Below are 56,533 nucleotides of genomic sequence, written 5' to 3' on the forward strand. Positions count from 1 at the left end.
GTGGGTGGGTGGTTAGTCGCGTGTGGGGGTTTCGGCTGCGGTGCGGAGGTTGGGGGCGCTGGCCGGCTCCGCGATGCCGCCGGGCGACTCCGTGAAGCCGGCGTCGTGCGCGGTCTCCGCGGCGATCGCCGGCTGGTCGGCCGGCATGACGTCGGGCATCTTGGGTACGACGATCACCGCCGTCCCGTACGCGCAGATCTCCATCCACATCTCGCCACAGTCCCGGCTGTCGAACCGCATGCCGATCACCGCGTTGGCGCCGAGCCGCAGGGCCTCCTCGCCGAGCCGGGCCACCGAGTCGGTGCGCCACCGGGTCAGGTTGTCCGGGGCCATCGGGTCGTACGCGCCACCGCGCAGGTTCTTGACCCCCTCGCGGTACGGGTTGCGCGTCCTGGCCATCGATGACACCACCTCACCGAGAATCTGGCGGATCTCGTAGCCGGGCAGTTGCTCCGTCGTCACGACCAGCACGATTCCGATGCTGTCAGGAGCGGCGTGACCCGATCGTGTGCATTGTTCACCTGATCGGATGCTGCAAAACGACGCGGCGCGGACGGCCGGCGCAGCGCCTGCCATCCGCGCCGCGCGGGGCGCTAACCGTCAGACACCGGCCACCGAGGTGATCCAGGCCCGGTTGTACGCGACGCTGCCGTAGTTCTGGATGCTGGAGCCGTCGGCCGTCGAGGCCACCCCGACCTGCCGGCCGTTGTAGAACTGCGGGCCGCCCGAGTCACCCCGCCAGGCGTTGCCGTTGATCCTGGTGCTGCGGATCGCCTGGCCGCCGTACGCGTCGGTGGCGCTGTTGCTGGTCACCCGCACGGTTGCGGTCTTGAGCTGGCTGGACGCCGAGCAGCCGCTGTAGCAGGTCATGCCCCAGCCGTAGATCGAGTTGGTCGAGCCGATCGGCGGGTTGCTGCTGGCCAGGCTCACCGTCGAGGTGCTGACGGTGCTGGAGAGCCGCATCAGGGCCAGGTCGCTGCGGGTGTAGGTGGCGCTGACGGTGCGGGTGACCCCGCCCGAGGCGCGGTAGACGCTGCCGACGCGGACCGACATGGTGCCGCTGATGCAGTGCCGGGCGGTGAGCACCCACTGCGGGGCGATCACGCTGCCGGAGCAGGTGAACGAGCCGTTGCTGAGCACCGCCGCGGCCCAGGGGGCGGAGGAGACGGTGTTGCCGCCGATGATGGGTTGCGGGCCGGCCGGGGCGGCGGCCGCGCCGGACGCGGCGCCGAGGACGCCGACCAGCGCGGCGCCGAGCAGGGCGAGCAGGGGACGGATGCGCATCGGGTGGACTCCTTGGACGGGGCGGACCCGGGGTCGCCGGGTGCGGGAGGGCGACAGCGGGGGTTCCCGCCATCGCTGACATCGAACTGTGTCGATGTACAGTAGGACCCACGGCGGCTGTTTTCAAGGATCCGATCGAGGTTAACCAATGTAACGATTCGGCGACCCTCAGCGCCGTATATGCCCTGGTGAGGCCGCGTGTCCCGCGTGGTGACCCGTCCCGGCCACCGGTTGTGTTGAGCACTGCCTGAACTGCACCCGGCCGGTGCGTCCGCGGCGGTATCTGCCAGGTACGCTGGCTGCGCTCGCCCGTTGTGGGTCGGCACCCAACTGCGTACACAGTCAGGAGTGCCCAGTGCCTCGCGTCGTCGTCGACGTCATGCTCAAGCCCGAGATCCTCGATCCTCAGGGCCAGGCCGTCGCAAACGCGCTGCCCCGGCTCGGCGTCAGCGACGTCGCCTCGGTTCGGATCGGCAGGCGGATCGAGATCGAGTTCACCGGTGAACCGGACCTGGACCGGGCCCGGGAAATTGCCGACAAACTGCTCGCCAACCCGGTCATCGAGGACTTCACCGTCCGCCTGGTCGAGGCCGACGAGACCGCGGACGCCCGCTCGTGACCGCCCGGGTCGGTGTGGTCACCTTCCCCGGCTCGCTCGACGACGGGGACGCGGCTCGAGCCGTCCGGATCGCCGGGGCCGAGCCGGTCCGGCTCTGGCACGGTGACCCGGACCTGCACGGGGTGGACGCGGTCGTGCTGCCCGGCGGCTTCTCCTACGGTGACTACCTGCGCTGCGGCGCCATCGCCCGGTTCGCGCCGGTGATGGAGACGATCGTGGACGCCGCCCAGGGCGGTCTGCCGGTGCTCGGCATCTGCAACGGCTTCCAGATTCTCTGCGAGGCGCACCTGCTGCCCGGCGCGCTCACCCGCAACCAGCACCTGCACTTCCGCAACCGGGACCAGATCCTGCGCATCGAGTCGGCCGGCACCGCGTGGACCAACGCGTTCCAGCCCGGCCAGGAGGTGCTCATCCCGGTGAAGAACGGTGAGGGCTGCTACGTCGCCGACACCGCGACGCTGGATCAGCTCGAAGCCGAGGGCCGGGTGGTCGCCCGCTACGTCGGCGGCAACCCGAACGGGTCGCAGCGCGACATCGCCGCGATCACCAACCCCGCCGGCAACGTGGTCGGCATCATGCCGCACCCCGAGCACGCGGTGGAGGCGCTCACCGGCCCCTCGCTGGACGGCCTCGGCTTCTTCACCTCGGTCCTCAAGCACCTGGTGGGGGCGCCGGCGTGACCGGCGGCACGATCATCGGTCAGCTCAACCGCCGGTCGGGCGGGCACGAGCGCAGCGAGGAGAGGTCATGACCACCCATCCGGACCCGGTACGGGACACACCGGAGGCGTACTCCGCCCCGGCGCAGCCGACCGAGCCGCGCCCGGCGCAGCCCGCCGCCCCGGCGACCGCTCCCGCACAGCCGGCCGCCGTCGACTGGACCGAGGGTGTGGACACCGTGCCGCGCGCCGGTGGCACCCCGGGAGAGCTCCAGCCGTACACCGAGCTGGGGCTCCGCGACGACGAGTACGACCGCATCCGGCAGATCCTCGGCCGTCGGCCCACTCAGTCCGAGCTGGCGATGTACTCGATCATGTGGAGCGAGCACTGCTCCTACAAGTCGAGCAAGGTGCACCTGCGCCAGTTCGGTGAGAAGGCGCCGCACAGCGACCGGCTGCTCGCCGGCATCGGCCAGAACGCCGGCGTGGTGCAGATCTCCGACGAGCTGGCGGTGACCTTCAAGGTCGAGTCGCACAACCACCCGAGCTTCGTCGAGCCGTACCAGGGCGCGGCGACCGGCGTCGGTGGCATCGTCCGGGACATCCTCGCCATGGGCGCCCGCCCGGTCGCCGTGATGGACCCGCTGCGCTTCGGCGCCGCGGACCACCCGGACACCGCCCGGGTCCTCACCGGCGTGGTCGCCGGCGTGGGTGGCTACGGCAACTGCCTCGGCCTGCCCAACATCGGTGGCGAGCTGGTCTTCGACCCCTCCTACCAGGGCAACCCGCTGCTCAACGCGCTCTGCCTGGGCGTGCTGCCGGTCAACCGGTTGCAGAACAAGGCCGCCGCCGGCCCCGGCAACGTGGTCGTGCTGATGGGCGCCAAGACCGGTCGGGACGGCATCGGCGGTGTCTCGGTGCTGGCCAGCGCCACCTTCGACGAGGGCAGCGAGCAGCGTCGCCCCGCTGTGCAGGTCGGCGACCCGTTCACCGAGAAGCTGCTGATCGAGGCGTGCCTGGAGCTGTACGACGGCCAGCTGGTCGTCGGCATCCAGGACCTCGGCGGCGCCGGGCTGACCTGCGCGCTCACCGAGACCGCCGCCGCAGCCGGCACCGGCATGCGGGTCTTGCTGGAGCGGGTGCCGCTGCGTGAGCCGTCGATGGACCCGCACGAGATCCTGGCCAGCGAGTCCCAGGAGCGCATGCTGCTGGTCGTCGAGCCGGACAAGCTCGACGCGGTGCTCAAGACCGCCGAGAAGTGGGGCGTGCTCGCCACCGCGATCGGCGAGGTCACCGCGCCGGAGCCGGACGGCAGCCCCGGCCGGTTGCTGATCACCTGGCAGGACCACCTGGTCGTCGACGTGCCGCCGGGTTCGCTGGTCGACGACGGCCCGGTCTACGCCCGGCCGATGCGTGAGCCGGCCGACCTGATCCTGCTCCAGGCCGACCGGGCCGAGACGCTTCCCCGTCCGGCCGACCCGGAGGCGCTGCGGGAGACCGTGCTGCGCATGATCGCGTCGCCCAACCTGGCCGACAAGACCTGGGTCACCGAGCAGTACGACCGCTACGTGCTGGGCAACACCGTGCTCGCCCAGCCGGAGGACGGCGGCGTGATCCGGATCGACGAGCGGACCGGGCTCGGCGTGGCCTTGTCCGTGGACGGCAACGGCCGGTACGCCCGGCTCGACCCGTACAACGGCACCAAGCTGGCACTGGCCGAGGCGTACCGGAACGTGGCGGTGACCGGCGCGAAGCCGATCGCCGTGACCAACTGCCTCAACTTCGGCTCCCCGGAGGACCCGGGCGTGATGTGGCAGTTCGCCGAGGCCGTACGCGGCCTGGCGGACGGCTGCCTGGAGCTGGGCATCCCGGTCACCGGCGGCAACGTCAGCTTCTACAACCAGACCGGTGCGGCGGCCATCCACCCGACCCCGGTGGTCGGCGTGCTGGGCGTGCTGGACAACGTCGCCGACCGGGTCCCGATGGGCTTCGTCCCGCGGGCCGGTGGCGACCACGACCAGCTCTACCTGCTCGGTGAGACCAACGTCGAGCTGTCCGGCTCGGAGTGGGCGTGGGTGACGCACGAGCACCTCGGCGGCATCCCGCCGCAGGTCGACCTTGCCCGGGAGAAGGCGCTGGCCGACCTGCTGGCCGAGGCCGCCAGGGTCGGTCACCTCACCTCGGCGCACGACCTCTCCGACGGTGGCCTCGCCCAGAGCCTGGTCGAGTCCTGCCTGCGTCGCGGCGTCGGCGCCCGGATCGCGGTGCCGGAGCACTTCGCCGGCGGCTCGATGCCGTTCGTCTACCTGTTCAGCGAGTCGGCCGCACGGGCGCTGGTGTCGGTGCCGCGCGGTCACGACAAGGCGTTCGCGGCGCTCTGCGCCGAGCGGGGGGTGCCGTTCGAGCTGATCGGCGTCACCGACCCGTCCGGCGGCGCGCTGGAGGTGCACGGCCAGTTCCGTATCGGCCTGGACGAGCTGCGCGCCGCGCACACCGAGACGTTGCCGCGCCTCTTCGGCGGCGCCGCCGCCGTCGAGGTGCCCGCACCGGCGGCTGGCGTGGCGGGGGCCGTCGAGGCCGTGGCGCTGCCGGTCGCGCAGGCCGAGCCGGTTGATGTGGCGGCGGTCGTCTCCGAGCCGATCGCGTCGGCCGGTCCGGTCCCGCAGACCGGTGCCGTCGAGCCGGTCGCCGAGGCACCGGCGAGCCCGGTCGAGTACACCGGGTCGGCTGGGCCCGGCGGGTCGTCCGAGACTGACTCCGGTGTCACCGAGCCGTCGCCTGACGAGCGCTGAGGCGTTGACGGCCGCCGTCTACGGCCAACCCGGCTCGGGTGCCCGGTTCGACTGGGGGCTGACCGGGGCGGCCGAGCTCGGTCGGGTCTGCGCGGCGCTGGTGGTGGTGGACGTGCTCTCGTTCACCACCTCGGTGGAGGTGGCGGTCGGGCGCGGCATGCGGGTGCACCCGTTCCCGTGGGGTGAGCAGGCCGCCGAGTACGCGCTGCGGGTCGGCGCGGTGGCCGCGGTGGGCCGTCGGCGGGTGACAGCGGAGCATCCGTGGTCGCTCTCGCCCGCCGCGCTGAGCACCGCGCCGGTGGTGGCGGACCTGGTGCTGCCCTCGCCGAACGGCTCGGCGATCAGCGCCGCCGCCAGCGCCACCGGGCTACCGGTGGTCGCGGCGTGCCTGCGCAACGCCCGCGCCGTCGGGCGTTGGCTGCGCCGCCAGGGGTACGGCACGACGGACGCCCCGATCGGCGTGATCGCGTCGGGGGAGCGGTGGCCGGACGGCTCGCTGCGCCCGTCGGTGGAGGATCAGCTCGGCGCGGCCAGCGTGCTCGACGCCCTCTCCGGTGTGCCGGGTGGGCTCTCCGTGGAGGCGGCCATGGCGCTCGCCGCGCTGGCCAGCACCCCCGACGTGCCCGCAGCGGTGCGGGGTAGCGTCTCCGGCCGGGAACTGACCGAGGGCGGCTTCGCCGAGGACGTCGACGTCGCGGTCCGGCTCGGCGTGTCGGACGTCGTCCCGGTGCTCCGCCACGGCGTCTTCTCCGCAGCCTGACCGACGCGGGTGCGTGCCGTCCCGCCGTGATCAACGCCGGGCGCCGGCCCGCTGTCTGATCAACTCCACTTTCGTGAAGCCGGGGCTTCCAGGTCCGGAGGACACCCCGACTTCAGTGACCACGAGTGGACCTTGCAGCAACGGAACGGCCGCCCGGATCTCCGGGCGGCCGTTCCGTGTGCCGTGAGTGCGTGCCGGGTCAGTCGTCCAGCCAGTCGAGGCGTCGACCGCCCCGCTCGGTCGGCGGCGGGCTGTCCGCCGGCCGGGCCCGTCCGGCCTGCTGGCCGTAGCCGCCCTGGTCGTAGCCCCGGTCGTCGTAGCCGCCGCCGCGCTGCGGTGGGGGCTCCTGGCCATAGCCGCCCTGGTCGTACCCGCCGGCCTGCTGGCCGTAGCCGCCCTGGTCGTACCCCCGGTCGTCGTAGCCGCCGCCGCGCTGCGGTGGGGGCTCCTGGCCGTAACCGCCCTGGTCGTACCCGCCGGCCTGCTGGCCGTAGCCGCCCTGGTCGTAGCCCCCGGCCTGCTGGCCGTAGCCACCGGTCGGCTCCGCCGCGCGACCGCCGTACGGGGCGGGGTCGGGCTGACCGTAGCCCTGGCCCTGCTCCGGCTGGTAGACGCCGGTGGCGTACGGATCGGCCGGAGCGGGGTACTGCGCGCTGTCGCCGGTGTACCGACCGGTCGGCTCGTCGAAGCGCTCGCCGTAGCCCGCGCCGCCAGCGGGAGCCGGCGGGTAGCCGGCCGCACCGGCCGGTGCCGTGTAGTCGCGGCTGCCGTAGCCGCCGCCGGAGGAGGGCGCGCTGCCGTAGCCGCCACCGGAGGCCGGTGCGCCGCCATAGCCCGCACCGGAACCGGGCGCGGCACCGTACCCGTCACCGGAACCGGGCGCGGCACCGTAGCCGTCACCGGCCGCGCCGGCGCCGTAGCCACCCTCGGGAGTCACCGCCGTGCCGTAGCCGCCGCCCGAGGCGGGGGCGTTGCCGTAGCCGCCGGCGCCGTACCCGCCCGATGCCGGCTCGTCGCCGTAGCCGGTGCCGCCCCAGCTCTGCTGGCCCGCCGCGCCGTACGGCTGTGCTGGCGCGCCGTACGGGTCCGGTGGAACATCGTCGACCACCGGGCGGTGCATCATCGTCGGCGCCTCGCTCAGCGCCGTGCCGCCGACCATCGTCGGGTCGGGTGCGCCGAGGGGCCGGTTGACCACCCGGGTCTGGTCGTCGGCCCCGCGGAACCCGCCGCGCGCCGCCGGCACCGCGCCGGCACCCGCCGGGTCGTCGTCCTCGTCGTCGTTCTCCTTGCGCCTCATCCAGAGCAGCACGATCGTGCCGACACCCGCGGCGACGAGCAGACCACCGAGCAGGATGATCAGGTACGAGCTGAAGCCGCCGCCGTCGTCCTCGTTGGAGGCGTTGGCCGGGGCACCCGCGCTGGCTTCCTCGGTGGGCTCCTCCTCGGTGCCCTCCTCGACCGGTTCCTCGCTGGGGGTGGCCTCGGCGCTGGCGGACGGGGTGGGGCTCGGCGTCACCTCGACCTTGAGGGCAAGGCTGATCCGCTGGCCCGAGACAGACTGCCCGGCGCTTGCGTTGACGGTCTTCCGGCCGAGGACGTTGTCGAAGCTGGCGCCCAACTCGAGCCTTCCGGGCGCGATCGGGTTGCCGGTGGTGCCGGTGAAGCGGAAGTTGCCGCTGCCGTCGCTGGTGGTGTCGTGGCGCTTACCCCCGCTGTCCAGGAGCATCACCACAGCGTTCGGCACAGCGTCGCCGTTGGCCTGCACGATCACCTTGCCGGAGACCGACTTCACGGTCTGCGTCTGCGGCGGAGGCGGAGGCGCTGCTTTGGCTGTGAGGTTGACCGTCGTCGAACCCTGTCCGTTTCCGAGCCCAGCGCTGGCCCTGACTGTGATGCGGGCGGACCCGTTCGACGCATCGTCTGCCAACTTGAACTTGGCGGTGTAGGTGCGGCTTTCGGTCACGTTTCCTTGTGAGCAGCCATCGATGCACTGGAGCTTCGAATTGCTGGAGCTGACGGTAACGTCGGCGGGCACAGCTGGGTCATCGAAGTTGAGCGTGTAGCTCACTGTCGTCTCCCCGCCGGCTTCGACGGTGCCTGGGGAAGCCGAGACGTTGGTCACGCGGGGCGCGGCCATTGCTGGTGTGGCGGGGACGGCGAGCAGAGCGCTGGCAACCAGCGCTACGACCACACCGGCCCGCTGCTTCCAGGCACGTCGGTGTGTTGACACGTCCACCGCCTTCCGGACTGACTTCCCTTGACCGACGGGGCGCCGGGCCGGGGATCATCACGGTACGAATACGCCGTCGGCAACTATGCCTTGTCTGACTGGATCGGCGCGACCCAGGGCCAGCGTCGGGTGTTCTGCCTGCGGGTCGTATCGTCCCGTCGTGTCCTCTCCGTACAGTAAGTCCACCGCCGTTGCGGCGGCATTGTCGGCGCTCGACGAGGGGCGTACGCCCGAAAGGCCGGTACTCCGGGAGGCGGTCCGGTCGCTGTTGGCCGGCCTCGCGGAGCGCGCCCCCGGCCGATCGGTGGAGGTGCGCGTCCCACCATACGGTGCGATCCAGTGCGTTCCCGGCCCTCGACACACCAGGGGAAACCCGCCAAACGTGGTCGAGATGGCCCCGGACACCTGGCTGGCGCTGGCCACCGGGCGAATTGGTTGGGCCGAGGCGGTCACCGAGGGTCGTATCCAGGTGAGCGGGGTCCGGGCGGACCTCTCGGCTTATCTGCCCCTCTAGCTGCCCCGATGTCCGGCCCTCCGTGACGTTCGGCAGGGAAACCGTGACTTTCTGTATTGACGACGATTCGCGTACACTGTCAGGCGACGACAGTGGTCCCGGCAGAGGAGTGTGGATCCGCCCGTGATCCCCGCCAGGCCGGTCCAGACCAGCATGAGGGAGCGGTAGTGCCCCGAGGCGACGGCCGGCTGAGCCACGACCTTGACCCCCAACGACCCGGCCCCCAGGACGCCTGCGGCGTCTTCGGCGTCTGGGCCCCCGGTGAAGAGGTCGCCAACCTGACCTACTTCGGTCTCTACGCACTGCAGCACCGTGGCCAGGAGGCGGCGGGCATCGCGGTGAGCGACGGCTCCGGTGTGGTGGTCTACAAGGACCTCGGCCTGGTGGCCCAGGTCTTCGACGAGCCCACCCTGGCCAGCCTGCGTGGCCACCTGGCGATCGGGCACGCCCGCTACTCCACGACCGGCGCCTCGAACTGGGAGAACGCCCAGCCGACGATCCGGTCGACGAGTTCCGGCACGACCATCGCGCTGGCCCACAACGGCAACCTGGTCAACACCACCGAGCTTGAGAAGGAGGTCGCCGAGCGCGGCCTCGTCGCGGACGGCTCGACGAACGACACCTCGCTGGTGACCATGCTGCTGGCCAGCCGTCCGGACCTGTCGGTCGAGGCGGCCGCACTGGAGGTGCTGCCGCAGTTGCGCGGCGCGTTCAGCTTCGTCTTCATGGACGAGTCGACGCTCTACGCGGCCCGTGACCCGCACGGCGTACGCCCGCTGATGCTGGGCCGGTTGGAGCGCGGCTGGGTGGTGGCCAGCGAGACCGCCGCGTTGGACATCGTCGGCGCCAGTGTGGTGCGCGAGGTCGAGCCCGGCGAGCTGATCGCGATCGACGAGGACGGGCTGCGTTCGACCCGGTTCGCGTCGCCGGAGCCGAAGGGTTGTCTCTTCGAGTACGTCTACATCGCCCGCCCGGACGCCACGATCGCCGGGCGCAACGTGCACTCGGCGCGGGTGCAGATCGGCCGGCAGTTGGCCAAGGAGCACCCGGTCGAGGCCGACCTGGTGATCCCGGTGCCCGAGTCGGGCACCCCAGCAGCGATCGGCTACGCCGAGGCGTCCGGCATCACCTACGGCGCCGGCCTGATGAAGAACCCGTACGTGGGGCGCACCTTCATCCAGCCGTCGCAGACCCTGCGCCAGCTCGGCATCCGGCTGAAGCTCAACCCGCTGCGCGAGAACGTCCGGGGCAAGCGGCTGGTGGTGGTGGACGACTCGATCGTCCGCGGCAACACCCAGCGGGCCATCGTGCGGATGCTGCGGGAGGCGGGGGCGCTGGAGGTGCACGTCCGGATCTCCTCCCCGCCGGTCAGCTGGCCGTGCTTCTACGGCATCGACTTCGCCACCCGCGCGGAGCTGCTGGCCAACGGGTTGGACAACGACGGCATCCGGCGTTCCATCGGTGCCGACACGTTGGGTTACGTTTCGCTTCCCGGCCTGATCGCCGCGACCGAGCAGCCGAAGACCCGGCTGTGCCGTGCGTGCTTCGATGGGGAGTACCCGATCGAGCTGCCGGCTGGCAACCTGATCGGCAAGCACGTGCTCGAAGGGGTGGGCCGACGGGTCGCCAACTCGGCACCGGAGGCCCCGCACACCAACGGCCCGCTCGTCGCCACTCCGGGTGGCGTGACCGCAAACCGCCCGTAGCAACAAACTGGCGCGGCCCGGCCACCGCCGGCGCGGCACCGAGAACCACAAAGGGGAGAACCGTGACGCACGTGTCCGAGCGCAGCGGCGCAGGAAGCAGCCCGACCGGCGCCGGCGGCGACCGCCAGCTCTGGACGGCCGGTGCCGGCCGTCAGGCGCGCAAACGCTCGGTCTCGTACGCCGACGCCGGGGTCTCCATCGACGCGGGCGACCGCGCGGTGGAGCTGCTCAAGTCGAAGGTGCGCCAGACCCGTCGCCCCGAGGTGCTGGGCGACCTGGGCGGCTTCGCGGGCCTGTTCCGGCTGGACACGACGAAGTACAAGAACCCGATCCTGGCCTCCTCCACGGACGGGGTGGGCACCAAGCTGGTGATCGCCCAGCAGATGGACATCCACGACACGGTCGGCATCGACCTGGTCGCGATGGTCGTCGACGACCTGGTGGCCTGCGGTGCCGAGCCGCTCTTCCTGCTGGACTACATCGCCACCGGCGAGGTCGTACCGGACAAGGTCGCCGAGATCGGCGCGGGCATCGCCGACGGTTGCCGGTACGCCGGCTGCGCGCTGCTGGGCGGGGAGACCGCCGAGCACCCCGGCGTGCTCCGCCCCGACGAGTACGACATCTCGGCGACCGGCGTCGGCGTGGTCGAGGAGAGCGACATCCTCCGCCCCGACCGGGTCGAGGTGGGCGACGTGGTGATCGCCATGCGCTCGTCCGGCCTGCACTCCAACGGCTACTCGCTGGTCCGTCACGTGCTGCTCGGCGCGGCCCGGATGCGGCTGGACATCGTGATCGACGACTTCGGTCGGCAGCGGACCCTGGGTGAGGAGCTGCTCACCCCGACCAAGATCTACGCCAAGGACTGCCTCAAGCTGATCGCCGAGGCCGAGGTGCGGGCGCTGGCCCACGTCACCGGTGGTGGCATCCCGGGCAACTTGGTCCGGGTGCTGCCGGAGCACGTCGACGCGGTGGTCAACCGGTCCACCTGGAAGCCGCAGCCGGTCTTCGACCTGATCCAGTCGAAGGGCCGGATCGACGACCCGGAGATGGAGTCGACCTTCAACATGGGTGTCGGCATGTTCGCGATCGTCTCGGCCGAGGACGCCGACCGGGCGCTGGCCACGCTGACCGGCCGTGGCGTCGAGGCGTGGCAGGCCGGCGAGATCATCGAGGGCACCGGCAACGTGCAGATGGTCGGCCAGCACACCCGCGGATGATCACGCTCTGGTGATCGTACGGGCACCTGATCAGGGCTTCACCCGAGTGGCCAATGCCGCCTAGCCTGAAGGGCACCCTCAGGCTAGGCGGAGGAGGGCGATGGCTGCTCGGGGACAGTCGTTCAGCGGGATGCGTGGTCTGGCCACGGTCCCGTCGTACGTCGTCATGCAGCCCACCACCCTCTGTAACCTCGACTGCGCGTACTGCTACCTGCCGTTCCGCGCCGCCGACCGGCGGATGCCGGTGCCGGTGGCCGAGGCGGTGGCGGCGGCGGTCAACCCGTGGGCGGCGGCCGGCCGGTTCTCCGTGGTCTGGCACGGCGGAGAGCCGCTGGCGGCCGGTCGGGAGTGGCTCGCCAACCTGATCGCCCCGTTCGGGCCTGAGGTTGAGCACCACGTGCAGACCAACGCCACGCTGATCGACGACGACTGGTGCGACTTCTTCGTCGAGCATGACGTGCGGGTGAGCGTGAGCGTGGACGGGCCCCGGGAGCGCAACGGCGACCGGGTCAACCGGGGCGGCCAGCCCGCGTACGACCGGATCATGCGCGGGGTGGACACGTTGCGCCGACACGGCCTGCCGTTCTCCGCGCTGGCCGTGGTGTCCCGGCCGGAGCCGGGGCTCGCCGCCGAGCTGTACGACTACTTCCTCGGCCTGGGCTGCGACGTGCTGGGCATCAACATCGAGGAGACCGAGGGAGTCAACACCCGGGACAATCGCCACGACCCGGCGGCGGTGACCACGTTCTGGGCGGAGCTGGTGGCGGTCTGGCGCCGGGATCCCCGGATCCACCTGCGCGAGATCGAGTGGTCGCTGCGCTACGCCGCGGCGGTGCTCGACGACTCGGCGGACGCGGTGCTGCCCCGTCGGCTGGACCCGATCCCGACCATCGGGCACGACGGCTCGGTGACCGTGCTCTCCCCGGAACTCGCCGGCTTCACCGACCCCCGCTACGGCGATTTCAGCAGCGGTAACGTGCTGACCACCCCGTTGGCTGAGATCCTCACCGGCGCCGGGGCGACCCCGTGGGTGGGCGAGTTCCTGGCCGGGGTGGAGGCGTGTCGGGCGTCCTGCCCGTACTTCGGCTTCTGCGGCGGTGGTCATGCCGCCAACCGTTACTTCGAGTTGGGGCGTTTCGACGGTACGGAGACCGAGCACTGCCGCAACAGCAAGATCCGCCTATTGGAGGGAGTGTTGGAGCATGCCCGAGACCACCAGTCACCGGCGGCCTGAACGCGGAGCGGATGACGCTCCGGACGGAGTCGCCGACCGGGTGCGGGAGGTGGCCCCAGGGCTCGTCGCGCTCCTGCAGGAGGCCGAGGACGCGCGGCGGCTGCGGGCGGAGGTGCCGGGCGGGGGCGGCACCAGCGCCGTGTGCGCCTGGAACCACTTCGAGAACATCCCGACCTTCTACAACTGGAACAACCGACCGCGCTGAGGGCGACCGCAGTCAGGGGCCTGTCGAACGGCCGGAGTCGTCTCCGGCCGCGCCAGGCCCCTGACCGTCGCTACTGGTACCGCTCTCGACGGGCAGATGCATGAGCACGCGGGGGTCACCGCGTGCTCAGCTGCGTCGAGAGGTCAGCGGGTCGGACGGATCCAGGGATCCGGGTCGTCGTCCGCGTGATCCTCATCATCGTCGTCGACGAACTCTTTAGAGTCGTCGTCGAAGTGGTGCTCAGACTTACCAGCACCCGCCAGTTCACGCTGCAAGGCGGTGAGGTCGGTGTTCGGGGAGTGGTACTTCAACTCCCGGGCCACCTTCGTCTGCTTGGCCTTAGCACGGCCGCGCCCCATGGCTCGACCCCCTCGCACAGAATGCGGGGCAGCCCGAAGGCGGGCCCCGATGACGTCAGGCATCTCTCGTGGCTCTTACGGTACATGGGGATGCCATCGTTCGGCACCTCGGGTTACCGTCAGCCGGCTCTGCGAGTCGCGGCGATCCGGCCGTCACCCAGTGTACCTGGTAAGGAGCGGAACCGAGAGCGCCCGTGACACCGGACAAAACACCCCAACTTGACCTGGCTTCAGCCTACCGACCGTGGACCGGCGGGGGGCCCGGAGGCGGATCCGGTGGGTCCGCCTCCGGGAACGCTCAGCGCAGGTGGATCGTGCGCAGGCGGCCGACCTCGGCCATCCGGCGCTCCGCCAGCCGGTCCGCGGCCACCGCCGGCGGCACGCCCTCGGCATCGGCCAGGTGCAGGATCTGACGGGTGGTGTCGTAGATCCGGGTGGCCCGGAGCTTCGCCCGGTCGAAGTTGAAGCCCTCGATCTCGTCCGCGACCTGGATCACGCCGCCGGCGTTGACCACGTAGTCCGGGGTGTACAGGATGCCCCGGTCGGCCAGCAGCTTCTCGATGCCCGGGTGGGCGAGCTGGTTGTTCGCCGCCCCGGCGACCACCTTGGCCCGCAGCACCGGCACGGTGTCGTCGTTCAAGGCGCCACCCAGCGCGCACGGGGCGTACACGTCGATGTCCGCGGCGACCAGCGCGGCGGCGTCGTCCACCAGGGTGACCTGCGGGTGGTTGGTGCGTGCCCACTCCAGCGCCTTCGGGTTGACGTCGGTGGCCACCACCTCGGCGCCGTCCTCCAGCAGGTGCCCGGTCAGGTACTTGCCGACCTTGCCCAGGCCGGCCACGCCGACCCGGCGGCCGCGCAGGCTCGGGGTGCCCCACACGTGCTCGGCGGCGGCCCGCATGCCCTGGAAGACGCCCCAGGCGGTCAGGATCGACGAGTCACCCGCACCGCCGTGCTCGACGCTGCGGCCGGTCACGTAGCGGGTCTCGCGGGCCACGACGTCCATGTCCGCCACGTAGGTGCCGACGTCACAGGCGGTGTAGTAGCGACCGGCCAGCGACTCCACGAAGCGGCCGTACGCGCGCAGCAGCGCCTCGGTCTTGATCTGCTCGGGGTCGCCCCAGATCACCGCCTTGCCGCCGCCCAGGTCGAGCCCGGCGAGAGCGTTCTTGTACGCCATCCCGCGGGACAGGTCGAGCACGTCGGCGAGCGCCGCGTCCTCGTTGGCGTACGGGTAGAAGCGGGTGCCGCCCAGCGCCGGCCCCAGCGCGGTGGAGTAGATCCCGATGATCGCCTTCAGGCCGCTCTGCTTGTCCTGGCAGAACACGATCTGTTCGTGACCGGTCGATACCGGGTCGTCGGTGCTCGCGAATACGCCCATGGCTTGCTCCTGGAGTGGTGTGCGCCCTTGTGGGACGCGGACCTGGGTGGACCCCGGCGGGGATGCTGCCGGTGTGGTCGAGCCTAGTATCGGCCGCCGTGGCGTCGCCCGACGCGCCGCCGCCGTCTCACGTTGCGGCGCGCGTGGTCCGGCCGCTGACCGCGTCCGGGGGCGGTTCGTGGGAGGATCGCGCCGTGCCGTCGCTCTTCGCTTCTTACCTGCGCGTGTACGAACCGCTGACCGCCTTCGACCGGGACCGCCAGAGCTACTGGCGCCGCTACGTCTCCGAGGGGCGGGCGGTGGCCCCGGTGGAGGGTCCCGGCCGGCAGCGGACGGCGGTGATCGAGGCGCTGGGGGCGGGCTGGACGCGGTTGCCGGACCCGCCGGAGGAGGCGTACGTCCTGGAGACGGACGACAGCCTGCTGGTCTGCCCATGGAACCTGCGGATCCGGGTCGCTGAGGCGGCGCTCAGCGCCCGGGACGGGGTGCCCTCGGTGCTCGCCGACGCCTTCGTGCCGCCGGTGCTGGCGGGGCAGGCCAGGGCTGTGGTGGACGACTGGCGCAGCGGCGCCCGGGTGCTGGAGCACGGCGTGCCCCGGGTGCACGAGCAGATCGCCACCTGGGGTGTGCCGCTGCGCTGGTTCGTGCTCTTCGAGCCGGCGGAGCGGGACCTGGTCACCCAACCGGGCCGCCGGGCGCTGCGCTACCGCACCGAGATCTCGAAGGCCCGCCGCCGCTCGTCGCGGGCGCTCTCGGTGCTGCGCAAGTCGGTGGGCGAGGCGCCGATCACGGAGGCGGTGGAGGAGGCGGCCCGCTGGCTGGAGGAGTTCCACCCGCGCTCGGTGGTGGAGCTGGACTACGGCGGCCTGGTCGACCTGCTCTCCGACGAGACGCTGGCCGCGGACGACTCCCCTGAGCTGGTCGCCGGCGGTCTCGCCGGGCTGTCCCGTGGTGAGGCCGAAGAGGCGTCCGCCGCGTACGACAAGCTGGTGGCACGGTGGCGCGCGGTGCAGCTGCTGGAGCGGTGCAACTGAGGCAAATCGCCCGCAGAGCGCTCCCAAGGCGAGGTGTGCTCGTAGTTGACGCATCACGAACCGTGATCATGAGTCCTAATAAGGTACTTTCTGCCGTGTAAAAGTCGTAAAAATCGGGCATGGTTCATCCGTCCGTCTAGGGACCTTCATCCGTTCGGCCCATGTCGGACATCGGGGACTAGCCGGACCATGGGAGACGCGTCGGCCGGCGGGACCCCGGCCGATGTCTATACATGTGGAGGAGTGACCGATGGCATCGCGAACGCACGAACCAGAGCCGCTACTCACGCCGGCCGAGGTGGCGTCGATGTTCCGTGTCGACCCGAAGACGGTGACCCGGTGGGCCAAGGCTGGCAAGCTCAGCGCCATCCGCACGTTGGGTGGTCACCGTCGATACCGCGAGTCGGAGGTCAGGGCGCTGTTGCAGGGCCAGATCCCGCAGCAGCGGCAGGGCGACTGAGCGCAGGTTTTCCGGTCAGGGGCGGTGGATCGCGATCCGCCGCCCCTTTCCATGTCCGGCCGGCGTCACCCACGCCAGCCGGGCCTCAGGCCACGTCCGGCCTCAGCCCTGCCCCTCGGCAAGGGTCACCCGGATGCCGACCGTGCCACCCGCACCCCGGCGCAGCCGGCTGCCGAGCAGGCTCAGTCGGCCGATCAGCCGGTACTTGTGCTTGAGCAGGTCGCGCACCCGGCCGGTGTCGCCGCCACCGTAGATCGTCGCGTGGGCGGGCACCTCCGGCCCGTGCGGCCGGCCCCGCACGTCGCACGGCGCCACGGTCACGTCGCCGTTGCGGCGGATCCGCTTCACCTTGCCGGAGTCGGCCCGGGTCCAGACCGCCAACGCCTCGCCGTCGCGTACCGACCAGACGGGGGTCGGCACCGCCCGACCGTCCTTGCGGAAGGTCGTGAGCAGGATGTACTTCTCGGCCGACAGCCGGTCCAGCGTGGTCACGCCGCCAGGATACGACCGCTGCGGCCTGCTGAGTGGCCGGATAGCGTGACGTCATGACGGGGGAGCCTCAAACCGGTGACGTGATCGGCGAACTGCTGCGGGACACGCTCGCCGTGGCCACCGGGGTGGGCCCCCGACCGCTGGTCGGCGGGCGGCTGCCCCGGCCGGTCATCGAGATCATTGAGCGGGACGACGGGTTGATCAATGGTGCGCCGGCCGCGCACTACCTGGACGGGCCTGCCGACTGGCAGCCGTACGACCACCGGGCGGTGGACCGGGTCCGGGGCGAGACGCTGGACGTCGGCACCGGTGCCGGCCGGATCGCGCTGCTGCTCCAGGAGCGCGGCGTACCGGTCACCGGGCTGGACACCTCGGCGGGCGCGCTGGCGGTGAGCCGGCGCCGCGGGGTCCGGCAACTGGTGCACGGCACCGTGGACACGCACGTCGCCGACGGCCGGCGGTACGACACGTTCCTGCTCCTCGGCAACAACCTGGGGCTGTTCGAGGGACGGGAGCGGGCACCGAAGTTCCTGGCCGCGCTCGCCGCGCTGGCCCGGCCGGGGGCGCAGATCATCGCGCACGGCACCGACCCGTACGGCACCCGCGACCCGCTGCACACCGGCTACCACGAGCGCAACCGCCGGCGGGGCCGGCTCGGCGGCCAGCTCCGGCTCCGCCTGCGCTACCGGGAGCTGGGCACCGAGTGGTTCGACTACCTGGTCTGCTCGGCGGACGAGTTCGGCGCGCTGGTGCAGGGCAGCGGCTGGCGGCTGACCGATGTGGACGACCGGGACGCTCCCTACTACCTGGCCACCCTGCGCCTCGCGAACTGACCGGCCGCCCGGCCTGCCGGCTGTAAGGAAGGGCCCCTTGTTATCGCCAGGCGATAACAAGGGGCCCTTCCTTACAGCTCAGACCTGGACGGTCGGGGGGAGTTGTTCGGGCGGGAGGCCGCCGTCGCCATCGACCACCTCGTCGGGGGTGCCGTCCTCGTCGATGTCGACCATGGTGATGTCCACCTTGCCGTCACCGTTGGTGTCGAACTGGAACAGGTCGGCCTTGCCGTCGCCGTCGGTGTCGACAACCCACACGTCGGTCTGGCCGTCGTTGTTGGTGTCGGCGCGCAGCAGTTCGACCCGCTCGTCTCCCCGGGTCTCCACGGTCTCCCCGTCAGTGCTGCCCGGGTCGGTGACGCTCTCCGGTGCCTGGCTCATGTCGACTGGTCCTTCCCTCGGTTGACGGGCCGTCAGTACCCGATCCCGCGCTCCCCCACGCATGGGCCGGCTCCCGTGCTGAATAGGGTCGCACCATGAGCGAGCGGACCAGGCGGATCACCCGGACCGGCGTGGCGGGGACCCCGCGCGCCGCCGGGCGGGACAGGGAGGCGTGATGAGCGATCGTTTCGTGGTCGTCGGTGCGGGCACGATGGGACTCGGCATCGCGTACGTGGCGGCCGGGGCCGGGCACGCCGTCGAGCTGGTCGAGGTGGACCCCGAACGGGGCGCGACCGCGCTGAACCGGCTCGCTGAGCTGTGGGAGCGGGGCGTGCAGCGCGGGAAACTGAGCGCCGACGACGCCGCGGCGAACCGTCAGCGCGTGACGCTGCGCCCGACTCTCGCCGAGGTCGCCCCCTCCCCGGAGGTGATCGTGGAGGCGGTGCCGGAGCGGCTCGACCTGAAGCGGGCGGTGCTGCGTGACGCCGCCGCGCTGCGCCCGGCGCTGCTGGGCAGCAACACCTCCAGCATCGCCATCGGTGACCTGGCCGCGGGGCTGGACCGGCCCGACCGCTTCCTCGGTCTGCACTTCTTCAACCCGGTCTGGGCGATGGCGCTGCTGGAGATCGTGGTCGGCCCGGCCACCGCCGAGGAGACCACCGCCGCGGCCGTCGCGCTGGCCGTCCGGCTGGGCAAGGACCCCGTCGTGGTACGCGACCTGCCCGGCTTCGCCACCTCACGGCTCGGGGTCACCCTCGGCCTGGAGGCGATCCGGATGGTCGCCGACGGGGTGGCCAGCCCGGCCGACATCGACAAGGCGATGGTGCTGGGCTACCGGCACCCGATCGGGCCGCTGGAGCTGACCGACCTCGTCGGCCTGGACGTGCGGCTGGACATCGCCCGCACCCTCCAGGCCGCGTACGGGGATCGCTTCGCACCGCCGCCGTTGCTGGTGGAGATGGTGGCTGCCGGACGGCTGGGCAAGAAGTCCGGGCACGGTTTCTACCGGTGGGACGGCGGTGCCAAGCAGTGAGCGGGGGGCTGCGGATCGAGGAGCGGCCGGACCGGCTGGTGGTCACCCTGGACCGGCCGGAGAAGCGCAACGCCATCGACGCCGACCTGATCGCCGAGCTGCACCAGGTCTGTGCCGAGTTGGAGGCGCGCCCCCGGCTGCTGCTGCTCACCGGGGGCGCGGCGGGCATCTTCGCCGGTGGCGCCGACATCGGTCAGCTCCGGGAGCGGGGTCGCACCGACGCCCTGGCCGCGATCAACTCGGCAGCCTTCGCCCGGATCAGGGCGTTGCCGATGCCGAGCGTGGCGGCCGTGGACGGTCCGGCGTTGGGCGGTGGCGCGGAACTGGCGTACGCCTGCGATCTGCGGGTGTGCACGACGCGGGCGGTCTTCGGCCAGCCGGAGGTCCGGTTGGGCATCCTGGCCGGCGCCGGCGCGACCCACCGGCTGCCCGCGCTGATCGGCGAGGCCCGGGCCAAGGAACTGCTCTTCACCGGCCGGCGGGTGGATGCCGCGGAGGCGCTGCGGATCGGTCTGGTGAACCGGGTGGTGGACGAGCCCGGTGAGCTGCTGGCGGTGGCGCACGGGCTGCTGGACGAGATGGCCCAGGGCTCGTCGCTGGCGCTGCGGCTGACCAAGCTGGCGGTGGACGCGCCGGCCGCCGCGCACCCGCAACTCGACCTGGTCAGCCAGGCGGTGCTCTTCGAGGACGAGGAGAAACACCGCCGGATGACCGAGTTCCTGGAGCGCCGCCGGCCCCGGTGACCCCGAACCGAAACGGCCGCACCGGCGATGCCGGTGCGGCCGTCGAGGTCTGCGGTCGGTGCTCAGTGCCGGATCTGCACCCCGATGTCGGCGAGCGCCCGGATGACCTGGGCGGACTCGCTGAAGCCGATGATCAGTACGGCGTCCGCGCCGAAGTCCTTGATCTCCTTCGCGCCACCGCTGAAGTCGACCGGGGGAGCCTTGGCATCGGCCGGCGGCTCGTAGGTGAGCAGCTTGATGCGGTCGTCGGCGATGCCGGCCTTCTGCAGCTCGTCACGGACGGTGGCCTGGAGGCCCTCACCGTAGGAGTCCTTACGGGCGACAATGGAGATCTTCTGCGACCCGTCACGCAGGATCACGTCGGCCAGCGCCCGGCCCTGGAGGCTGTCCGGCGGCGCGGTCCGGAAGTAGAGGCCCTTGTCCTCCACCTCGGTCAGGCCGGCGTCCGTGTTGGACGGCGAGAAGAGGATCTTTCCGGCCTTCACCACGTCCGGCAGCACCTCGCGGGAGATGCCCGAGCCGCCGGCACCGATGATCAGGCTGACGTCGTCCGTCACGTGCTTGGCCACGGTCGCCTTGGCCACCGCCGGGCTCGTGCCGTCGTCGCCGTCCTTCCAGACCACCGGCTTGCCCAGCGCGCCGCCCGCGGCGTTGATCTCGTTGATCGCCAGCGTGGCGCCAGCGGCCATCGGCGGGTAGGCCAGCGCCAGGTCACCGGTCTTCGGGAGCAGCCCGCCCACGATCAACGGCTCCTGATCGTCCTTGTCGCCGCCCGCGGGCTGCTTTTTCGGCTTCGGCGGCGCCTTGGTGCTCGCCGCCGACTCGGTGCCCGCCCCGACGAACTCGGTCTTGCCGTCGTTGATCTGCTGTCCGTCGAAGGTCAGCGTGGCGTAGCTCGCGGTGGCCGGCTCGCCCTCGTCGGTGAAGCCCGCCCGGGTGAGCGACACGCTGCGGTACTCGATGTCCTGCCCGGCGCGGGCCAGCGCCAGGCACGTCGCCGGGTCCTCGCAGCGCTGACCGTTGTTGGTCACGCCGACGATCTGCTTCGCGATGGCCGCCGGGTCGTTGCTCCCGGCCAGCTGGGCGGCGAGCACCCCGATCACCACAGCGTCGTACGTCTCCGCGGCGTAGAGGTAGTCCGTCAGCGCCGGATCGACGGACCGTAGCCGGCTCTTGAAGTCCTCCGGCAGTGGGGTGAGCGGCGTGGTTCCCTTCATCCCGTCGACGAGATTGGCACGTTCCTTCAACTCCGCAGGGTAGGAGTTGAGCATGTTGCCGTCCGTGCCATAGAGGCGCACCTGTTGGGCGCTTTTCTCCTCGGCCTTGTCATTCCCGCAGGCGCTTGTGGCAAGCAGGATCGTCGCGCAGGCGGCCAGTGAGGCCACCCGCGAGCGGCGTGATACGAGCATGGTCGTCCTTCCTCCGGCGAAGGTCCGCTGCGCACATTAGCGTGCCGGGGGCGGCGGCGGGACCGTGGAGGTAGCGAAATGCGCAGGTCGCCCGCGTTGAACACGGAGAGTGACGTTCGGCCGGGGCCTTGACCGCCCGTCCTACTGTGCGCTGGGTGACCGACCTACCACAGCAGACGTTCGATGACGCGGCCGCCGTGCTCCGTTCGGCGCTCGCCGGGGATGGCGACGCGGTGGTGGGGACGTTCGACGCGGTCGTCGACCGCGCCGGCCTGAGCGGCGCCTACGGGGTCGCCTGTTGCCTGGCCGCCGCGATGCTCGGTGATGCGCCGCCCGGTAGCGGCTGCGCCCTGGACTTCCCCGGGATCGACCAGGCGGACTACGACACCCGCTGGGTGGCACGCTTCGTCAGCGCGTACGCCAACCGGGACGTGCCGACCGGGGAGGCGCTGTTCGGCGCGGCGGACGCCGACGGGCTGCTCCCCGACTGCCTGCTCACCCTCGCCGGGTCGACGATCGCCACCCTGCGCAGCAGGGCCGGCTGACGGTGCAGCCCCGTCGAGACGCCCGTCGGCCCGGACGTCGCACCGGGCGGGTCACTCAGAACGCGTGGTACGCGACCAGCGGCTCGTACTCGTAGCGCAGGTTGTCGAAGCGGACCCGGAAGTTGACCCCGTCGCGGACTTGGTCGCCACCACGACCCAGCCGGAGTTGGCCGGTAGGTAGGTCCAGTAGTTGCAGGCGCCCGTCTTGTCGACGAATATCACGCACGCCTCGGTGCCGTAGGCGCTGGCGTTGCGTACGTTGATGTCGCGGCAGCGACTCGTGGTGCGGTACGTGCCGGCCTGGCCGCCGTAGCCGCCGGTCTGGAAGTAGGACCGGACGGCCCCGCCGTAGCAGGTGGCGAGCGGGGCGGAGAGGTTCACGTCGGGGGGTGGCCTGCGCGGCCCCGGCGGGCGCGCCGACCCGTGCCGGACTGTGGATGTGATAGCTCTGGGGGCATGTCCGAGGCGATGCTGAGCAAGGTGCGAAAACTGCTGGCCCAGGCCGAGGACCCGGCCTGCACGCCCGCGGAGTCCGCCGCGTTCACCGCCAAGGCGACCGAGTTGATCGCCCGCTACGGAGTGGACCGGGCGCTGCTCGCGGCCCGGGACCCGGCCACCGATCCGGTCGGCGACCGCGTGGTGGACATCGTCGCTCCGTACGCCCGGGACAAGGTCGGCCTGCTCGCCGCGGTCGCCGAACCGTTGCGCTGCCGCTGCGTACGCCGCCGGCAGGGCAACGGGTTCGCGCTGCACCTGTTCGGCTTCGCCAGCGACCTGGAACGGGTCGACCTGCTCTTCACCTCGCTGCTCGTGCAGGCGGCGCACGGCCTGGCCGGCACGGCGGTGCCGGCCGGCGAGCATCCGGCCGCCTTCCGCCGGTCCTGGCTCGCCGGGTTCGCGCAGGTGATCGGGGGACGGCTCTGGGCTGCCGAGACGGCGGCGGCCAACGGCTCGGGCACGCCGTCGGTGGCGCTCGTGCTGGCCGACCGCTCCGACCGGGTGCAGCGGCGACTCGCCGAGCAGTACCCCCGGCTGCGCACCGCGCCGCCGCGTCGGCTGGCCGGCACCGGCTTCGGGTCCGGGGCGGAGGCCGGGCACCGCGCGGACCTGGGCGGCCGGGACCTCGGCGGCGGCACGGCCACGGAACGACAACTCGGCCGCTGAGCCACCGCAGTGTGGGCCGGTCGGTCAGGCGGGGGTGGTGGGATCGCGGCGCGACACGGTGGCGAGGTAGCGGGTGAGCAGCTCGTGCCACCCGGCGGTGAGCGCCTTGCGGTACCCCTCGGCCGCTTCGCCGTGCCGGTCGAAGTGCCGGTGCTCCAGCTCGACCCGGGTGCGCTCGGGGCCGTCGGGGAGGAACAGCACCTCCACCTCGCTGGCCCGGGCCGGGTCCGGCACCGGCACCCGGTCCGGGCCGATCTGCCAGACGAAGACGAGTCGGCGCGGTGGGTCCCAGGTGAGCACCCGGCCCCAGTCGGCGCGAAAGCCGTACGGGCCGATCTCGTAGAGCATGCCGCCGGCCCGCGGCTCCATGCCCAGCTCAGCCAGGGTCTCCGGGCCGGACCAGGTGTATTCGGTGACCCACCACTCAGTCAGGTCGTCGGTGAAAACCGCGAACGCGTGCTCGGCGGAACCCGGGACGAGGAGGGTGCACCGTAAGGAGAACCGTTCCAGGTCCTGCCGGATGTCGGCCGGATCAGCCATCCCCTGTCCCATAGGCCCGGACCATACCGGCTGATGCCCGGGTGTGCAGCTTCGCGAGGTGCCCGGTTCCGGACAGTGGGTCGTCGGGCCGTCACGGACGGGATGCCCCGCGGGAAAGCGGGTAACCGCGCCGGACGGCCCGGACGAGCCGGGCGGGAGTGCGGCGGAGCGGGAGAGCATGAGCGAGAGCGCGCAGCAGGGGAAGCCGGACCGGGACGTCGAGCGGCCGGACCGGGCCGAAGGCGGTGGAGACCCGGACGTCCTGCTCGACATTCCGAGAGTCTCGGTCGACTCGATCCGGCTGGCCGTGGACGGGCTGGACGCCGACCTGTCGCTGCGGGCACGGCTGGCCAACCTGCTCCAGCTCGACGCCGGCGTACGGGTGCACCTGCAGGGCGTCGAGCTGGACATCAACGGGGTGCACGCCGAGGCGCAGCTGCGGGTGCGGCTGGAGCAACTGACGACCATTCTCGGCCGGGCGCTGGACACGATCGACAACAATCCGCAGATCATCGAGGCCATCTCCCGGACGGCCGGCGCCACTATCGACGACGTCAACCGCAGCGCCCAGCAGTTGGCCGCGGGGGCCGCCGAGGTCACCGGGTCGGTGCGGCGCTCCGGCGACGTACTCGACCAACGGGGCCGGCAGGTCGGCGCGGCCGCCGACCGGCCCCGACCGGGTCCCAGCCGCGCTGGGTGGGGCGAGGCGAGCCGGGCGGAGCCCACGGGTCCGGCGGGACGCCGCCCGGAGGGCCGCCCACCCGGGGGGCAGGGACCCGAGCGGCAAGGGCCCGAGCGGCAGAGGGCTGAGGGGCAGGGAGCTGAGGGGAAGAGGCCTGAGGGGCAGGGGCCCGAGCGGCAGGCCCGAGACCAGACGGGCGGGGCAGCCCCAGGGCCCGGCCCGTCAGGGAATGGCGACGGCGGCCAGGGCGATGGTGGCGTGCCGGGCGGGGCACACGCCGCGGCACAGAGCGCGGCGCAGCTCGCCGAGCAGGCCGGGGAGACCCTGCGGCAGGCCGGGCGCAGCGTGTGGGAGGCGATCCAGGGCGGCATGGCGCAGCACCGTCAGCAGGGGCGTCGGGACGGCTGACGGCGCCCGGCCAGGAGGTCCGCGCCTACGGCTACAAGATCGGTATCGCCTCGGTCGCTTCCACCCGCGATGATCACGGCCTCGACCCGGTACCCGAGGGTCAGCGGGCCGCCGTGATTCTGTGGACCGATGACACGGCTTCCGCGTACGCGGAGATCACCGCAAGCGGGGCTCCCGCCCTGGCGTCACCCCACGAATGGCTCGGTCGCCTGCTGATCGCATGGACCGCCGACTCGGATGGCAACCCGATCCAGATCGTCCAGCCGCTCTGATCCGTACGCCGCGGGAGCAGGCATCATCACGCCTTCCGGTCGGCGCAGCAGCCATTGGTGCAGCCCGGAGGCTGGTCGACGACGCTGCTGGCGGCAGGCAGGGGTGCGCAGTCGTCGCAGTGTTCACCGCGCCAGGCTTCGACGCCTTCCTTGACCGCCACCCCGGCGATGACGAGCGCGGCGATCGGGTCGGCCCACGACCAGCCCCAGGCGGCGTTGAGGACCAGGCCGACCAGTAGCACCGCTGACAGGTAGGTGCAGAGCATGGTCTGCGTCGAGTCGGCCATGACGGTCGCCGAGCCGAGTTCCCGCCCGGTGCGTCGCTTGGCCCGTACGAGCAGCGGCATCACGAGCAGTGACGCGACGGCGAGGCCGATGCCGACCGGGCTGGCGTCGGCGTCACCGCCGGACAGCAGCGAGCGAACGGCATCGAAGGTCACCCAGGCGGCGAGGGCGAAGAACGACGCGCCGATGAGCCGGAGCGCCAGCCGCTCCCGGTCCTCCGGCACCCGGGAGCGGAACTGCCAGATCAGTACGGCCGCGCTGGACACCTCGGCGAACGAGTCGAGGCCGAAGCCGATCAGCGCCGCGGAGGACGCCGCCGAGCCAGCGGCGATCGCGACCAGGCCCTCCAGGAGGTTGTAGCCGGCGGTGGCGTAGGCCAGCCACAGGCTGCGCCGGGCGAGCACCGCCCGACGCTCGGGGGTCAGCAGCGACGTGCTCATGTGCCGGCCGCCGGCAGGATGTCGGCCGGGGTGCCGTAGGTCGGGCACAGGGCGACCGCTTCACCTGTGGCGGCCAGAACCTGCTCCGCCGAGCGCAGCAGGTCGAGCAGTTCCGGCCGGGTCAGCGCATAGAACGACTGGCGACCCGCAACCCGGTAGTCGATCAGGCCGCAGTCGCGCAGACATGCCAGGTGCTTCGAGACCGTCGACTGCGCCATCCCCAGCTCGCCGGTCAGGTCCACCACTCGCGCCTCGCCGGACGCGAGCCGGCGCAGGATGGCCAGCCGGGTCGGGTCGCCGAGAGACCGGAAGAGGGCGGCAGCGGGGGCGAGCCCCGGAGCGCAACTAATCGCCATTCGGCGATGATAGCCAGATCTGGCGGTGCAATACGGCACCTACGAACTGCGGAACGCGGGGTGGAGAATCTCGCTCAATCGACCCGATAGACGTAGATCATTAAAATCGTCTCAGTGCAGGGTGAGCGGGGTTTCGGACTCGATCCGGGACAGTTTCTCCGGGTTACGGACGTAGTAGATGCCGGTGACGCGAGCGTCCTCGATCCGCAGCGCGGCGACGCCGTCGATCTCCCCGTCGAGGCGAAACAGCAGTGCCGGGCTGCCGTTGATCACGGTCGCTTCGGTGGTGAGGGTGCCGCCGACCTTCTGCATGCTACCGATGAACATGCGGACCGCCTTCTCCGCGCCGACGATCGGCCGCAGCGCGGCCTGTTTGACGCCGCCGCCGTCGCTGACCACGACCACGTCGGGCGCGAGCACGTGGAGCAGGCCCCGCAGGTCGTTGGTCTCGACCGCACGCTGGAACGCCTCCAACGCCGCCCGCCTCTCACTCGGGGAGACCACCTTGCGGGGGCGGCGGGCATCGACGTGCCGCCGGGCGCGGTGCGCGATCTGGCGTACGGCCGCCGGACTCTTGTCGACGGCGGCCGCGATCTCGTCGAAGCTGACCTCGAACGCCTCGCGCAGAACGAAGACGGCGCGCTCGGTCGGCGAGAGCGTCTCGATGACGAGCATCATCGCCATCGACACACTTTCGGCCAGCTCGATATTCTCGGCCGTGTCCGGCGCGGTGAGCAGCGGCTCGGGCAGCCAGGGACCGACATACGCCTCCTTGCGCCGCTGCAGGGTGCGCAGGCGGTTGAGCGACTGGCGGGTGGTGATCTGGATCAGGTAGGCGCGCTGATCGCGTACCTGATCCAGATCGACCTTGACCCACCGCAGCCAGGTCTCCTGCAGCACGTCCTCCGCGTCGGCCGCCGATCCGAGGATCTCGTAGGCGACGGTGAAGAGCAGGTTTCGGTGGGCAACGAAGATCTCGGTCGCCGGGTCACCGGCGCGGTCGCTCATCTCGGGACCTCCTCAGGCCCGCCGGCCCGTGACCGCCGCCGCCTCGCCGGCCTTTGCGCTTCGCAACTCCTGGCGCTGGCGATCCCTGAACCAGAGATTGAGCGAGCCGGGTCTACGCGCCTCTTGCGTCATCTGCCAGACGGTGCTCCTGCACACGGCCTCCTTGAGCATCGCCATGGACCGGCCGCCCAGGTAAGACACCCCTGTCGCGGTGTCGTCCTTCTTGGCGTACTGGACGATCCCGGCGCGGCGCCCCAGGCTGATGCACTGGCCGAAAAACCCCACGTTGAAGTCGGCGGGCTGCTTGCCGGCGATTCGGCTCAGCACCGTCTCGGCGGCCTGCGGGCCCAGCTGCACCGCGGACTGGCAGCTCATCCGTACCGGCAGGTTCGACGGTGCCGCCGAGTCCCCGGCCGCGACGACGCGTGTGTCGTCCACGCTCGTGAGCGTCTCGTCGGTGAGCAGGCGCCCCAGGGCATCCGTGCTCAGCCCGCTGCGGGCGGCCAGATCCGGCATGCCGAATCCCGCGGTCCAGATGGTCACGCCGCTGCACAACTCGCGGCCGTCGGCGAGCTGGACGGCATCGCGTGTCACGCCCGTCACCCTCGCGTCGGGTCCCTCGATCACGGTCACGCCGAGCTTGGTGAGCCGCTCGGCCACCGAGCGCCGGGCCCGGGGATGCAGGTAGGGCCCGAGCACCTTTCCGCACACCAGGGTCACCTTCCGGCCCGCCTCTGCAAGCTCGGAAGCGGTTTCAAGGCCGGTCGACCCGGCTCCCACCACCGTCACCGCGGCCGATGCGGGTGCGGCGTCGACGACCGGCCGCAGCCGCCGCGCCTCCTCCAGGGTGGAGATCGGGTAGGCGTGCTCTGCCGCGCCCCGCACGCTCGGGTTGGCGCTGCCGCTGCCCACGGCGTAGATCAGGTAGTCGTAGCCGAGCCTGCCGCCGCTCGCCAGGGTCACGCGACGCCCGGCCGTGTCGATCCGGGTCACGGTGTCGACCACCAGCCCGACGCCGCCGGCCAGGATCCTCTGGTAGTCCACGACCGCGTCGTCCGACCCGCCGACGAGCTGGTGGAGGCGGATCCGCTCGACAAAGGCCGGACGCGGGTTGATCAGGGTCACTGTCACGCCGTCGCTCCGTGTCAGGCGGTTGGCTGCCATCACGCCGGCGTATCCGCCGCCGACGACGATGACATCGGTGTTCTCGGCCATGGCCTCTCCTTCGTCCAAGGTTCGGCCTCAAGACACCGCGCGCCCGGCGGTTTGTGACATCAGTGGGTCAGATCACTCGCCGAGCGCCGAGTCGAGCACCGTCGCCTCCATCTGCCACAACAGGGCGGCCATGTCGTCGCGGCTGAGGGACGCGGGGTGAAGGTTGCCGACCTCCCGCCAGCCGACCGTCGTAGCGGGGATGGCGGCGCGAATTTCGGCCTCGCCCGGCGCCGTTCCGCAGGGCCGTCGCCCGGATCAACGGGGTCAGACCGGACAGACGGACTTCGGCGCACAAAGCAGAGCGCCGACCGCGTTTCCGCTGATCGGCGCTCCTGTAGCCCGGCGAAAGGCTATGTGGCCAGGGGCGGGGTCGAACCGCCGACCTTCCGATTTTCAGTCGGACGCTCGTACCAACTGAGCTACCTGGCCGTATCCCTCGGCTCATGCTACCCGCCAACCGGATGAACCGCCGGCAAGGTCACACGCTCCGATACGCAGAACGCCGCGCAGGGCGCGGCGTCGGCGCTGCGGTCCTGACGGGACTTGAACCCGCGACCTCCGCCTTGACAGGGCGGCGAGCACTCCAACTGCTCCACAGGACCTAGCTTGTGTTGCTCCGGCTTGCGCCGGTCGTGCCCCCAACGGGATTCGAACCCGTGCTACCGCCTTGAAAGGGCGGCGTCCTGGGCCGCTAGACGATGAGGGCGGCCCCGCCATCATTGCACATTCGCAACTTGAAGCGGACTTGCTCCCATCCGGCCCCGCCGGAGGCTTGGAAAGCATACGTGATGCCTGGTCGGTCGACAAAACCGGTATGGCGGGAGCCGCAGTTCGATGCATAACCGCAGGTCAGGGCCGGTCTAGCGGAGTCGGGTGATGCCAAAGCGGCGCTTCAGGTCGGCGATCACGTGCGGGCAGGCGGCGAGCGTCGCGGCCCGGTTGCCGCCGCCGTCGTGCAGCAGCACGACGGCGCCGGGACGGGCGCCGGAGTGGACCCGCTTGGCGATCGTCGCAGCGGTCGGCTTGTCCCAGTCCTGCGGGTCGACGTTCCAGTGCAGCGGTCGCATGCCGAGATCCTTCGCCACCTCCAGCACCTCCGGCGTCCACCGGCCGCCCGGCTGTCGGTAGAAGGGCACCGCCGCGCCCGGGGCGGCCGCCTGGATGGCCTTGTTCGTCCGGGCCAGGTCGGCCCGGATCTCGGCAACCGGCCGCCGGGCCAGGTCGAGGTCGTGCCGCCAGCTGTGGTTGCAGAGCTGGTGTCCCTCCCGGACGATGCGCCGGACCAGCTCCGGATGGCGCTGCACCTCATGGCCGACCAGGCAGAAGGTGGCGGTCACCCGGGCCGCCCGCAGTTGGTTGAGCACCTTGGGCGTCCAGGCCGGGCTGGGCCCGTCGTCGAAGGTCAGGGCCACCGGGCGTACGCCGGTGCTGCGCCGCAGGCCGGCCGGGAGCTTGGCCGGCAGCGGCCGGAGGGTGGGCTTCGGCGGCTTGGTGCGGGTGGGGCGCGGCGACGGGGTGGATTTCGGGGTCGGCGGCATGGTCGACTCCACCGGCTGCGGCGCGCCGACGGGTGCGAGGGTGCCATCCGGTTGGGCGCAGCCGGCCAGGGCCAGTACCACGGCGATGGCGGACGCCAGGACGGCGCGGGCTTGCATCTGTTCGCTCCCGGAGGGGTCGGGGCAGGCGGACGCCCCGACGCTAGTGGACGCCGCCGGGGGCCGACAGCCCGGTCAGGCCCCTCTCGACTGGTCCAGCGAGTCACGGACCGCGACGGCGAGCGAGACCGCCTCGGCCAGGTCGGCGGGTCGGACCACCCCGGCGGGCAGGGTGTCGGCCCGCCAGCCGGGGCCGGCGGCGAGCACCAGCAGTGGGCGGCGGGGAGCGGCGAGCAGCGCGCTGAGCTGAGTCGGGTCCGCGGTGGCCCGGGTGTGCGACCAGAGCACCACGGCGGCCGGCCCGGTCCGGGTCACCGCCTCGACGAGGGCGGCGACCGGCACCCGGGCGCCGAGCATCCGGTAGGTGAGCCCGGCCTCGGCGAGCGCGGCGCCCAGCGCCTCCAGCGGCAGGCTGTGCTGCTCCTCATCGGCGCAGGAGAGCAGGATCCGGGCCGGTCCGCTGGGCGCGGCGGCCCGGCTGCTCGCCGCGAACGCCTCCGACACGCAGCGGGAGACGAGGTGTTCCACCTCGATCAGGCCGCCGGTGGTGGCGTGCCGGTCACCGATGCCGACGAGCACCGGGCGTAGCAGGTGATCCCAGGTCGCGACCACCCCGCCGACGGTCAGGGCCCGCGCGATCGTCTCACTGATCGCCGCCGCGTCCAGGCGCATGGCCGCCCGGGCCAGCCCTCTGGCGGCCGGACCGGCGCGGCCCACCGGGATGGTTCCGCCGCCGCCGTCCCGACCCGGCGGGCGGATCCGGCTCCGGGCGACGGCGTCGGCGGGCATGGGTTCGGGCGCCTGGCGGGCCCAACGGGCCGCCTCGGCCGGGCTCACCCCCTCGGCGGTGAGCCGTCGCATGATTTCGAGACGGGCCAGGTCGGTCGGCGTGTACCGGCGGTGGTGGCCCGGGATGTGCTCACTGGGCCCGAGCCCGTAGCGCTGGTGCCAGGTGCGCAGCGTGGTGACCGCGACTCCCAGCCGGCGCGCGACGGCGCCCGCGCTCAGCGCCTCATCGACCACCTGACCGCTCCGCCGCGTCATCCGCCGACGATCCGGACGGGATCCCGGCCGGGCCGGGCACGCCGGACGTCGACCCCGAGGGGCGCAGCAGCCGGTTCACCACCCCGCCCAGCCAGGGTGCGTACGACCGGGGGTCCCGGTCGAGTTCGGCCTCCAGGGCGGCGGGGTCGGCCCAGCGCAGCTCGGCCACCTCGTCCGGGTCGGGTAGCAGCGGGGCGGCGGGGCGGAACTCGCCCCGCAGGACGTGGTCGTACTCGAACTCGACCCGCCCGGTGGCCGGGTCCTCGGCGTAGTAGACGTAGACGCCCACCTCGGTCAGCTCGACCGGGCCGGTGCCCAGTTCCTCGCGCAGCCGCCGGTTGGCCGCCTCGGAGAGCGGTTCGCCCGGTTGGGGGTGGCCGCAGCAGGAGTTGGCCCAGCGCAGCGGGAACCGGGTCTTGACCGCTGCCCGCCGCTGGAGCAGCACCTGACCGTCCGGGTCCACCAGCAGCACCGAGAAGGCCCGGTGCAGTTGCCCCGGGGGCTGGTGTGCGGCCGCGACGGTGATCTGGCCACGAGCTCGGCCGGCGTCGTCGACCAGTTCGACGAGGTGTTCCTCGCGGCTGCTCACCGGCCCTCCCCGGTGATCCGGCCGGCGGCCAGCTTGCCCGAGATCAGCACCATCGGCACGCCGACGCCGGGCTGGGTGCCGGAGCCGACGAAGACCACGTTCGACAGGTCGCGGTGCAGGTTCGACGGGCGGAACGGACCGGTCTGGAAGAGGCTGTGTGCGGCGGCGAACGGGGTCCCGGCGGCCATCCCCTGCTCCGCCCACTCGGCGGGCGTGATTGCCCGCAGGACCTCCACCCCGGCACCGAAGCCGACGTAGCCGCGCTCCTCCAGGGTGCCGATCAGCTGGTCGCCGTAGCGCCGGGTCAGGTCGCCTCGCCACTCGAACGGGGCCCGGGCGAGGTTGGGCACCGGGGCGAGCACGTAGTAGGTGTGCCGGTCCGGTGGGGCCACCGACGGGTCGGTCCGGCTCGGGTTGGTGACCAGCAGCGACGGGTCGGTCATCAGCTCGCCCCGGCGGATGACCTCATCGAAGGTGCCCTTCCACGCGCGCCCGAAGTGGATGTTGTGGTGGGCGATCTTCGCATATCCCTGCCGGGAGCCGACGTGCAGGACGACGCAGGACGGCGAGTAGGTGAGCCGGCGCCGGCGGGCGGCGGGGAGCAGGTCCCGGTAGGCGACCGGCAGGTCGGGGTTGAGCACCACCACGTCCGCCGGCACCAGCTCGCCGTCGGCGGTGAGCACGCCGGTGGCCCGGCCGTTCGCGGTCTCCACCCGGGTCACCGTGGTGTCGTACCGGATCTGCACGCCGTGTTTCTCGGCGGCGCCGGCCATCGCCCGGGAGACGGCGTGGATGCCGCCGCGCGGGAAGTAGACCCCGGCCACCGAGTCGAGGTACGCGATGACCGCGTAGATGGCCAGCGCGTCGTGCGGGGCGAGGCCGGCGTACATCGCCTGGAAGGAGAAGATCCGCTGGGTCCGCGGGTCCCGGAAGAACTGGTTGATCTTCGTCTGGAGCCGGCGGAAGGCTCCGCCGGCGAGCAGCTTGAGCAGGTTGCCGGTGATCAGGTCGGTCGGCGCGTCCAGGTTGCGCTCGATGAAGTCGGCCCGTTCCAGCCGCCACAGCTCCCGCGCGTAGTCGACGAAGCGCAGGTAGCCGTCGGCCTCGCGGGGCCCGCAGACCCGGGAGATCTCGGCCGCCATCCGGGTGGTGTCGGTCAGCACGTCGAGGGTCGAGCCGTCCGGGTAGTACGCCCGGTAGGCCGGGTCGAGGGGGGTCAGGTCGACCCAGTCACGCAGCTCCTCCCCGACCGCGCCGAGCGCCTCGGCGATCAGCTCGGGCATGGTGAGCACGGTCGGGCCGGTGTCGAACTCGTAGCCGTCCACGGCGAGCCGCCCGGCCCGCCCGCCGGGCACCGGCTCGCGTTCCAGCACGGTCACCTGCCGGCCGCTGCCGGCCAGGTGCAGAGCGCAGGCCAGCCCACCCAGCCCGGCGCCGACGACCACCACCCGGTCCGTCCGTCCCGTCACCGTCCGCACGTGACCACCTCCTTGGAGAAGTCGTTCATCAGGCCCGCCGGTTGGTGGCGGCGGTGGCCAGCCCGGTCAGCGCGGTTCGCGCCGTCCGGTCCACGGGTGCGGAGTCGAGTGCGGCGAGCGCGTCGCCCACCCGCTCGGCGATCATCCGCTCCACCCGGGCCACCGCCCCGGTGTCGGCGATCAGCTCGGCCAGCCGGTCGACCCGCCCCTCGCCGGCCCGGTCCAACGCCTTGAGCTGGGCCGGGGTGGCCAGTTGCCGAGCCAGCATGAGCAGCGTGGTCGGCTTGCCGGTGCGCAGGTCGTCACCGGCCGGCTTGCCGGTGGCGGCCGGGTCGCCGTACGCGCCGAGCAGGTCGTCGCGGAGCTGGAACGCCTCGCCGACGGCCAGGCCGTAGCGGGTGTACGCGGCGGCCAGCGGGTCGTCGGCGGGCACCCCGGCCAGGCAGGCGCCGTAGAGCAGCGGTCGCTGGACGGTGTAGCTCGCCGTCTTGTAGCGGGCCACCCGCAGCGCCCGGTCGATCGACCAGTTGGCCGCGTCGTTCTCGCCGAGCACGTCCAGATACTGCCCGGCGATCGTCTCCACCCGCATCTGGTCGTAGCACCGGCGGACCTCGAAGAGCCGGGCCGGCGCCACGGTGGCGTGCGCCAGCAGCCGGTCGGCCCAGACCATGCAGAGGTCGCCGACGAGCACCGCGACCGCTTCGCCGAACCGGCCGGGGTCGCCCCGGTGACCGGCGGCGACGTGCTGCGCGGCGAGGGCGACGTGGATGGTGGGACGGCCGCGTCGGGTGGCGGAGGAGTCCATCACGTCGTCGTGCACGAGCGCGAAGGTGTGCAGCAGCTCGAGGGCGGCCAACGCGGGCAGCACCGGCGGCAGTGGCTCGGTGCCGCCGACCGCCCCGCGCCAGCCCCAGTACGCGAAGGTGGGCCGGATGCGCTTGCCGCCGGCCAGCACGGCCGCTCGCGCGGAGGCCGCGAAGCCGCCAGTCGCCGCGTCGATCTCGGCGAGCGTGTCGACCTCGGCGGTGAGGAAATTGGTCAGGGTGTCGTCCACCGCCGCGATCAGGTCCCGGGTGTACGCGGCCAGCACGGCGCGGATCGGATCATCCCCATCGCCCGGCCGTGCCGGCGGCACCCGGATCGCGCTACCGGCAACTGCATCGTTGGCCATGCGGCTGAGCGTACCCTAGGGTTACGAGTTGCGTCGATTGGTGCGTCGATAAGCGAGGAGGGCCGGTGGACTCGAATCTCACCGCTGCCTATGACCGGTGCCGTGAGCTGCACAGACGCCACGGTCGCACCTACTATCTCGCCACGAGGCTGCTCCCCGCCTGGAAACGGCGGCACGTGCACGCCCTCTACGGATTCACCCGGTACGCCGACGAGATCGTGGACCGCACCGAGGACCTGCCGCCGCTCGAACGGGCCGCCCGGCTGGACGACTGGGCCCACCGCTTCATGGCCGGCCTGCACGGCGCGCCGGTCGACGACCCGCTGCTGCCGGCCGTGCTGCACACGATCGCCGTCTTCGATCTCGGCCGGGACGACTTCGCGTCGTTTCTGAAGAGCATGGCGATGGACCTGACGGTCACCGCGTACCCGACCTACGACCACCTGCTCGACTACATGGAGGGATCGGCGGCGGTCATCGGCACCATGATGCTGCCGATCCTGGGCAGCTCCGACCCGGGCGCGGCCCGGGAACCGGCTCGGCAGCTCGGCTTCGCCTTCCAGCTCACGAACTTCATCCGAGACGTCGCCGAGGACCTCGACCGGGGCCGCACCTACCTGCCGGACGAGGACCTGGCGAAGTTCGGCGTCACCCACGACGAGCTGGCCCAGGCCCGCGCCCGGGGGCGCGGCACACCCCGGATCCGCGAGCTGATCGAGTACGAGGTGACCCGGGCCCAGGCGCACTACGCCGCCGCCGCGCCGGGCATCACCATGCTCGCGCCGGCCTCGCAGGCCTGCATGCGCACCGCGTACGCGCTCTACGGCGGCATCCTCGACGAAGTGGCCGCGCAGGGCTACGACGTCTTCGCCCGGCGGGCCCTGGTGCCACGGCGTCGCCGGATGGCGGTGGCCGCCCGCGCCCTGCTCACCTCGGCCGGTACCCCGGTCACCATCCCCGGGCCGACGGTCTGAAAGGAAGGGCACCTTGTTAACGCCTGGTGTTGTACAAGGGGCCCTTCCTAACATTTGGTCAGAGGCAGGAGTGCAACGCCTCGACCAACTCGTCCACCCGGTCGTGCTCGGCCAGGCGGGCGGTGGCGTACGCGAAGGTGTACCCGCGCTCCGGGTCGGCCCACGCGCTGCTGCCGCCGAGACCACCCATGCCCCAACTGCCGTCCGGCTGCCGCTGCATGCCCAGCGTCCACTGGACCGGGCGGTCCAGCACCAGATCCGGCCCGTCGTGCTGGGTCCGGGTCGCTTCCGCCACCAGTTCCTGGCTGAACAGCCGGACGCCGTCCAGGACACCACCGGCCAACAAACCGGAGTAGAGCCGGGCCAGGCCGGACGCGGTGGCGTGCAGGTTGACCGCCGGCATCTCGGCGCCCCTCCACAGCGAACTGTTGAGCACGGCCAGGTCCTGACCTCCGGCCGGGTTGCCCATCGCCCTGGCCCGTAGAGAGCCTGGCTCGCCGAGCGCCCGGGTCGGCCACTCCGGGTCGCCGTAGCTCAGGTCGGCGCAGCGCCGCTGGTCCGCCTCGGACAGCCCGAAGCCGAGGTCCAGCCGCCACCGGCCGGCGATCTCCTCGGCCAGGAACCGGCCCACCGACCGGCCGTCCACCCGGCGTACCAGCTCGCCCACCAGGTGCCCGTACGTCCAGGCGTGCTCCCCGGCCACCGAGCCCGGCGCCCACTCGGGGTCGGCGGCGGCGAGGTCGCCGGCGAGCAGGGCCCAGTCGGCGATCGCGGTGGCCGGCCGGGGCACCGGAAAGGCTGGCAGCCCGGCGGTGTGCGACAAGACCTGACGCACGGTGGCCGGGGTACGGAACTCCGGCCAGTACCGGGCGACCGGTGCGTCGAGGTCGACCCGCTCCCGGTCGACCAGCATCAGCAGGCAGAGCGCAGCCACCGGCTTGCCGACCGAGTAGACGTTGACCAGCGTGTCCGGCCGCCACGGGTCGAGGTCCGCCGAACTGGTCGATGCGGCTACCCCGGTGGTGGTGCGGGAGCCGCCGAGAAGGTCGATCACCGGGTGGCCGTCGTACCAGGCGGTCAGGCTGGCACCGGTCTCCCGACCGGCGGCGAGCAGGTCGTGGAAGCAGTCCCGGACCGGCGCGAAGCGTGCGTGCATCCGGCCACCGTAGGCGCTCCGGCCCGGCGAACGCTCCGACTTCCTCGGGCCCCGGTGGTCGGGGCGGGGCCGCTGGGGGATGCTGTCGGAGTGGCGGAACCGGAGCTGGTGGATGTTGTCGTGGTCGGGCTCGGGGTCGGCGGCGAGGAGGTGGCCGGGCGGCTCGCCGAGGCCGGCCTGAGCGTCGTCGGCGTCGAACGGGACCTGGTCGGCGGAGAGTGCCCGTACTGGGGCTGCATCCCGAGCAAGATCATGATCAGAGCGGCCAATGCGCTCGCCGAGGCGCGCCGGGTCGACGGACTGGCGGGGACGGTGCAGGTCCAGTCGGACTGGGCGCCGGTGGCGAAGCGGATCCGCGAGGAGGCCACCGACACCTGGGACGACACGGTCGCGGTGCGGCGGCTGACGGATCGGGGCGCCCGGTTCGTCCGGGGCAGCGGCCGGCTCGACGGCCCGGGTCGGGTCCGGGTCGGCGACCAGGTGTTCCAGGCCCGGCACGGGATCGTGCTGGGCACCGGCACCCGACCGTCGGTGCCACCGATCGAAGGTCTGGCCGACAGTCCGTACTGGACCAACCACCAGGCGATCGAGGTCGAGCAGCTGCCGGAGTCGCTGCTGGTGCTCGGCGGCGGCGCGATCGGGTTGGAGCTGTCGCAGGCCTTCACACGGTTCGGAGTGCGGGTCACGGTGGTGGAGGCGCTGGACCGGGTGCTGGCCATCGAGGAGCCGGAGGCATCCGAGGTGGCCGCCGCAGCGCTGCGCGCCGACGGCGTGGAGATCCACACCGGGGTACGGACCGAGCGGGTCGAGCACGACGGGAGCCGGTTCACCCTGCGCGGCCCCGGCGCGGCGGAGTTCACCGCCGACCGGCTGCTGGTGGTGACCGGCCGCCGGGCACACCTGGACGAGTTGGGGCTGGACACAATCGGCGTCGACGCCACACAGCGCTACCTGCCGGTGGACGACCGGCTGCAGGTGACCGATGGCATCTGGGCGGTCGGCGACGTGACCGGCGAGGGGGCTTTCACCCACATCGCCATGTACCAGGCGGCGATCGTGATCGCCGACGTGCTGGCCCATGCCCGGAAGTCGGACGCGGGGGCGGATCCCAGCGGCACCGCCAGCGTGGTCGGCGGCGCGATGGGGGCGGCCAGCTCGTTGGGCGCCAGCGGGTCGAGCGGGTCGGCGGGCAGCGTGCCGCGCGCCGACTACCGCGCACTGCCGCGGGTGACCTTCACGGACCCGGAGATCGGCGCGGTCGGGCTGACCGAGCAGCAGGCCCGAAAGCGCGGGATCAACGTGCAGGTCGGGTTCACCAAGTTGGGCAGCTCGACCCGGGGCTGGATCCACCGGGTCGGCGACGAGGGTTTCATCAAGCTGATCGCGGACGCCGACCAGGGCGTGCTGATCGGCGCGACCTCGGTCGGCCCGGCCGGTGGCGAGGTGCTCTCCGCGCTGGTGGTGGCGGTGCACGCGGCCGTGCCGCTGAGCCAGCTCCGGCACATGATCTATGCCTATCCGACCTTCCACCGGGCCATCGAGGACGCGCTGCGCAACCTGTCCTGACGCTGTCGGACCAGCGGCGACGGATGTCGGGCGGCGAGCAGAGCGCGGCAGGAAGGCAGCAAAGGCCCGGCATTTGGCTGTTCATTTCTTTCATTCACATGACGTACGATTGCGACCGTGACCAAGCGGTTGACTGAAGTTGCCAAGAAGGCGGGCGTCAGCGAGGCCACCGTCAGCCGGGTGCTCAACGGTCGGGACGGGGTCTCCGAGGCGACCCGGACGGCGGTGCTGACCGCGCTGGACGTGCTCGGTTACGAGCGGCCGACCAAGCTGCGCGGCGAGCGTGCCCGGCTGGTCGGGCTGGTGCTGCCCGAGCTGCAGAACCCGATCTTCCCGGCGCTCGCCGAGGTGGTCACCGGGTCCCTCGCCCAACGTGGCTACACCCCGGCGCTCTGCGCTCGCACCATCGGTGGCGTCTCCGAGATGGACTACGTGGAGATGCTCCTCGATCACCAGGTCTCCGGGGTGATCTTCGCCGGTGGCTCGTACGCGCTCGCGGACGCGCGGCACGACCACTACCGGCGGCTGACCGACCGGGGCCTGCCGGTGGTGCTGGTCAACGCGGGTGTGGACGAGCTGGGCTTCCCCCGGGTCTCCACCGATGACGCGGTGGCGGTGGAGCAGGCGTACGGGCATCTGCGCTCGCTGGGGCACGATCGGATCGGGATGGTGCTCGGCCCGGAGGGGCACGTGCCGTCCCGGCGCAAGCTGAACGCGATGATCCGGGCCGCAGGCTGGGCTGACGACACGGAGTACGTCGAGCGCTCCAGCTTCTCCATGGAAGGGGCGCGGGTCGCCGCGACCAAGCTGGTCGAGCGTGGCGTGACCGGCATCATCTGCGCCAGCGACGTGCTGGCCCTGGGCACCATCCGGGCCGCCCGGCGGCTGGGTCGTGTGGTGCCGACGGATGTGTCGGTGGTGGGGTTCGACGACTCCGCGTTCATGACCTGCACCGACCCGCCGTTGACCACGGTGCGGCAGCCGATCGAGACGATGGGGCAGGCGGCGGTGGACCTGCTGGTCACCCAGATCGAGGGTGCCGGCGTGCTGCATGACGAGTTGCTGTTCGAGCCCGAGCTGGTGGTCCGCGGTTCCACCGCCCCCGCCCCGGGCCGCTGACCACCCGGCCGGACACTGACCGACCCCCCGGCCACGCACCTTTCTCCTGGCCGCTGAACGACGCTTCGGCCGTCGACCGCTGCACGCGGTCGGCGGCCTTTTCGTCGTCCCTGTCGCCCACCAACGCCGCTTTTCCAGTGGCCCACGTCGATCGAAAGTCCTGGCGTGGGCAGGGAGGCGAGGGCGACCGGTAAAAGCTGCGAAAGCGCCACATCTGCCGCGAGGATCAAGATCCTGTCAAGAACTGCCGTTAGAAAGTCGTGTCCTTTCACAACAGGATCGATACCTTGCCGGAATGAGTCGTCCTCGTTACAGTGACTCCACTCACACCTGGCTCCGGCGCAGTTACCGGCGGTCAGGTCGCATCACCGCAGCTCATCGAAGGTCATGGAGACACAGGTTCCCGAAGGGATGGACAGATGTCCGTACCGCAATACCGAAAGGCTGCGGCGTTAGCGCTCGTGGCCGGCCTGGGGTTCAGCCTCACGGCATGCTCCACGAAGAGCGACGACAAGGACACGAACGCAGGCGGCAAGGTCACCATCACAGTCGACTGCCAGCCGGTCGGCGCTCAGAAAGAGCTGTTGAAGAACTGGAACGACGATGTCGCCGAGTTCCAGCGGCAGAACCCGGACATCGTCATCAAGAGCGTGAGCGTCGGCGAGCAGTGCAACAACCCGCCGGACTTCACCGCCCGCCTCGCCGGTGGCACCGTGACCGACGTGTTCTACGGGTACATGACCGATCTCCAGCAGGTGCTCGACTCCGGCCAGGCGATGGACATCTCCCCGCATGTCAACAAGGACGCGATCCCGACCTGGGACAGCGTCGACCCGGCGCTCAAGGAGGCCTTCACCGACGGCGGCAAGCTCTACGCCGTCCCGGTGAAGAACTACTCGATGGGCCTGGTCTACAACAAGGTCCTGTTCCAGCAGGCCGGGCTCGACGTGAACAACCCGCCCAAGACCTGGGGCGAGGTCCGGGCCGCCGCCAAGAAGATCTCCGCGCTCGGCAACGGCATCGCCGGCTACTCGGAGTACAGCGCCGGCAACACCGGCGGTTGGCACTTCACCTCCCTGCTCTACTCGCAGGGCGGCCAGGTGCTGACCGCGGACGGTAAGAAGGCCGACTTCAACAACGCGATGGGCAAGCAGGTCCTGCAGAACCTCAAGGACATGCGGTACGGCGACAACAGCATGGGCGCCCGGCAGCTGCTCCAGTGGGGCGACCTGCTGACCAACGCGGGTGCGGGCAAGGTCGGCATGTTCATCGGCGCGCCGGACGCCACCCAGGCGATCGTCAGCCAGTTCCAGGGCAAGTTCCAGGACTGGGCGATGAGCCCGCTGCCGGGCCAGGACGGCCTGGCGAAGGGCACGCTCGGTGGTGGCGAGGGCTACTTCTTCAAGAAGGACCTCACCCCCGAACAGGTCAAGGCCGGTCTGAAGTGGATCGCGTACCAGAAGCTGACGCCGGGCAAGGGTCAGTTCGACTACGTCCGGGCCAAGCCGCAGAACTACCCGGTGGGTCTGCCCCAGCCGCTGCTCTTCGCGAACGGCAGCGAGGCGCAGAAGCAGGAACTCGAACTGCGTAAGGCGAACGCGAACGTCGACACCGCGAACTTCGCGATCTTCGAGGCGACCCCGGTCCCGATCAAGGGTGAGCCGCGCAACGCGCAGGCGGTCTACGCGGTGCTCGACGCCGCGATGTCCGGGGTGCTGACGAACCCGAACCCGAACTCGAACATCGACGCGCTGCTCAAGACGGCCGAGGAAAAGGTCAACCAGCTCCTGGCCGCCGAGAGCTGATCCGGTCAGGTGGGGGCCGGTACGCCGAGCCGGCCCCCACCCCGTCCGCGCCGCCCCGTCCGGTCACTGACTCACCCAGGAGTTGCCTTGGCGATCACCACCGTCCCGGGTACCACCAGAAAGCCGGGACGTCCCACGCCGCCCCACACGGGGCCGCAACGTACGAGCCTCGGCCGCAAGGTACGGGACAACCTCACCGGTCACGCGTTCCTGATCGGGGCGGTGCTCTGCTTCGTCGTCTTCTCCTGGTACCCGATGATCCGCGGCATCGTGATGAGCTTCCAGCGGACGCGGCGCGGCGAGACCACCTGGGTGGGCTGGGACAACTACTCCCGCATCATCTCCGACCCCAGCTTCTGGCCCGCCTGGCAGAACACGCTCTACTTCACGGTGCTCGCGCTCGTCCTCGGGTACGCGGTGCCGTTCTTCGTGGCGATCCTGCTCAACGAGTTCCGCCACGCCAAGGGGTACCTGCGGATCCTGGTGTACCTGCCGGTGATGCTGCCGCCGGCCTCGGCGCTGTACCTCTTCAAGTTCTACGCGTACGACCCCAGCGAGGCGGGTCTCTTCAACGCGATCCTCAAGGCGCTGCACCTGCCCACGTCGCAGTGGATGCAGTCTGCCGAGATGACGATGCCGGCGATGGTGATCGCGTCGACCTGGATGAACATGGGCGGCGCCGTGCTGATCTACCTGGCGTCGCTGCAGAACATCCCGGGCGAACTCTACGAAGCCGCCGAGCTCGACGGCGCCGGGATCTGGAAGCGGATCCGCCACGTGACCATCCCGCAGACCCGGCTGATCCTCGCGCTCCTGGCGATGATCCAGATCGTCGCCACGATGCAGCTCTTCATCGAGCCACTGATCCTCGCCAACGGCGCGGGCGCGGAGGACTCCGCGACCTCCGTGGCATACCTCATCTACCAGCACGGCTTCTTCCAGAACGACCTCAACGGCGCCGCAGCGCTCGGCGTGATCATGCTCGTGGTGCTGGCCGGCTTCTCCGCCGCCTACCTGCGGCTGAGCGCGAAACAGGACTAGGACGGGCGGGACATGGCACAGGACTCCGGCACCCGGACCCTCATCTCTCACGCGCAGCTCCGCCGTGGGCGGGGCAGGTTCATCTACTGGGCTCTGCTCACCGTCGTCGTCGTGGGCTTCACACTCGTCTTCCTCGGGCCGCTCTACTGGATGGTCACCGGCGCGCTCAAGTCCGGTCAGGAAATCGCGCAGACGCCGCCGTCGCTGTTCCCGAAGGACCCGCAGCCGCAGAACTACGTCGACGCGTGGAACAACCTGGACCTCGCCAAGCTGCTGTTCAACACGTTCTACTACGCGGCCGGCGCGGTGGTGTTCCAGCTCGTCCTCGACACCGCCGCCGCGTACTCCCTGTCCAAGCTGCGGCCGATGTTCGGCAACGTGATCCTCGCGCTGATGCTGGCAACGCTGATGATTCCGGCGATGGTGCTCATCGTCCCGCAGTACGTGACCGTGATCGACCTGCCGATCGTGCACATCAACCTGCTCGACTCGCCGTTCGCGATCTGGCTGCCCCTGGTCGCGAACGCGTTCAACATCTTCCTGCTGAAGCGGTTCTTCGACTCGATTCCCGAGGAGCTGATGTCGGCGGCCCTGGTGGACGGGGCGACGCCGCTGCGCACGCTGTGGTCGATCATCCTGCCGATGTCGCGCCCCATCCTCGGCGTAGTGTCGATCTTCGCCGTGACGGCGGTCTGGAAGGACTTCCTCTGGCCGAAGCTGGTCATGCCGTCGCCCGAGACCCGGACCGTCAGCGTCGGCATCTACGCCTTCGCGGGTGGCACGCCCATGAACGTGGTCATCGCCGCGTCGGTCATCGCCGCGATCCCGACCGTCATCGTCTTCCTGATCTTCCAACGGAACATCATGTCCGGACTGACCACAGGCAGCCTCAAGGGATAGCCGCCAGCGCAACCTCCCGTGGCGAACAACGACCGTTCGCCCGACACACATTCAGGTCCGGCGAACCCGCCGACGTACTGACCCAGAAAGCAGGTGCTCGTGTCCACAGCAGACAGCAGTCCGTGGTGGCGGGGAGCGGTGATCTACCAGGTGTATCCGCGTAGCTTCGCCGACGGCAACGGCGACGGCATCGGCGACATCGCGGGCATCCGGTCCCGGCTGAATCACCTGTCCGCGCTCGGCATCGACGCGATCTGGTTCAGTCCCTGGTACCCCTCCCCGATGGCCGACGCCGGCTACGACGTGTCCGACTACCGCGACATCGACCCGGTCTTCGGCACCCTCGCCGAGGCGGAGGCGCTGATCTCGGAGGCACACGCGCTCGGCATCCGGACCATCGTCGACGTGGTGCCCAACCACTGCTCCGACGCGCACCCGTGGTTCCAGGCCGCGCTCGCCGGCGGGCCCGGCGCGCCCGAGCGGGACCTGTTCTGGTTCCGCCCCGGCCGGGGCCCGAACGGCGACCAGCGGCCCACCGACTGGGTCGGCGAGTTCGGCGGCGAAACCTGGACCCGGACCACCAACCCGGACGGCACCCCCGGCGACTGGTACCTGCACCTGTTCGCCCCGCAGCAGCCGGACTTCAACTGGGACCACCCCCGCGTGCGGGCGGAATTCGAGGACATCCTGCGGTTCTGGTTCGACCGCGGCGTGGACGGCATCCGGATCGACTCCGCCGGGCTGCTGGTCAAGGACGGGACGCTGCCCGAGGTCCGCCCCGACGAGCCGCACCCGTTCCACGACCTCGACGGGGTGCACGACATCTACCGGGGCTGGCGGTGGGTCGCCGACGAGTACCCCGGCGAGCGGGCCCTGATCGGTGAGGTGTGGCTGCCGGACCGGCAGCGGTTCGCCAACTACCTGCGCCCGGACGAGCTGCACGCCGCGTTCAACTTCGACTTCCTCGGCTGCGCGTGGGACGCCTCGGCCCTGCGCGAGAGCATCGACGGGACGCTGAGCGCCCACGCGCCGGTCGGTGCGCCGGCCACCTGGGTGCTCTCCAACCACGACGTCACCCGGCACGTCACCCGCTACGGGCGGGCGGACACCAGGTTCAGCTTCGCCGCCAAGCGCGAGGGGACCCCCACCGACCTGGAGCTGGGCACCCGCCGGGCCCGGGCCGCCGCCCTGCTCTCGCTGTCGCTGCCCGGCGCCGCCTACGTCTACCAGGGCGAGGAGCTGGGCCTCTACGAGGTCGAGGACATCCCGTACGCGCTGCGCCAGGACCCGATGTGGGAACGTTCCGGCCGGATCGACCCCGGTCGGGACGGTTGCCGCGTGCCGCTGCCCTGGGCCGGCGACGAGCCGCCGTTCGAGTTCAGCCCCGACGGCGCCCCAGCGCCCTGGCTGCCCCAGCCGGCCGACTGGAAGGACCGGACCGCCCGGGCGCAGACCGGCGACGCCGCCTCGATGCTGGAGCTGTACCGGGCGGCGATCCAGATCCGGCGGGCCGACCCGGCGCTCGGCGACGGGGAGATGAGCTGGCTGCCCGCCCCCGACGGCGTGCTCGCCTTCAGCCGCGGCGGTGGTTTCCGCTGCCTGGTCAACCTCGCCGACGCACCGGTGCCGCTGCCCGCCGACGGAGACCTGCTGCTGGCCAGCGGGCCGCTCGACGACGGGCTGCTGCCGTCGGACACCGCCGTCTGGCTGCGTACCGCCGAACCGGCGAACGAGCCGCGCGCGGCGGACGGACCCGGCCTGACCTGATCGCGGTGGGGCCGCCGGCCCGTCCCGGCCGCCGGCACCACACCACCCGTCCCGGCCCCGCGCCGGCCGCCAGAAGGAAGGAGGAACCAGGGGGAGACGCCACGCCGCACGGACACGGGGGGATCTGGCCTGCCTGACGAAAGGGAGAGCGCAGCTCATGGCCAACCACACCACCGGCACCCCGCACCACCTCCGACACCCGACCCGGGCAGGGTTGGCCGCTATCGCAGCCACCCTGCTCGCCGCGACATCGGTGACGGCCCTCGCGGTCACCGGCACCGCGACCCCGGCCTCGGCAGCCGGGCTGTCCCCCTTCGACATCCCCGGCCGGGGCGCCACCGTCCCGTTCGTGGAGCAGGAGGCCGAGAAGGCCGCCCACAACGGCACGAAGATCGGCCCGGACCGGCGTTACGGCACGCTGCCGTCCGAGGCGTCCGGCCGGGAGGCGGTCACCCTCGACTCCGTCGGCGAGTACGTCGAGTTCACCCTCACCGCCCCGGCCAACGCGGTCACCTTCCGGCACAGCCTGCCGGACAGCCCGACCGGCACCGGCCGGGACGCCGCCATCGACCTGCGGGCCAACGGGAGCCTGCTGAAGTCCGTCCCGGTGACCTCGCGGTACGGCTGGTACTACGGCGGCTACCCGTTCAACAACAACCCGGGCGACACCAACCCGCACCACTTCTACGACGAGACCCGGGCGATGTTCGGCAGCACCTACCCGGCCGGCACCAGGATCCGGTTGCAGGTCTCCTCGACCGCCCAGTCGCCCACCTTCACCATCGACCTGGCCGACTTCGAGCTGGTCGGCGCACCGATCGGCAAGCCCGCCGGTGCGCTCGACGTGGTCACCGACTTCGGCGCCGACCCGAGCGGCGCCACCGACTCGACCGCGAGGTTCCAGGCGGCGGTCGACGCCGGAAAGGCCCAGGGCCGGACGGTCTGGATCCCGACCGGCACCTTCACCCTCTGGGACCACGTTGTGGTCGACGGGGTGACCCTGCGCGGGGCCGGCCCGTGGTATTCGGTGCTCGGCGGCCGGCACCCCACCGACCGCAAGCGGGCCGCCGGCATCTACGGCAAGTACGTCTCCGGCGGCGGCTACTCCGGTGGGGTCCGCCCGCACGAGGCCGGTGGGCCGAGCCGCAACGTCACGCTGCGGGACTTCGCCATCATCGGCGACATCCGCGAACGGGTGGACGACGACCAGGTCAACGCGCTCGGCGGGGCGATGACCAACTCCGTGGTGGACAACCTCTGGCTGGAGAACACCAAGGTCGGAGCCTGGATGGACGGCCCGATGGACAACTTCACCATCCGCAACAGCCGGATCCTGGACCAGACGGCCGACGGGGTGAACTTCCACACCGGGGTGACCAACTCGACGGTGACCAACACCTTCGTCCGCAACACCGGCGACGACGCGCTGGCGATGTGGGCGCAGAGCGTGCCGAACGTCAACAACTCCTTCACGCACAACACCATCGGCGTGACCCTGCTGGCGAACCACCTGGTCAGCTACGGCGGTCGGGACATCAAGATCACCGACAACGTGACGGCCGACTCGCTGACCAACGGTGGCGGCATCCACGTCGCCAACCGCTACCCCGGCGTGCAGGGCGCCACCGGGGTCCAGGGCACCTGGACGATCGCCCGCAACACGTTGATCCGCAACGGTAACTCGGACTACAACTGGAACTTCGGCGTCGGGGCGATCTGGTTCTCCGCGCTCAACGAGGCGTTCCAGCAGCCCACCATCAACATCACGGACACCGACATCCTGGACAGCTCGTACGCGGCGCTGCACTGGATCGAGGGCCAGACCAACGGGATCAGCCTCAACAACGTGCGGATCGACGGCGCCGGCACGTACGCCCTCCAGGTGCAGGCGCCCAGCCAGGTGTCGCTCACCAACGTACGGGCCACCAACATCGCGCAGAGCAACCCGATCCACAACTGCGTGGGCGGCGGCTTCCAGATCACCCAGGGCGCCGGCAACTCCGGCTGGTACACCCCGACCCCGTACTGCGGCCCGTGGCCCGACCCGCAGTGGGGCGGTGGACCGACCACCCCACCGACCACCCCGCCACCCACCACCCCGCCACCCGCTGGCGGGAACCTGGCGCTGAACCGGCCGGCGACCGCCACCAGCACGAACCAGAGCTACACCGCGCCCAACGCGGTGGACGGCAACGCGGGCACCTACTGGGAGAGCGCCAACAATGCCTTCCCGCAGTCGGTGACGGTGGACCTCGGAACGGCCCGGTCAGTGTCCCGGGTCGTGCTGAAGCTGCCACCGTCGTCGGCCTGGCAGACCCGCACCCAGACGCTGTCGGTGCTCGGCTCCACCAACGGCGCCTCCTGGACCACGGTGAAGCCGTCCGCCGGCTACACCTTCAATCCGGGCAGCGGTAACACGGTCACCGTGACGTTCGCGGCGACCAGCCAGCGGTACCTGCGGCTGACCGTCACCGGCAACAGCGGCTGGCCCGCCGGTCAGCTCAGCGAGTTCGAGGTCTACTCCAGCTAGGCCTGCGGCCCCCGCCCAGCCGGGGCGGGGGCCACCCGGCCGGACGGCCCGGCGCAGCGCAGCCCCGGGCCGGCCTGATTCCCGTCCCCCACCGCACCGTCCCCAACCTGTCGCGGCACGACGGGCGTACCCCTGCACCCGTCGTCGCGCACCGCACCCGCACCCACCCCCGAAAGAGGTGTAGCGACCCCATGTCCAGAAACCTCACCAGACGAGGCACGCCGCCGACCGGCGCGCCCAGCTCCGTCCCCCGCACCACCCGCACCGGCCACCGACGGCTGCTCGCCGGCGTGCTCGCCGGCGTGCTCGCCGGGATGCTCCTCGCCACCGCCCCGGTCGTCACCCCCGCGGTCAGCGCGGCACCGGTGGCCGACCCGTCCGCGGCCGCCGCGCGGGTGGCCATGCTCGCCGGACTCTCCGCCACCATGACCGCCAGCAGCTACAACCAGAACTACGTGGCGGGCAACGCCAACGACGGCAACGCGGACACCTACTGGGAGAGCAACAACAACGCGTTCCCGCAGTGGATCCAGGCCGACCTCGGCGCCACGGTCAGCGTGGACCGGGTCGTGCTCAAGCTGCCACCCTCGTCGGCCTGGCAGACCCGCACCCAGACGCTGTCGGTGCTCGGCTCCACCAACGGCTCCTCGTTCACCACCCTGAAGGCATCCGGCGGCTACACCTTCAACCCGGCCACCGGAAACACCGCGACTGTCACCTTCACCGCGGCCAGCACCCGCTACGTGCGGGTGCAGGTCACCGGCAACACCGGCTGGCCGGCCGCCCAGTTCTCCGAGGTCGAGGTCTACGGCGCCGTCGGCAGCCCCGACACGCAGGCCCCCAGCGTCCCCGGGAACCTGGCGTACACCCAACCCGCCAGCGGGCAGATCCGGCTCACCTGGTCCGCGTCCACCGACAACGTCGGGGTGACCGGGTACGACGTCTACGCCAACGGCGCACTGCGCGGCAGCGTCAACGGCTCGACCCTGACGTACACGGACAGCCAGCCGACCAGCGCCACCGTCTCCTACTACGTCCGGGCCAGGGACGCCGCCGGCAACCAGTCGGCGAACAGCAACACCGTCACCCGGACCGGCACCGGCAACCCGCCGGTCGGCACCAACCTGGCGGTCGGCAAGCCGATCACCGCCTCCGGGTACGTGCACACGTTCGTGGCCACCAACGCCAACGACAACAACGTGGCCACCTACTGGGAGGGCAACGGCAACCCGAGCACGCTGACCGTGCAGCTCGGCGCGAACGCCAGCCTCAGCCAGATCGTGCTGAAGCTGAACCCGGACCCGGCCTGGGGTGCGCGTACCCAGAACATCACCGTGCTCGGCCGCGACCAGGGCTCGTCGACCTTCACCACGCTGGTCGGTGCGGCGAACTACAGCTTCAACCCGGCCAGCGGCAACACGGTGACCATCCCGGTCTCCGGCGCGGCGGCCGACGTACGGCTGTCGATCGCCTCGAACACCGGTGCCCCGGCCGGCCAGGTGGCCGAGTTCCAGGTCATCGGCACCCCTGCACCGAACCCGGACCTGACCGTGACCGGCATGTCGTTCACCCCGTCCGCGCCGGTGGAGACGAGCACCATCACGCTCTCCGCGACCGTGCGTAACGCCGGCTCCGCGGCCTCCGGCGCCACCAACGTCAACTTCTACCTGGGCGCCACCCGGGTCGGCACCGCGTCGGTCGGCGGCCTCGCGGCCGGCGCCTCGACCACGGTCACCGCCAACATCGGCACGCGTGACGCGGGCAGCTACCCGCTCAGCGCGAAGGTCGACGAGAACAACACCGTCGTCGAGCAGGACGACACCAACAACAGCTACACCAACCCCAGTCCGCTGGTGGTCAGCCCGGTCGCCACCTCCGACCTGGTCGCCTCCGCGGTCGCCTGGTCGCCCGGCAACCCGGCGGCCGGCAACACGGTCACCTTCTCGGTGTCGGTACGCAACGCCGGCAGTGTGGCGTCCGCGTCCGGCGCGCACGGCATCACGCTCACCGTGCTCAACGACGCCGGCACCGCCGTCCGCACCCTGACCGGTTCGTACTCCGGGGTGATCAACGCGGGGGCCACCGTCGGCCCGGTCAACCTGGGCACCTGGACCGCCGCGAACGGCAGGTACACCGTCCGGGTGGTGCTCGCCGCCGACGCCAACGAACTGCCGGTCAAGCAGGCCAACAACACCAGCGACCGCCCGCTCTTCGTCGGTCGTGGCGCCAACATGCCGTACGACATGTACGAGGCCGAGGACGGCGTGGTCGGTGGCGGCGCCGCCGTCGTCGGCCCGAACCGGAACGTCGGCGACCTGGCGGGTGAGGCGTCCGGGCGGCGGGCGGTGACGCTCAACTCGACCGGCAGCTACGTCGAGTTCACCACCCGTGCCAGCACCAACACGCTGGTCACCCGCTTCTCCATCCCGGACGCGCCGGGCGGCGGCGGGATCAACTCGACGCTGAACGTCTACGTCAACGGCACGTTCCACAAGGCCATCGACCTGACGTCCCGGTACGCCTGGCTCTACGGCAACGAGGCCAGCCCGGGCAACTCGCCGGGCGCGGGCGGACCGCGGCACATCTACGACGAGGCCAACGTCATGCTCAACTCCACCGTGCCGGCCGGCAGCAGGATCCGCCTCCAGAAGGACCCCGCCAACACCACCACGTACGCCATCGACTTCATCAACACCGAGCAGGTGGCGCCGATCGCCAACCCGGACCCGGCGCGCTACACCACGCCGACCGGCTTCACCCACCAGGACGTGCAGAACGCCCTGGACCGGGTGCGGATGGACACCACGGGCAACCTCATCGGGGTCTACCTGCCCGCCGGCAACTACTCCACCTCGTCGAAGTTCCAGGTGTACGGCAAGGCGGTCAAGGTGAGCGGCGCCGGGCCCTGGTACACCCGGTTCAACGCCCCGTCCGGCCAGGACAACACCGACATCGGCTTCCGGGCCGAGAACTCGGCGGCCGGATCGTCCTTCGCGAACTTCGCCTACTTCGGCAACTACACCTCGCGGATCGACGGGCCGGGCAAGGTGTTCGACTTCTCCAACGTGTCGAACATCGTGATCGACAACATCTGGAACGAGCACATGGTGTGCCTGTACTGGGGTGCGAACACCGACTACATGACGATCAGGAACTCCCGGATCCGGAACATGTTCGCCGACGGCGTCAACATGACCAACGGCAGCACCAACAACCTGGTCACCAACAACGACGCCCGGGCCACCGGTGACGACAGCTTCGCGCTGTTCTCGGCGATCGACGCGGGCGGCGCGGACATGAAGGACAACGTCTACGAGAACCTGACCTCGACCCTGACCTGGCGCGCCGCCGGTGTCGCGGTCTATGGCGGGTACGGCAACACGTTCCGCAACATCTACATCGCGGACACGCTGGTGTATTCCGGCATCACCATCAGCTCGCTCGACTTCGGCTACCCGATGAACGGCTTCGGGGCGAACCCGCCGACGCGGTTCGAGAACATCTCGATCGTGCGGGCCGGTGGGCACTTCTGGGGCGCACAGACCTTCCCGGCGATCTGGATCTTCTCCGCCTCGAAGGTGTTCCAGGGCATCCGGGTCAGTGACGTGGACATCGTCGACCCGACCTACAGCGGCATCATGTTCCAGACGAACTACGTCGGCGGGCAGCCGCAGTTCCCGGTCACCGACACGATCTTCACGAACGTCTCGATCAGCGGGGCACGCAAGAGCGGTGACGCGTTCGACGCGAAGTCCGGCTTCGGGATCTGGGTGAACGAGATGCCGGAGGCGGGGCAGGGCCCGGCCGTAGGCTCGGCCACCTTCAACAACCTGCGGCTGAGCAACAACGCGGTGGACATCCGGAACACCACCTCGACGTTCACCATCAACCGCAACTGACCCACCCCGGTCGTCCGCACGGCGACCGTTCCTCCGGGTGGTGCGGCTACTCGACAAGGGGTGGCCGCACCGCCCGGCCCGTCGTGCTCCCGTCGGTCAGCCGGCGGGCGCGCCGTGCCGACCGGCGCCGGCGGCGAACCGGGCCGCGCCGGCCGCCGCGTCGGTGGCCAGAGAGTTCATCCCGTACGCCAGCTCGGTCGCCATGGCCTCCGGCTCGGGGCGGCCGGCTCCGGCCAGCAGCGCCGCCCGGTCGTTGCGCAGGCAGGTCTGCGGATGCCGGGCGATCGCCGCCGCCAGCTCCTCGGCCGCGGCCCGCGCCTGGCCGGGCGGCACCAGCCGGTTGACCAACCCCATCGCGTACGCCTCATCGGCCGGCACCGGCCGGCCGGTGAGGATCAGATCCATCGCCCTGCTCCCGCCGATCAGCCGCGGCAGCCGGACGGTGCCGCCGTCGATGAGCGGCACTCCCCACCGGCGGCAGAACACGCCGAGCGTCGCGTCGGACTCGGCGACCCGCAGGTCGCACCAGAGCGCCAACTCCAGCCCGCCGGCCACCGCGTACCCGGAGATCGCCGCGATCACCGGTTTGCCGAGTGCCATCCGGGTCGGACCCATCGGGCCGTCCCCCTCCGGCTCGACCCGGTTGCCGCTCGGCGTGCCGATCGCCTTGAGGTCCGCACCGGCACAGAACGTGCCACCGGCTCCCCAGAGCACAGCCACCGCCGCGTCCGGGTCGGCGTCGAAGGCTCGAAAGGCGTCGGCCAGCGCTCGCGCGGTCGGCCCGTCGACGGCGTTCCGGGCCGCCGGCCGGTCCAGCACCACTGTCGTCACCGGCCCGGCGCGCTCCACCCGTACACCCATCGGCCCAGCATGCCCGCCGCCCGCCGGTCCCGCAGACCCCGCACCCGATCGCGCGGCGGGTCGGGCGCGCGCTGAAAGCGCTGTCGACACGCCGTGCGACAGGTCTGTCACCGCCGACCGGTTTGCGACCGCGTTCGCCGGGAAGTCGGTACGGGTGCGAGCACTATTGACGAGAGTTGAGCAGGATTCGAGGCTGGACCGGGTGGGTGACCGGCTACAGCGGGTGGTCCTCGGCACGCTGCGTCCGCGGCGGCTGCGGGACCTGCTGCACGGGGTGACGCTGGGGCATCCCCTGCACCCGGCGATGGTGCAGGTGCCGGTGGGCGCCTGGATCAGCGCCGCGGTGCTGGACCTGATGCCCGGGCAGCGCCGGGCCGCCACCGTGCTGGTCGGCCTGGGCACCGTCAGCGCGCTGCCGGCAGCGGTCGCCGGGCTGAACGACTGGGCGGCACTCTCCCGGGACCAGCGCCGGGTCGGCCTGGTGCACGCCGCCGCGAACAGCGTGGGCGTGACGCTCTACGCCGGTTCGCTGGCCGCGCGGCTGTCCGGCCGGCACGGCGTCGGCCGTACCCTCGGTTGGCTCGGACTCTCCGCCGCGAGCCTTGGCGCGTACATCGGTGGCCACCTGGCGTACAAGCAGGGAGCGCAGGTCAACCAGAGCGTCTCCGAGCTGCACCGGATAAGCGAAGGCTGGCACTCGCTGGTCGAGATGGGTGCGCTGCCGCAACGCACTCTGGTCACCCGGGAGGTGGACGACGTCTCGGTGATCCTGTACCGGCACGGTGACGAGGTCACCGTGATGCTGGAGCGCTGCGCGCACCAGAGCGGGCCGCTCGGCGAGGGCGAGGTGCAGGAGATCGGTGGCCATGCCTGCGTGGTCTGCCCGTGGCACGGCAGCGCCTTCCGTCTCAACGGCGGCGAGGTCGTGCAGGGGCCGTCCGGCAACGACCAGCAGATCCTGCCCACCCGGATCCAGGACGGCGTGCTGCAGACCCGCCTGCCCTGACAGGCACGCGCGAACGGGCATCCGCCAGATCCCCGACACCCGGGCCACGTGTGCCGGGCTGCCGCGCGCTGTGCCGGGCTGCCGCGCGCTGCGCCAGGCCGCTGTGCGCTGCGCCCGGCTGCCACGCGCCGTTCGATCCTGGCCTGTGCTGCCTGGATGGTGTTGCTGTTGACGGTTATACCTCAGAGTCATATTTATACCTGTGAGGTATAACGCTCTCGGGACCCAGCGTGCCGCCAGCCGGCGCGAGTCCGCGGCTGCGCTGCCGCCGCCGGCGCTGTACTGAGCCGGGAGCGCGGCCCGGCTCGTCAACGGCGACGACCTGACCTGGAAGCTCGCCGCGTCGCTGTCGATCGGCGGTGACCTGAGCCGGGTCGGCGCGTGACCGCCAACCGGCGACGACCGCCGTCAGAACCCGTGAGCGCGCCGGTCAGCTGCGCCGGTGCCGACCGACCTGCGGGCCGTCCGGCACGGAGTCCAGGCCGGGCCCGCCGGCCAACAGGTCACCGTGTTCGTCGTAGCCACCCCAACCCTCGTCGCCGGCCCACCCGGTCGGGGCCGTCCCGCCGCCCGCAGGTCCCGTGCCGCCGCCGGTACGTCCGGTGTCGCTGCCAGCCGATGCCGCGCCGCCGCTCGGCCGGGCGGTGCTGCCGGCGGCCCGGGTCGTACCGCTGCTGGTCCGGGCTGGGCTGCCCATGCTGCGGCCCGCGCCGCCCCGGGGCGTGCGGGTGGATGCGGCCAACCGGGGGGCCGCACCGGCGGTGGCCGGACGGCGGCGCAGCCCGAGCACCGCGCCGATCTGGGCGCCGACGATGCTCGCCACGGCCAGCACGGCGGACACCGCCAGCGGTCGGTTGACCCCGTCGGTCGTGCCGGCCCGGGCGGCGCCAACGGTCATCGCGGGCGGCTGACCCGTGGACTCCGTACCGTTGGGCGGTGTGGGTGCCACCCGCTCCGGTGCGGCCCGCTCGGGCGCCGGCCGGGGCGCCGGCGGCTCGGGCGCCGGCCGGCCGACCAGCCGGCCGGTGGCGTGCGAGCGGGCACCCTGGTCGGTGGCCTCGGCGGGCAGCCGGAGCAGTTGGCCGGGACGGATCCGGTCCGGGTCGTCGAGGCGGTTCAGCTCGGCCAGCCGTCGGTAGTCGGCGAATTCGTCCAGGTAACGCTCGGCCACCTCGCCGAGGTAGTCGCCCCGCGCCACCCGGTACACCGGCGCCGTCTCCAGGCCCGACGCCTCGCCGCCGGTGGCGCCGGTGACGCGGGGGGCGGCGATCCCGTGGGCCGTACCCAGCGCCGACGTCGACGCCGGCCCGGCCAGGGTGGCGACCGCCGGCGCGCCCGGTTGGGCGTACGCGGAGCCGGCGTAGACGGTGGCGGCGCTGGCGGCGGCCGGGCTGGCGGCGAGGATCAGCGCGACCGAACCGACCAGGGCGGCGGCGGCCTTCTGCTGGCGGCTCATCCCGGGCAGCTTCGGTGCCGGTCGGCGCAGGCCCTGCGCGCACAGCTCGACGAGGACCGAGAACGTGAACGTGGCCCAGCCGAACCAGCCGGCCAGCGCCAATGCCCGCAGGAAGAGCTGGCCGTCGTCCCGACTGGTCAGCGCGGTGCCCACCTCGGCGATGCTCGGCAGGTGGTCCGGCAGCGGGTTGCCGGCCAAGGCGACCAGTGCCACCGGCGCGCCGGCCAGCAGCGTGCAGAGCACGACCAGCGCGCCGAGGCCGGTGAGGATCCGTCCGGTCCGCCGTACGACGGACCGACGCGATGCGGGCATGGCTGCCTTCCTTCCTACGGTCCTGCGGTGATGGCTCGCGCGGTCGCCTCGCCGGTGACGGTGACCGTGCGGTCGAAGCCGAACAGCCCGAGCATCGATCGGCGGTAGGTGATCGTGACGCGTACCCGGACGAGGGTTTCCCCGGCGACTTCCGGGAAGCTCACGGTGTGGCCGGTGGTGCCCGCTGCGGCCAGGTAGTTGGCGACCGCGACGAGGGCCTGCGGCTGGTCGATCCGCTTCGGCCCGCCCTCGATCGCGGTGGCCCGGTCGATGGCCTGTCCACCGGCCCGGGCCGCCTCCGCAGCCAGGTTGTCGGCGCGTTGCAGGGTGCGCAGCTGCCCGGCGCCGTCGAAGGAGAGGCCCACGATGGCCAGCACGCCGGTCATCGCCACCGCCAGGAAGATGCTGACCCGGCCGTGCTCACCGGTGTGCGGACGTCGGGGGGCGGTGGCGGTCATTGCCGGCTCCGGTAGCGGTCCAGCGGAGAGGTGAAACTCGCCGTGATCCGGTTGTCGGTCGGCATCCCGGGCACGACATCCAACGAGATGTCCTTGAACGACACCAGGCAACTGATCTCCACCGTGACCGTGGCGTCCTCACCGACCGGGCTGCTGAAGGCGTCGTCGAAGCTGACAGGATTGCCGGCCACCGAGCCGGAAAACGTCGGATCGAGGTCATTGGTGCAGGCCAGCCCGCGCCAGTCCAGCTGTTTGCGGGCGGCCTCCCGCGCTGCGGTCCGCGCGGCGTCGGCACTCCGCGAGATCGAGGCGGCGCGGGCCGCGTCGTGCGCGGCGGCCTCGACCACCTCCGCCGCCACCGCGCTGCGCCCGGCCACCCCGGCGAGCACCATCAGGGCGATGAACGCGGGCGCCAGCACCGCCACCTCGATGGAGACGGAGCCTCGCTCGGCACGGCGGCTCACGGCGTGGTCACCCGTTCCACAGTCCCGTGTGCGGTCTGCTGCACCGCGAAGTCCACGCCGGGAACCACCGACAGGGACCGGCCGCGCACCGTACAGGTCACCTCGGTCTCGTTCTCCGTGATCACGCAGCTCGGGCCGGTCTTCTCCCAGCCCACCAGCCAACCGCCGGTCGCCTCCAGAAAACGGGTGGCGCTGGCGACCCCGGCGTCGTCCGGAGCGTCGTACAGCCGCTGGGCGTTGACCCCGCTCTGTGCGGCGTTCAACGCCGTGGACCGGGCCAGGAAGACGGCCGCGACCTGGAGCGACGCGAAGAGCAGCACCAGGATCAGCGGCATCACCACGGCCAGCTCGACCGGGTTGGCACCCCGCTCCCGGTCGCCAGCCGCGAGTCGACGCCGGGCGGTGGTGACCACCCGGCGCCACCTCGGGAACGCGGCTCGGCGCATGCCGGCTACTTCGTGGGGTTCGTGTGGTTCGGGATGGAGCTCATCCAGTCGTCGGCCTTGGCCAGAGCCAGGCCCGTGACGATCGTGGCGACGAAGACCAGGCCGAAGATGATGACCGCGGTCGGCACCGGGCTGTCACCGCGCTCGCCGTCGCGGCGCAACTCGGCAAACCGCGTCGTCATCACGACGTGCAGGTAGCTGAGGATGGACATGGCGTACTCCTTCTCGGGGTGTCAGATCAGATGCGGGAGATGAACGGATAGACGGCGAAGCCGAGCAGCACGAAGACGAGCAGTGCGCCCGGGATGTCGAGTCGGCTGGTCACCCCCTCGGCGCGGGCGAGGTTGTCGGTGCGGATCTGGTCGCGCAGCGAGTCGGCCCGGCTGCGCAGGGTCTCGTGCACCTGAGCCCCCTCGCTGCCGGAGGAGCGCATGATCGCGCCGACGTCGCCCAGCTCCGGGATGCCGATCTTGTCGGCGAGGTCGCGCAGCTCGTCCCAGGGCGCGTGCATCTGCATCTGGGCGATCCGCAGCGACTCCTGGATCCGGTCGAACACCCAGCCGTCACAGACCGCGGC

The 56,533-nt window shown here is 71.6% G+C and carries 54 protein-coding genes, 3 tRNA genes and 1 pseudogene (1 of these 58 cut by a window edge); 28 read left to right on the forward strand and 30 right to left on the reverse strand.

What is annotated here, in order from left to right; translation table 11 throughout:
• Positions 1-12 precede the first annotated feature (12 nt).
• Positions 13-576, reverse strand: a complete 564-nt coding sequence (locus tag KBX63_RS27520; protein ID WP_210916249.1) for a YbjQ family protein — start codon at positions 574-576, stop codon at positions 13-15.
• Positions 577-600: 24 nt separating this feature from the next.
• Positions 601-1,284, reverse strand: a complete 684-nt coding sequence (locus tag KBX63_RS27525; protein WP_210916250.1) for a trypsin-like serine protease — start codon at positions 1,282-1,284, stop codon at positions 601-603.
• Positions 1,285-1,639: 355 nt separating this feature from the next.
• On the opposite strand from KBX63_RS27525, the gene purS reads away from it, so the two are divergent.
• The 4 genes from purS to KBX63_RS27545 all read left to right on the forward strand — a co-directional run bounded on the left by purS (position 1,640) and on the right by KBX63_RS27545 (position 6,113).
• Entirely contained in the window at positions 1,640-1,903 is a 264-nt protein-coding gene (gene purS / locus KBX63_RS27530) for a phosphoribosylformylglycinamidine synthase subunit PurS (protein ID WP_030332194.1), read from the forward strand.
• Entirely contained in the window at positions 1,900-2,583 is a 684-nt protein-coding gene (gene purQ / locus KBX63_RS27535; protein ID WP_210916252.1) for a phosphoribosylformylglycinamidine synthase subunit PurQ, read from the forward strand. The genes purS and purQ overlap by 4 nt, the downstream gene beginning before the upstream one ends.
• Positions 2,584-2,650: 67 nt before the next feature.
• The gene (purL, locus tag KBX63_RS27540) at positions 2,651-5,353 is read left to right on the forward strand and encodes a phosphoribosylformylglycinamidine synthase subunit PurL (RefSeq protein ID WP_210916253.1); all 2,703 of its coding nucleotides are present in this window, start codon (positions 2,651-2,653) and stop codon (positions 5,351-5,353) included.
• Between the two features lie 4 nt (positions 5,354-5,357).
• Positions 5,358-6,113, forward strand: coding sequence for a 2-phosphosulfolactate phosphatase (locus KBX63_RS27545; RefSeq protein WP_210916391.1), 756 nt, complete (start codon positions 5,358-5,360; stop codon positions 6,111-6,113).
• Between the two features lie 199 nt (positions 6,114-6,312).
• On the opposite strand, the gene KBX63_RS27550 is transcribed toward KBX63_RS27545, so the two are convergent.
• Complete coding sequence (locus tag KBX63_RS27550) at positions 6,313-8,349, reverse strand: carboxypeptidase regulatory-like domain-containing protein (RefSeq protein WP_374102273.1); 2,037 nt, start codon at positions 8,347-8,349, stop codon at positions 6,313-6,315.
• A gap of 154 nt (positions 8,350-8,503) precedes the next feature.
• Between KBX63_RS27550 and KBX63_RS27555 the strand changes: the two genes are divergently transcribed.
• The 5 genes from KBX63_RS27555 (at position 8,504) to amcA (ending at position 13,219) form a co-directional block, all read left to right on the forward strand.
• Positions 8,504-8,857 (forward strand): sterol carrier family protein, encoded by a 354-nt coding sequence (locus KBX63_RS27555; RefSeq protein ID WP_074315836.1) that lies wholly within the window; start codon positions 8,504-8,506, stop codon positions 8,855-8,857.
• A 167-nt stretch (positions 8,858-9,024) separates the two neighbouring features.
• The gene (purF, locus tag KBX63_RS27560) at positions 9,025-10,563 is read left to right on the forward strand and encodes an amidophosphoribosyltransferase (RefSeq protein WP_210916258.1); all 1,539 of its coding nucleotides are present in this window, start codon (positions 9,025-9,027) and stop codon (positions 10,561-10,563) included.
• Positions 10,564-10,625: 62 nt separating this feature from the next.
• Entirely contained in the window at positions 10,626-11,780 is a 1,155-nt protein-coding gene (gene purM / locus KBX63_RS27565; protein WP_210916261.1) for a phosphoribosylformylglycinamidine cyclo-ligase, read from the forward strand.
• A gap of 130 nt (positions 11,781-11,910) precedes the next feature.
• Complete coding sequence (gene amcB / locus KBX63_RS27570) at positions 11,911-13,014, forward strand: cyclophane-forming radical SAM peptide maturase AmcB (RefSeq protein ID WP_305798347.1); 1,104 nt, start codon at positions 11,911-11,913, stop codon at positions 13,012-13,014.
• On the forward strand, positions 12,983-13,219 hold the full coding sequence (gene amcA / locus KBX63_RS27575; protein ID WP_210916268.1) for a multiple cyclophane-containing RiPP AmcA: 237 nt from the start codon (positions 12,983-12,985) through the stop codon (positions 13,217-13,219). The genes amcB and amcA overlap by 32 nt, the downstream gene beginning before the upstream one ends.
• A 143-nt stretch (positions 13,220-13,362) precedes the next feature.
• Here the strand turns inward: amcA and KBX63_RS27580 are convergent, their stop codons facing one another.
• Both KBX63_RS27580 and KBX63_RS27585 read right to left on the reverse strand, forming a co-directional pair.
• Entirely contained in the window at positions 13,363-13,578 is a 216-nt protein-coding gene (locus KBX63_RS27580) for a DUF3073 domain-containing protein (protein WP_074315844.1), read from the reverse strand.
• A 298-nt stretch (positions 13,579-13,876) separates the two neighbouring features.
• On the reverse strand, positions 13,877-14,959 hold the full coding sequence (locus tag KBX63_RS27585) for a Glu/Leu/Phe/Val dehydrogenase (RefSeq protein WP_210916271.1): 1,083 nt from the start codon (positions 14,957-14,959) through the stop codon (positions 13,877-13,879).
• Between the two features lie 194 nt (positions 14,960-15,153).
• Between KBX63_RS27585 and KBX63_RS27590 the strand changes: the two genes are divergently transcribed.
• Positions 15,154-15,993, forward strand: a complete 840-nt coding sequence (locus KBX63_RS27590; protein ID WP_210916273.1) for a hypothetical protein — start codon at positions 15,154-15,156, stop codon at positions 15,991-15,993.
• 250 nt (positions 15,994-16,243) lie between these two features.
• A complete protein-coding gene (locus KBX63_RS27595; protein ID WP_007073996.1) occupies positions 16,244-16,453 on the forward strand; it encodes a BldC family transcriptional regulator in 210 nt (69 codons plus the stop codon).
• A 102-nt stretch (positions 16,454-16,555) separates the two neighbouring features.
• On the opposite strand, the gene KBX63_RS27600 is transcribed toward KBX63_RS27595, so the two are convergent.
• Positions 16,556-16,945 (reverse strand): PPOX class F420-dependent oxidoreductase, encoded by a 390-nt coding sequence (locus tag KBX63_RS27600; protein WP_210916274.1) that lies wholly within the window; start codon positions 16,943-16,945, stop codon positions 16,556-16,558.
• Between the two features lie 53 nt (positions 16,946-16,998).
• Between KBX63_RS27600 and KBX63_RS27605 the strand changes: the two genes are divergently transcribed.
• The gene (locus KBX63_RS27605; protein WP_210916275.1) at positions 16,999-17,778 is read left to right on the forward strand and encodes a bifunctional 2-polyprenyl-6-hydroxyphenol methylase/3-demethylubiquinol 3-O-methyltransferase UbiG; all 780 of its coding nucleotides are present in this window, start codon (positions 16,999-17,001) and stop codon (positions 17,776-17,778) included.
• A gap of 78 nt (positions 17,779-17,856) precedes the next feature.
• On the opposite strand, the gene KBX63_RS27610 is transcribed toward KBX63_RS27605, so the two are convergent.
• On the reverse strand, positions 17,857-18,159 hold the full coding sequence (locus tag KBX63_RS27610; RefSeq protein ID WP_210916276.1) for a hypothetical protein: 303 nt from the start codon (positions 18,157-18,159) through the stop codon (positions 17,857-17,859).
• A gap of 175 nt (positions 18,160-18,334) precedes the next feature.
• On the opposite strand from KBX63_RS27610, the gene KBX63_RS27615 reads away from it, so the two are divergent.
• Together KBX63_RS27615 and KBX63_RS27620 are read left to right on the forward strand one after the other, a co-directional pair.
• Positions 18,335-19,192 carry a 3-hydroxyacyl-CoA dehydrogenase family protein gene (locus KBX63_RS27615; RefSeq protein WP_210916277.1) on the forward strand — a complete coding sequence of 286 codons (858 nt, stop codon included), beginning with the start codon at positions 18,335-18,337 and terminating at the stop codon, positions 19,190-19,192.
• Positions 19,189-19,935: an enoyl-CoA hydratase/isomerase family protein gene (locus KBX63_RS27620; protein ID WP_374102274.1), complete on the forward strand. Its 747-nt coding sequence runs from the start codon at positions 19,189-19,191 to the stop codon at positions 19,933-19,935. The genes KBX63_RS27615 and KBX63_RS27620 overlap by 4 nt, the downstream gene beginning before the upstream one ends.
• Before the next feature lie 62 nt (positions 19,936-19,997).
• Here KBX63_RS27620 and KBX63_RS27625 read toward each other — a convergent pair whose 3' ends face one another.
• The gene (locus tag KBX63_RS27625; RefSeq protein ID WP_210916280.1) at positions 19,998-21,344 is read right to left on the reverse strand and encodes an ABC transporter substrate-binding protein; all 1,347 of its coding nucleotides are present in this window, start codon (positions 21,342-21,344) and stop codon (positions 19,998-20,000) included.
• Positions 21,345-21,499: 155 nt separating this feature from the next.
• Between KBX63_RS27625 and KBX63_RS27630 the strand changes: the two genes are divergently transcribed.
• Complete coding sequence (locus KBX63_RS27630) at positions 21,500-21,889, forward strand: hypothetical protein (protein ID WP_210916281.1); 390 nt, start codon at positions 21,500-21,502, stop codon at positions 21,887-21,889.
• 55 nt (positions 21,890-21,944) lie between these two features.
• Here KBX63_RS27630 and KBX63_RS27635 read toward each other — a convergent pair whose 3' ends face one another.
• Positions 21,945-22,115, reverse strand: a complete 171-nt coding sequence (locus KBX63_RS27635) for a hypothetical protein (protein WP_210916282.1) — start codon at positions 22,113-22,115, stop codon at positions 21,945-21,947.
• Between the two features lie 230 nt (positions 22,116-22,345).
• Here KBX63_RS27635 and KBX63_RS27640 point away from each other — a divergent pair, with 230 nt between their 5' ends.
• Positions 22,346-23,053 carry a DUF2786 domain-containing protein gene (locus KBX63_RS27640; protein WP_210916284.1) on the forward strand — a complete coding sequence of 236 codons (708 nt, stop codon included), beginning with the start codon at positions 22,346-22,348 and terminating at the stop codon, positions 23,051-23,053.
• Positions 23,054-23,077: 24 nt separating this feature from the next.
• Here KBX63_RS27640 and KBX63_RS27645 read toward each other — a convergent pair whose 3' ends face one another.
• Positions 23,078-23,605, reverse strand: a complete 528-nt coding sequence (locus KBX63_RS27645) for an SRPBCC family protein (RefSeq protein ID WP_210916286.1) — start codon at positions 23,603-23,605, stop codon at positions 23,078-23,080.
• 166 nt (positions 23,606-23,771) lie between these two features.
• Here KBX63_RS27645 and KBX63_RS27650 point away from each other — a divergent pair, with 166 nt between their 5' ends.
• Together KBX63_RS27650 and KBX63_RS27655 are read left to right on the forward strand one after the other, a co-directional pair.
• Positions 23,772-24,683, forward strand: a complete 912-nt coding sequence (locus tag KBX63_RS27650) for a hypothetical protein (RefSeq protein WP_210916288.1) — start codon at positions 23,772-23,774, stop codon at positions 24,681-24,683.
• A 113-nt stretch (positions 24,684-24,796) separates the two neighbouring features.
• Positions 24,797-24,955, forward strand: coding sequence for a VOC family protein (locus KBX63_RS27655; RefSeq protein WP_210916289.1), 159 nt, complete (start codon positions 24,797-24,799; stop codon positions 24,953-24,955).
• A gap of 26 nt (positions 24,956-24,981) precedes the next feature.
• Here the strand turns inward: KBX63_RS27655 and KBX63_RS27660 are convergent, their stop codons facing one another.
• The 12 genes from KBX63_RS27660 to KBX63_RS27715 form a co-directional block, all read right to left on the reverse strand.
• The gene (locus KBX63_RS27660; protein ID WP_210916290.1) at positions 24,982-25,680 is read right to left on the reverse strand and encodes a cation diffusion facilitator family transporter; all 699 of its coding nucleotides are present in this window, start codon (positions 25,678-25,680) and stop codon (positions 24,982-24,984) included.
• Positions 25,677-26,036, reverse strand: coding sequence for a helix-turn-helix transcriptional regulator (locus tag KBX63_RS27665; protein ID WP_210916291.1), 360 nt, complete (start codon positions 26,034-26,036; stop codon positions 25,677-25,679). Before KBX63_RS27665 ends, KBX63_RS27660 begins: the two co-directional genes overlap by 4 nt.
• 111 nt (positions 26,037-26,147) lie before the next feature.
• Entirely contained in the window at positions 26,148-27,044 is an 897-nt protein-coding gene (locus KBX63_RS27670) for an RNA polymerase sigma-70 factor (protein WP_210916293.1), read from the reverse strand.
• Between the two features lie 12 nt (positions 27,045-27,056).
• Positions 27,057-28,259, reverse strand: a complete 1,203-nt coding sequence (locus tag KBX63_RS27675) for an NAD(P)/FAD-dependent oxidoreductase (RefSeq protein ID WP_210916295.1) — start codon at positions 28,257-28,259, stop codon at positions 27,057-27,059.
• Between the two features lie 355 nt (positions 28,260-28,614).
• Positions 28,615-28,688, reverse strand: a tRNA-Phe gene (locus KBX63_RS27680).
• A gap of 99 nt (positions 28,689-28,787) precedes the next feature.
• Positions 28,788-28,861, reverse strand: a tRNA-Asp gene (locus KBX63_RS27685).
• 31 nt (positions 28,862-28,892) lie between these two features.
• A tRNA-Glu gene (locus tag KBX63_RS27690) sits at positions 28,893-28,965 on the reverse strand.
• Positions 28,966-29,119: 154 nt separating this feature from the next.
• The gene (locus tag KBX63_RS27695; RefSeq protein WP_210916297.1) at positions 29,120-29,914 is read right to left on the reverse strand and encodes a polysaccharide deacetylase family protein; all 795 of its coding nucleotides are present in this window, start codon (positions 29,912-29,914) and stop codon (positions 29,120-29,122) included.
• Between the two features lie 75 nt (positions 29,915-29,989).
• Positions 29,990-30,937, reverse strand: a complete 948-nt coding sequence (locus tag KBX63_RS27700) for a MerR family transcriptional regulator (protein ID WP_210916393.1) — start codon at positions 30,935-30,937, stop codon at positions 29,990-29,992.
• Positions 30,927-31,547, reverse strand: coding sequence for an isopentenyl-diphosphate Delta-isomerase (idi, locus tag KBX63_RS27705; protein ID WP_210916299.1), 621 nt, complete (start codon positions 31,545-31,547; stop codon positions 30,927-30,929). The genes KBX63_RS27700 and idi overlap by 11 nt, the downstream gene beginning before the upstream one ends.
• Positions 31,544-33,025 (reverse strand): phytoene desaturase family protein, encoded by a 1,482-nt coding sequence (gene crtI, locus KBX63_RS27710; RefSeq protein ID WP_210916302.1) that lies wholly within the window; start codon positions 33,023-33,025, stop codon positions 31,544-31,546. The genes idi and crtI overlap by 4 nt, the downstream gene beginning before the upstream one ends.
• Positions 33,026-33,053: 28 nt before the next feature.
• Positions 33,054-34,196: a polyprenyl synthetase family protein gene (locus tag KBX63_RS27715; RefSeq protein ID WP_210916303.1), complete on the reverse strand. Its 1,143-nt coding sequence runs from the start codon at positions 34,194-34,196 to the stop codon at positions 33,054-33,056.
• 65 nt (positions 34,197-34,261) lie between these two features.
• Here KBX63_RS27715 and KBX63_RS27720 point away from each other — a divergent pair, with 65 nt between their 5' ends.
• Positions 34,262-35,170 carry a phytoene/squalene synthase family protein gene (locus KBX63_RS27720; protein WP_210916304.1) on the forward strand — a complete coding sequence of 303 codons (909 nt, stop codon included), beginning with the start codon at positions 34,262-34,264 and terminating at the stop codon, positions 35,168-35,170.
• 58 nt (positions 35,171-35,228) lie between these two features.
• On the opposite strand, the gene KBX63_RS27725 is transcribed toward KBX63_RS27720, so the two are convergent.
• Positions 35,229-36,326: a serine hydrolase gene (locus tag KBX63_RS27725; protein WP_210916305.1), complete on the reverse strand. Its 1,098-nt coding sequence runs from the start codon at positions 36,324-36,326 to the stop codon at positions 35,229-35,231.
• 90 nt (positions 36,327-36,416) lie between these two features.
• Between KBX63_RS27725 and KBX63_RS27730 the strand changes: the two genes are divergently transcribed.
• From KBX63_RS27730 to KBX63_RS27765, 8 genes are all read left to right on the forward strand, one after another.
• Entirely contained in the window at positions 36,417-37,892 is a 1,476-nt protein-coding gene (locus KBX63_RS27730; protein ID WP_210916306.1) for an NAD(P)/FAD-dependent oxidoreductase, read from the forward strand.
• A 117-nt stretch (positions 37,893-38,009) separates the two neighbouring features.
• On the forward strand, positions 38,010-39,011 hold the full coding sequence (locus tag KBX63_RS27735; RefSeq protein ID WP_210916307.1) for a LacI family DNA-binding transcriptional regulator: 1,002 nt from the start codon (positions 38,010-38,012) through the stop codon (positions 39,009-39,011).
• Between the two features lie 419 nt (positions 39,012-39,430).
• On the forward strand, positions 39,431-40,816 hold the full coding sequence (locus KBX63_RS27740) for an ABC transporter substrate-binding protein (protein ID WP_210916309.1): 1,386 nt from the start codon (positions 39,431-39,433) through the stop codon (positions 40,814-40,816).
• Positions 40,817-40,903: 87 nt separating this feature from the next.
• Positions 40,904-41,857 (forward strand): carbohydrate ABC transporter permease, encoded by a 954-nt coding sequence (locus tag KBX63_RS27745; RefSeq protein ID WP_210916312.1) that lies wholly within the window; start codon positions 40,904-40,906, stop codon positions 41,855-41,857.
• A 12-nt stretch (positions 41,858-41,869) separates the two neighbouring features.
• The gene (locus KBX63_RS27750) at positions 41,870-42,757 is read left to right on the forward strand and encodes a carbohydrate ABC transporter permease (RefSeq protein ID WP_210916314.1); all 888 of its coding nucleotides are present in this window, start codon (positions 41,870-41,872) and stop codon (positions 42,755-42,757) included.
• A gap of 99 nt (positions 42,758-42,856) precedes the next feature.
• The gene (locus KBX63_RS27755; RefSeq protein WP_210916316.1) at positions 42,857-44,524 is read left to right on the forward strand and encodes a glycoside hydrolase family 13 protein; all 1,668 of its coding nucleotides are present in this window, start codon (positions 42,857-42,859) and stop codon (positions 44,522-44,524) included.
• Between the two features lie 157 nt (positions 44,525-44,681).
• Positions 44,682-47,054 (forward strand): discoidin domain-containing protein, encoded by a 2,373-nt coding sequence (locus KBX63_RS27760; RefSeq protein ID WP_210916318.1) that lies wholly within the window; start codon positions 44,682-44,684, stop codon positions 47,052-47,054.
• Between the two features lie 191 nt (positions 47,055-47,245).
• Positions 47,246-50,953 (forward strand): discoidin domain-containing protein, encoded by a 3,708-nt coding sequence (locus KBX63_RS27765; protein ID WP_210916319.1) that lies wholly within the window; start codon positions 47,246-47,248, stop codon positions 50,951-50,953.
• 96 nt (positions 50,954-51,049) lie between these two features.
• Here KBX63_RS27765 and KBX63_RS27770 read toward each other — a convergent pair whose 3' ends face one another.
• Positions 51,050-51,814, reverse strand: coding sequence for a crotonase/enoyl-CoA hydratase family protein (locus KBX63_RS27770; protein ID WP_210916320.1), 765 nt, complete (start codon positions 51,812-51,814; stop codon positions 51,050-51,052).
• A gap of 154 nt (positions 51,815-51,968) precedes the next feature.
• On the opposite strand from KBX63_RS27770, the gene KBX63_RS27775 reads away from it, so the two are divergent.
• Positions 51,969-52,820 carry a Rieske 2Fe-2S domain-containing protein gene (locus KBX63_RS27775; RefSeq protein ID WP_210916321.1) on the forward strand — a complete coding sequence of 284 codons (852 nt, stop codon included), beginning with the start codon at positions 51,969-51,971 and terminating at the stop codon, positions 52,818-52,820.
• 751 nt (positions 52,821-53,571) lie between these two features.
• Here the strand turns inward: KBX63_RS27775 and KBX63_RS27780 are convergent.
• The 6 genes and pseudogenes from KBX63_RS27780 to KBX63_RS27805 form a co-directional block, all read right to left on the reverse strand.
• A pseudogene (locus KBX63_RS27780) lies at positions 53,572-54,588 on the reverse strand (LysM peptidoglycan-binding domain-containing protein); the annotation flags it as partial.
• Between the two features lie 14 nt (positions 54,589-54,602).
• Positions 54,603-55,046, reverse strand: a complete 444-nt coding sequence (locus KBX63_RS27785) for a pilus assembly protein TadG-related protein (protein WP_210916327.1) — start codon at positions 55,044-55,046, stop codon at positions 54,603-54,605.
• Positions 55,043-55,510 carry a TadE/TadG family type IV pilus assembly protein gene (locus KBX63_RS27790; protein WP_210916330.1) on the reverse strand — a complete coding sequence of 156 codons (468 nt, stop codon included), beginning with the start codon at positions 55,508-55,510 and terminating at the stop codon, positions 55,043-55,045. Before KBX63_RS27790 ends, KBX63_RS27785 begins: the two co-directional genes overlap by 4 nt.
• Positions 55,507-55,956: a TadE/TadG family type IV pilus assembly protein gene (locus tag KBX63_RS27795; protein ID WP_210916332.1), complete on the reverse strand. Its 450-nt coding sequence runs from the start codon at positions 55,954-55,956 to the stop codon at positions 55,507-55,509. The genes KBX63_RS27790 and KBX63_RS27795 overlap by 4 nt, the downstream gene beginning before the upstream one ends.
• 5 nt (positions 55,957-55,961) lie before the next feature.
• Entirely contained in the window at positions 55,962-56,168 is a 207-nt protein-coding gene (locus tag KBX63_RS27800) for a hypothetical protein (RefSeq protein ID WP_210916335.1), read from the reverse strand.
• A gap of 26 nt (positions 56,169-56,194) precedes the next feature.
• Positions 56,195-56,533 carry the end of a type II secretion system F family protein gene (locus KBX63_RS27805; RefSeq protein ID WP_374102276.1) on the reverse strand. The gene runs 531 nt beyond the window's last position, so the window shows 339 of its 870 coding nt (coding positions 532-870); the start codon falls outside the window, past its right edge — the gene reads right to left on this strand; the stop codon is at positions 56,195-56,197.

It is taken from the genome of Micromonospora sp. U21, assembly GCF_018070045.1.
In the GTDB taxonomy this organism is placed as follows: domain Bacteria; phylum Actinomycetota; class Actinomycetes; order Mycobacteriales; family Micromonosporaceae; genus Micromonospora.

Coding starts and splice junctions, on each gene's coding strand:
- KBX63_RS27520 (WP_210916249.1), bottom strand. CDS start 576: ATGGCAGGCGCTGCGCCGGCCGTCCGCGCCGCGTCGTTTTGCAGCATC.
- KBX63_RS27525 (WP_210916250.1), bottom strand. CDS start 1,284: ATGCGCATCCGTCCCCTGCTCGCCCTGCTCGGCGCCGCGCTGGTCGGC.
- purL (WP_210916253.1), top strand. CDS start 2,651: ATGACCACCCATCCGGACCCGGTACGGGACACACCGGAGGCGTACTCC.
- amcB (WP_305798347.1), top strand. CDS start 11,911: ATGCGTGGTCTGGCCACGGTCCCGTCGTACGTCGTCATGCAGCCCACC.
- amcA (WP_210916268.1), top strand. CDS start 12,983: ATGCCCGAGACCACCAGTCACCGGCGGCCTGAACGCGGAGCGGATGAC.
- KBX63_RS27580 (WP_074315844.1), bottom strand. CDS start 13,578: ATGGGGCGCGGCCGTGCTAAGGCCAAGCAGACGAAGGTGGCCCGGGAG.
- KBX63_RS27585 (WP_210916271.1), bottom strand. CDS start 14,959: ATGGGCGTATTCGCGAGCACCGACGACCCGGTATCGACCGGTCACGAA.
- KBX63_RS27595 (WP_007073996.1), top strand. CDS start 16,244: ATGGCATCGCGAACGCACGAACCAGAGCCGCTACTCACGCCGGCCGAG.
- KBX63_RS27605 (WP_210916275.1), top strand. CDS start 16,999: ATGACGGGGGAGCCTCAAACCGGTGACGTGATCGGCGAACTGCTGCGG.
- KBX63_RS27610 (WP_210916276.1), bottom strand. CDS start 18,159: ATGAGCCAGGCACCGGAGAGCGTCACCGACCCGGGCAGCACTGACGGG.
- KBX63_RS27615 (WP_210916277.1), top strand. CDS start 18,335: ATGAGCGATCGTTTCGTGGTCGTCGGTGCGGGCACGATGGGACTCGGC.
- KBX63_RS27625 (WP_210916280.1), bottom strand. CDS start 21,344: ATGCTCGTATCACGCCGCTCGCGGGTGGCCTCACTGGCCGCCTGCGCG.
- KBX63_RS27640 (WP_210916284.1), top strand. CDS start 22,346: ATGTCCGAGGCGATGCTGAGCAAGGTGCGAAAACTGCTGGCCCAGGCC.
- KBX63_RS27645 (WP_210916286.1), bottom strand. CDS start 23,605: ATGGGACAGGGGATGGCTGATCCGGCCGACATCCGGCAGGACCTGGAA.
- KBX63_RS27650 (WP_210916288.1), top strand. CDS start 23,772: ATGAGCGAGAGCGCGCAGCAGGGGAAGCCGGACCGGGACGTCGAGCGG.
- KBX63_RS27660 (WP_210916290.1), bottom strand. CDS start 25,680: ATGAGCACGTCGCTGCTGACCCCCGAGCGTCGGGCGGTGCTCGCCCGG.
- KBX63_RS27665 (WP_210916291.1), bottom strand. CDS start 26,036: ATGGCGATTAGTTGCGCTCCGGGGCTCGCCCCCGCTGCCGCCCTCTTC.
- KBX63_RS27670 (WP_210916293.1), bottom strand. CDS start 27,044: ATGAGCGACCGCGCCGGTGACCCGGCGACCGAGATCTTCGTTGCCCAC.
- KBX63_RS27675 (WP_210916295.1), bottom strand. CDS start 28,259: ATGGCCGAGAACACCGATGTCATCGTCGTCGGCGGCGGATACGCCGGC.
- KBX63_RS27695 (WP_210916297.1), bottom strand. CDS start 29,914: ATGCAAGCCCGCGCCGTCCTGGCGTCCGCCATCGCCGTGGTACTGGCC.
- KBX63_RS27715 (WP_210916303.1), bottom strand. CDS start 34,196: ATGGCCAACGATGCAGTTGCCGGTAGCGCGATCCGGGTGCCGCCGGCA.
- KBX63_RS27725 (WP_210916305.1), bottom strand. CDS start 36,326: ATGCACGCACGCTTCGCGCCGGTCCGGGACTGCTTCCACGACCTGCTC.
- KBX63_RS27740 (WP_210916309.1), top strand. CDS start 39,431: ATGTCCGTACCGCAATACCGAAAGGCTGCGGCGTTAGCGCTCGTGGCC.
- KBX63_RS27750 (WP_210916314.1), top strand. CDS start 41,870: ATGGCACAGGACTCCGGCACCCGGACCCTCATCTCTCACGCGCAGCTC.
- KBX63_RS27760 (WP_210916318.1), top strand. CDS start 44,682: ATGGCCAACCACACCACCGGCACCCCGCACCACCTCCGACACCCGACC.
- KBX63_RS27765 (WP_210916319.1), top strand. CDS start 47,246: ATGTCCAGAAACCTCACCAGACGAGGCACGCCGCCGACCGGCGCGCCC.
- KBX63_RS27770 (WP_210916320.1), bottom strand. CDS start 51,814: ATGGGTGTACGGGTGGAGCGCGCCGGGCCGGTGACGACAGTGGTGCTG.
- KBX63_RS27785 (WP_210916327.1), bottom strand. CDS start 55,046: ATGACCGCCACCGCCCCCCGACGTCCGCACACCGGTGAGCACGGCCGG.
- KBX63_RS27795 (WP_210916332.1), bottom strand. CDS start 55,956: ATGCGCCGAGCCGCGTTCCCGAGGTGGCGCCGGGTGGTCACCACCGCC.
- KBX63_RS27800 (WP_210916335.1), bottom strand. CDS start 56,168: ATGTCCATCCTCAGCTACCTGCACGTCGTGATGACGACGCGGTTTGCC.